Origin of the sequence: Nitrospirillum amazonense (assembly GCF_029594735.1) — a bacterium.
Classification (GTDB): Bacteria; Pseudomonadota; Alphaproteobacteria; order Azospirillales; family Azospirillaceae; genus Nitrospirillum; species Nitrospirillum amazonense.
In genome coordinates this window covers 1,736,819-1,792,690 of sequence record NZ_JARPAF010000004.1, presented here as the reverse complement: position 1 = coordinate 1,792,690, position 55,872 = coordinate 1,736,819, and the positions used below count along the sequence as shown (strand labels likewise).

The window sequence follows — 55,872 nt, the reverse complement described above, 5'->3', positions numbered from 1 at the left end:
CAAGTCCCTGGTGATGCCGTCCCACTGGGATGCCACCTCCACCCAGGGCGGTGCGAAGGACGGCACCACCCAGACGGTGGCCGTCACCACCGACGCCGCCGCTTGGCCGACGACCGATTGGTGGTCGGGTTTCAACTCGCCGGAACTGACCCAGCTGCTGGCACAGGCCCGCGCCGACAATCCCGACCTGGGCGCCGCCGCTGCCCGCATCGCCCAGGCCGAGGCCCAGGCGGAAATCTCCGGCGCCTCGCTGTGGCCCAGCGTGCAGCTGGGGCTGAGCAGCACCCGCTCCGGCAGCCGTAACATCAAGGGCTCGGCCGCCGCCGGCCTGAACGGCGCCGTGCCGCTGAGCGACTACGCCGGCAACGTGCACCAGGCCTCGCTGTCCGCCAGCTATGAGATCGACTTCTGGGGCAAGAACCGCGCCACCCGCGACAGCGCCCAGTTCAGCCTGGACGCCAGCCGCTTCGACAGCGAGACGGTGGCCCTGTCGCTCAGCAGCAACGTGGCCGCGACCTACTTCCAGATCCTGGCGATCCGCGACCGCCTGGCGGTCGCGCGCGGCAACCTGGAAAATGCCGAGCATGTGCTGTCCCTGATCGATGCCCGCGTGCAGGCCGGCGCCGACAGCCAGCTGGACCTGGTGCAGCAGCGCTCCATCGTCGCCACCCAGCGCGCCGCCGTCCCGGCCCTGGAGCAGCAGGAACGCACCCAGCTCAACGCCCTGGCCATCCTGCTGGGCCGTGCGCCCGAAGGCTTCACCGTGCAGGCCAAGGGCTTGGCCGACGTGCAGCCGCCGGCGCTGGGCACCGGCGTGCCGGCCGAACTGCTGACCCGCCGCCCCGACATCCGTTTTGCCGAGGCGCAGCTGGCCGCCGCCGGTGCCGACATCAAGGTGGCGCGCACCCAGATGCTGCCGTCCGTCACCCTGAACGCCAGCACGGGCGTCGAGGCGGCGACCCTGGCCCACCTGGTGAACGCCCCCACCCTGCTGTTCAGCCTGGGCGGCGAGATCGCGCAGAGCCTGTTCTCCGGCGGCCGTCTGGAGGGCCAGGTGCACCAGGCCGAGGGCCGGCACCGGGAGCTGGCGGAGGATTACCGCAAGGCCGCGCTGTCCGCGCTGTCCGACGTGGAAAGCGCCGTCTACTCCATCGACCGCTACCAGGACCAGTACGGCCTGCAGAAGGACGCCGTGGCCCAGAGCCAGCGGGCCTTCGAACTGGCCGAGGATCGCTACCGCGGCGGCCTGACCGACCTGCAGACCCTGCTGGACACCCAGCGCACCCTGCTGTCCACCCAGGACACCCTGGCCCAGGTGAAGCTGTCGCGGGTGCAGGCCAGCGTCAGCCTGTTCAAGGCGCTGGGCGGCGGCTGGCAGGACGACGGCAGCAGCTTCCTGTCGCAGGCCAAGGCCGCGCGCTGATCCCAGCCCGCTTGAGTCTCAAGGAAAGCCCGCCCCGGCGCCGGCCAGGGCGGGTTTTCTATTGCCTACGCCCGGCTTCCTTTCATGGCGGCACCGACATAGTCCCACAGGCCTTGGTCGAAGGGCAGGCCCTGGCCTTGCGGGTCGCGGTCCAGCGCCTTCTGCCACAGGCCGGCGGTGCGCTGCGCCACCGTCCCGTCGCCCTGGGTGAAGGCGGTGACCAGGCTTTGCCAGCGTCGGGCGGCCTCCTGCGCGCGGGCGTCGCTGGCCGGCACGCCGGCTTGGCGCAGGGCCTGGATGTCGGCAATCAATTGCGTCCAGGCGCGGGTACCCTCGGCTGCCGCCGCCTCACCGCCCCGGGGCGTCATCAGGGTGGCGCGTTCCTCGGCCGTATAGTCCTCGGCCAGGACGGTGCGCAGGGTTTCAGGCATCGTGTTCATGTCCAATCTCCGGATCAAGGTGCACAGGTCATCGACGGAGATCGGGGTGGTGCCGGGGCGGGACATGCCCGTACGGGCCAGGGCCTGTTCCACCAGGTCCAGGCCGGCCTGGGCCGCCGCCAGCCGCCCGCGCCAGAGGGTGGCCTGCACCTCCAGCACGCGCCGTAGCGATGGGGTGTCGCCGGCCAGAACCCGGGCGATCTCGGCCAGCGACAGGCCCAGGGACTTCAGCGCCTGGATGATGCCCAGGCGCTGGAACTCCCGCGGGCCGTACAGCCGCCAGCCCTTGTCGGTGCGCGGCGGGTCCAGCAGGCCGCGCGCCTCATAGACCCGCAGCGCCCGGATGGTCAGGCCGGTGCGCGCCGCGGCTTCCGCCGCCGTCAGCACCGGCTCCGCCATCCGCTTTCCGGCCATGCCGTTCACCCTCGTCCGCACCATCTTGTCCCCGATCATCGTCGATAAGGCACGGTGCGGGTATGACCCAGGGTCCGGCTCAAGAGGTTTTTTCATCCCACCTAAGGCGCGGATGCGCCTGCCGGAGTTTGAGGAAAAACTTAAAGATAATCCACCGTCAGCGGCGCATGGTCGCTGAAACGCTGGTCCTTGTAGATGGCGGCGCTTTTGGCGGTGGCGGCCACGCCCGGGGTGGCGATCTGGTAGTCGATGCGCCAGCCCACGTTCTTGGCCCAGGCCTGGCCCCGGTTGGACCACCACGTATAGCCTTCCTCGCCCGCCTCGGGGTACAGGCGGCGATAGACGTCGACCCAGCCCTGCTCATCGAACAGGCGGGACAGCCAGGCGCGCTCCTCCGGCAGGAAGCCGGAGTTCTTCAGATTGCCCTTCCAGTTCTTCAGGTCGATCTCCTTGTGGGCGATGTTCCAGTCGCCGCAGAGGATGACCTGGCGGCCGGCCTGGGCCAGGGCCGCCATATGGGGCAGGAAGCGGTCCATGAAGGCGAACTTGGCGGCTTGCCGATGCTCCCCGCTGGAACCTGAGGGCAGGTAGACCGAGACGACTGACAGGTCGCCGAACACCGCCTCGACATAGCGGCCCTCGGCGTCGATGTCGTCATGCCCCAGCCCCAGGATCACCTGATCGGGCGCCTTGCGGCTGTAGACGCCCACACCGCTGTAGCCCTTCTTCTCCGCATACTGGAAATAGCCGTGATAGGCGGCGCCGGCGGCGTCGCTGGGCGCCAGCATCAGGGGCGTCATGTCCTCGGCCTGGGCCTTCAGCTCCTGCACGCAGACGACGTCGGCGTCCTGGGCCGCCATCCAGTCGAAGAAGCCCTTGGTGGTGGCGGAGCGGATGCCATTCAGGTTGGCGGAGATGATGCGCATGCTGGGGCTTTCGTCAGGCAAAGAAAGAGGGGGCCGGTCAGGGCCCCCTCTCGGTAAACAAATCCGGCAGGTTCAGCAACAGCGGCCGACCTTGCCGCTGTAGCGCGCCTCCTGCCGTTCGCGGAAGAATTCCTCCCGCGACATGATCGGCTGGTCCGGATGGTTGAGGCGCCGGTGTTCTACATAGCTGTCATAGTCCGGCAGCCCCACCATCAGGTTGGCCATGCGGGCCACCAGCTTGGCGAAGGGAAGGGCTTGCGCTTGTGCCGACATCAGTCGTCCCCGGCGGCGACGGCGGCCCCACCGATCCCGACCTCGTGCGCCGTGGCGCGCGGGTTGGCCAGGGCCTTGCGGATGTTCAGGATGCCGAACACCAGCATGGACACGACCACGGCCATGAACAGGCCGCACAGGGTGGCGTCGACATAGTCGTTGGTGATGACCCGCGCCATGGCCTCCGTCGTCTTGGCCGGGGCCAGCACCTTGCCGTCGGCCAGCGCGGTGGAGAACTTCTTGGCGTGCGCCAGGAAGCCCACGGCCGGGTTGTCATCGAACAGCTTCTGCCAGCCGGCGGTCAGCGTGCAGATGGCCAGCCACACGGTGGGCAGGATGGTGACCCAGGCGAACTTCTCCCGCTTCATCTTGAACAGGATGACGGTGCCCAGCATCAGGGCGATGGCCGCCAGCATCTGGTTGGAGATGCCGAACAGGGGCCACAGCGTGTTGATGCCGCCCAGCGGATCGACCACGCCCTGGTACAGGAAATAGCCCCAGCCGGCGACGGCGATGGCCGTGGCCAGCAGGTTGGCGCCCCAGCTCTGGGTCACGCGCAGGGCCGGCACCGCCGTGCCCAGCAGGTCCTGGATCATGAAGCGGGCGACGCGGGTGCCGGCGTCGACCGTGGTCAGGATGAACAGGGCCTCGAACAGGATGGCGAAGTGGTACCAGAAGGCGGTCATGGACTGGCCACCCACCAGGCTGGACAGGATGGTCGACATGCCCACCGCCAGGGTGGGGGCGCCGCCCGCGCGGCTGAGGATGGTCGTCTCGCCCACGTTCTTGGCCACTTGGGCCAATTCGTCTGGGGTGATGGCGAAGCCCCAGTTGCCCACCACCTGGGCCGCCTGGTCCACTGTGGTGCCGATGACGCCGGCCGGCGTGTTCATGGCGAAATAGACGCCGGGGTGCAGCACGCAGGCCGAGATCAGCGCCATGATGGCGACGAAGCTTTCGGCCAGCATGGCGCCATAGCCGATCATGCGGGCCTGGGCCTCCGTCTCCAGCATCTTGGGCGTGGTGCCCGAGGAGATCAGGGCGTGGAAGCCCGAGACCGAGCCGCAGGCGATGGTGATGAACAGGAAGGGGAACAGCTGGCCGGAGAAGACCGGGCCGCTGCCGTCGACGAAGCGGCTGACCGCCGGCATGTGCAACTCGGGCATGACGATCAGGATGCCGACCGCCAGCGCGATGATGGTGCCGATCTTGAGGAAGGTCGACAGGTAGTCGCGCGGCGCCAGCAGCAGCCACACCGGCAGGACCGAGGCGATGAAGCCGTAGGCGATCAGCATAAGGGCCAGCGTCTCACCCTTGAAGGTGAAGGCGGCGGCCCAGGCGGGATCCTCCGCCACCCACTGGCCGCCCATGATGCCCAGCAGCAGCAGGACCAGGCCGATGGCCGACATCTCGCCCACGCGGCCGGGACGGATGAAGCGACCGTAGATGCCCATCAGCACGGCGATCGGCATGGTGGCGAAGACGGTGAAGGTGCCCCAAGGGCTGCCGGCCAGGGCCTTGACCACGATCAGCGCCAGCACGGCCAGCAGGATGATCATGATGAGCAGCACGCCGAACAGGGCGATGACGCCCGGCACCGTGCCCATCTCGGACTTGATCATGTCGCCCAGCGAGCGGCCGTCGCGGCGGGTGGAGGCGAACAGGATGATGAAGTCCTGCACGGCGCCGGCGAACACCACGCCGACCAGGATCCACAACGTGCCGGGCAGATAGCCCATCTGCGCTGCCAGCACGGGGCCCACCAGCGGGCCGGCGCCGGCGATGGCGGCGAAGTGGTGGCCGAACAGCACCCACTTGTCCGTGGGCACGTAATCCAGGCCGTCATTGTGGCGCATGGCCGGGGTCGGGCGCCCGCCGTCCAGCTTCAGGGCGGTGTTGGCGATGTACAGACTGTAGAAGCGATAGGCGATGGTGTAGGTGCACAAGGCCGCCACAACCACCCACAGCGCATTGACGGTTTCGCCGCGCGACAGCGCGACGACACCCAGCGATGCGGCGCCGACGAGCGCCACAATCAGCCAGACGAGCCGTCCGGCGGTTCCGTTCATTCCGTTTCCTCCCAAGAAATCCCGCACCCCAGCCCCGGCCGCAGGGGGTACCTCGAATTCTCTTCACCCTTGGGCCGTCCGCCGGGTCTACGGCGACGGTCCAGGGTTGGCCTTGTCATTGCCGCGCCAGGGCTGATCGCGTTGATATTACAGGATCGTTTGCCGCTTGGACAGAGGGGCGCCCGTTGCCGCGAGGGCCGCCGCCAAGGGTGCGGTGTGCGGTGCGGTAAAGGAATTATTCATAGTTCGGTGCGATAACAGGGGTGCAACTTGGTTGCGTTTTCCTCCCTTCTGAAAACTCAGCCCCGGCGCCTTCTGGCAGCCGGGGTTTTTTATTGCCCGCACCGCAGTATCTTTTTGCTGCGACCGCAAAAACGGCGACGGCCCCGCCCGGGAGATCCAGGCGGGGCCGTATGGTCAGCCGAACCGGTGTGGTTGTTGGGTGTGTGATCAGCGGCCCTGGATGGTGATGGTCAGGGTGTCGGTGTAGCTGCCGGCGATGGCCTGGGCGTTGGCGGGGACGGTGACGGCGACGGTTGCGGTCTTGTTGAACTGGGCGGAGGAGCGGACGACGTTGACGCTGCTGCCGCTGGACTGGCCGTCGTAGATGGGGGTGTAGCTGATGGGCTGGGCGCCGGTGGCGGAGGACTTCAGGGTGCCGCCGTTGGCGGAGGAGACGCTGATCTGGTAGCCGGCGCCATCGTTGCAGGTCTCGACGACGCTGCCGACGGTGACGGCGTTGGAGCCGGTGAGGATGTTCAGCTGGGTGCCGGCGTCGGTGACGGCGACGGAGCAGGTCTGGGCGACGGTGCTGTTCAGCTGGATGGTGCCGGAGGCGGCGGCCGTGGCGGCGAAGGCGGGGGCGGCGGCCAGGGAGACGGCGGCGACGGTGGTGGCGGCGATCAGGGCGGCGGCGAAGCGGATCATGACGACGGTTCCTATCGGTTCGGCTGGGCTTGTTGCCCGATTGCTTTGATGTGAGACGTAACAGCAATCACGGTGCCAGAACCGGGTCTGGGACGGCATTAATCCGTTAACCAATTGATGGTGTTGATTTATCTGACCTATCGCCACGAAGGCGTGCCAGGGCACGCCGGTAACACTGTTGCGTCACGCACCATGCGAAAGGTTAGGAACTCAGCTGAATCAATGCATTAGGATTTGCAGTCCGCCAGACGGCGGACACGCGAAAGGGCGCCCCGGCGTGGGGCGCCCTCTCCCGAACCTTGGTCTGAGGGTGACCGTCGCTGGCGGCTTACTTGCCGGCGATGGTGATGGTCAGGGTGTCGGCATAGCTGCCGGCGATGGCCTGGGCGTTGGCGGGCACGGTCACGGAGACGTTGGAGGTCTTGTTGAACTGGGCGCTGGAGCGGGTGACGGCGAAGCTGGCGCCAGAGCCGTTGGTGCCGTCGTAGCTGGTGGTGTAGCTGATGGCGCTGGCACCGGTGGCGGACGACTTCAGCGTGCCGTTGTTGGAAGAGGCAACCGTGATGGTGTAGCCGGCGCCGTCGTTGCAGTTCTCGACCACGCTGCCGACGGCGACGTTGCTGGAGCCGGACAGGATGTTCAGGGTGGCACCGGCATCGGTGACGGCCACGGTGCAGGTCTGGGCGACGGAGCTGTTCAGCTGGATGGTGCCCGAGGCGCCAGCGGCGGCGAAAGCGGGGGCGGCGGCGAACAGGGCGACAACAGCGGCGGCGGCGGCGATGCGGATCATGATGAGGTTCCTATCGGTTCGGTGGGCGGCTTCAGCGGCCCGGTTGGTTCATGCCTGGTTATAAGCACATGCCGTGCCGAGATTTGTCGCTCGCTGGAAATGTCGCATATGCATTTGATAAACAAAGATAAATTTCTTTGCTGCGATGAGAGGTCACACTAATCTCTTCCAGATTGTTGCGTTGCGCAATAACCCAAAGATTAGGACTGGCCGCCACGTCAATGCATTAGCACATGCATTTATCCACGATTAATCCCGACAGAAAATGCACAATGAAAAAGGGCGGCCCCTCGCGGGACCGCCCTTTTCGGTGTTGGGATATCGCCAGGCTTACTTGCCGGCGATGGTGATGGTCAGCGTGTCGCTGTAGCTGCCGGCGATGGCTTGGGCGTTGGCGGGCACGGTCACGGAAACGGCGGAGGTCTTGTTGAACTGGGCGCCGGAGCGGGTGACGGCGAAGCTGGCGCCGGAGCCGTTGGTGCCGTCGTAGCTGGTGGTGTAGCTGATGGCCTGGGCACCGGTGGCGGACGACTTCAGCGTGCCGTTGTTGGCGGAGGCAACCGTGATGGTGTAGCCGGCGCCGTCGTTGCAGTTCTCGACCACGCTGCCGACGGCGACGTTGCTGGAACCCGACAGGATGTTCAGGGTGGCGCCGGCATCGGTGACGGCCACGGTGCAGGTCTGGGCGACGGTGGCATTCAGCTTGATCGTGCCTGAGGTGGCGGCACTGGCGGGTAGGGCGGCCAGAAGGCTGGAAGCCAAGGCGGTGCTGGCGACGACAGCGGCGATGCGGCGGATCATGACAGGCCTCTAAACGGTTCGATGGGCTTTTGCCCATTTGGTTCATGATTGGTTAAAAGCAAAGACAGTGCCAGAGTGGTCTGGGCCGCAAGAGAATGAGTTAAATTATTGATTTATAATGATTAATTTTCCATCTTGGCCGTGAGTGCTGGCGGTACAGCTCTGGCTTCGTTGCGACATGCATTTATGGGCGCAAGTGCGTCTTAGCGTTGTGCAATTGCAAAATATAATAGCGATACGGCCGATGGGGTCGGCCGTATCGCATCCATCGTACCCCGTGTGCGGCTTACTTGCCGGCGATGGTGATGGTCAGGGTGTCGCTGTAGCTGCCGGCGATGGCCTGGGCGTTGGCGGGCACGGTCACGGAGACGGCCGCGGTCTTGTTGAACTGGGCGCCGGAACGGGTGACGGCGAAGCTGTTGCCCGAGCCGTTGGTGCCATCATAGCTGGTGGTGTAGGTCACCGGCTGGGCGCCCGTCGCGGAAGACTTCAGGCTGCCGCCGTTGGCGGAGGCGACGGTGATGGTGTAACCGGCGCCATCGTTGCAGTTCTCGACCACGCTGCCGACGGCGACGTTGCTGGAACCGGCCAGGATGTTCAGCTGCGCGCCGGCGTCGGTGACGGCCACGGTGCAGGTCAGCGACACGGTGCCGCTCAGCTTGATGCTGCCCGAGGTGTCGGCCAGGGCCGGGGCGGAAACCAGGGTGGCGACCAGGGCGGCGGCGGCGGTGCGGCGGATCATGGCGAAAGGTCCTATCGGTTCGAGTGGGCTTTTGCCCGTTTCGTTCATGTCCCGTTATAAGCAGACCGCGTGCCAAAGCTTGGCCCAGTGGGGTTGTCTAAATAAAATCAACGTATTGGTGGGAAATATCTTAACGAGACTTAACCTGTCCCTATGGACTAGGCCATTGCTCATAGGTTTTGCACTGCAACACGCATCGCGCCCTTGGGATAGGTGTATTGAAATGGGCAATGCATAATGCAGATACTCACGGAGTATCTTGACCGCCCGTGGCTTCCCGCCTGCAATGCGGCCCATCCAACGACCACCAATCAGGGGAAAGACCCATGGCGAGCGACAGTGCGGGCAAGGGCGGCTTCCAATGGGACGACGCCCTGCTGCTGGACGACCAGTTGGAGGCGGAGGAGCGGCAGGTGCGCGACAGCGCCCGCGCCTTCTGCCAGGACCGGTTGGCGCCCCGCGTGCGCGACGCCTTCCGGCATGAGGTGTTCGACCCCGCCATCATGGCCGAGATGGGAGATCTGGGCCTGCTGGGCATGACCATCGACGGCTATGGCTGCGCCGGGGTGAACCATGTCTGCTATGGCCTGGTGGCGCGTGAGGTGGAACGCGTGGACAGCGGCTACCGCTCCGCCATGAGCGTCCAGTCTTCCCTGGTCATGCATCCCATCCACGCCTATGGCAGCGAGGAACAGCGCCAGCGCTACCTGCCCGGCCTGTCGGCCGGCACGTTGATCGGTTGCTTCGGTCTGACGGAACCGGACGCCGGGTCCGATCCCGCCGCCATGAAGACGCGGGCCCGCCGCGTGGCCGATGGCTATGTCCTGACCGGATCCAAGATGTGGATTACCAACGCACCGGTGGCCGACGTTTTCGTCGTCTGGGCCAAGGACGACGAGGGGCAGATCCGGGGCTTCATCCTGGAAAAGGGGATGACCGGCCTGTCGGCGCCCAAGATCGAGGGCAAGTTCTCCTTGCGTGCCTCCATTACCGGCGAGATCGTGATGGACGGGGTGATGGTGCCGGAGACGGCCCTGCTGCCCGGCGTGGTGGGACTGAAAGGCCCCTTCGGCTGCCTGAACAAGGCGCGCTACGGCATCTCGTGGGGCGCCATGGGTGCTGCGGAGGCCTGCTGGTTCGCGGCGCGCGACTATACCCTGACTCGCACCGCCTTCGGCCGGCCGCTGGCCGCGACCCAGCTGATCCAGAAGAAGCTGGCCGACATGCAAACGGAAATCACCCTGGGCTTGCAGGGCGCCTTGCGCCTGGGCCGGCTGATGGACCAGGGCCGCGCGGCGCCGGAAATGATCAGCCTGATGAAGCGCAACAACTGCGGCAAGGCGCTGGACATCGCCCGCGCCGCCCGCGACATGCATGGCGGCAACGGGGTGTCCGATGAGTACCCCGTTATCCGCCATGTCTTGAACCTGGAGGCGGTGAATACCTACGAGGGGACCCACGACGTCCACGCCCTGGTTCTTGGCCGGGCTCAGACGGGGCTGCAGGCCTTCGGCTGAGCTGGATCAATCGGGGGCCAAACAAATTGCCCAGCGATTGATCCAGCTCAAGGACGGTGCGGCTGGCGAGGGATAGTCCTGGCCCTATCCGGAACGCATAGCCAGGGAAACACCGTCCCCATGAACCTTCTCCTGCCCCCTGCCACGGCCGTGGTGATGCCTTTCCCGGCCCCGGTTCTGGCCGGCGAACTGGCGGGCCTTTCCTTAATCGCCTATGCCATGGGGTGTGCCGCGCGGCGGGATGGACATGCCCTTTTGTCTAATCCCTTTGATGAGGCCGATCCCCTTGGCTCTTTGGGTCATATCGGGCCCGCAGGTGCCTGGCGCGATGGCTGGCTGAACGGCGGCTGAAAGCGGATAAAGCGCCCGTATCGTCGGGTTCATTACGTATTCGGAACGGTCGTGCGGACGACCGCTGCGCCACCTGGATTCCCGCGCCGACGTCTACGGCCAGAAAATCGGGGGAAGATCGCGGGTGACAAGGTGATGACGTACCCCTAAGCTATATCCCTTGGCATTTGAATTGGATTATGCTGATCGCAACAGCCCACGGGTTCCATTCCCCGGGGCGGACCGGTCCGGCGAACGGCCTGGGTTTCTAGAGCCGACCCCCAAAAGGCGCGCCGCGCAGGCAGGTGCCCCGGGGGCTGTTAAGGAGTAGGGAAGCTATGGCGTTGTCTAGGCGCGGGGTCGAACCGCCCAAACCGGGTGAATGGATGGAAGAGGTGAAGCTGCCCAAGCGTCGCCTGTTGGTCCATGCCATCCATCAGCGGGCGGGTCATCCGCCCCATGTCGAATTCCTGGTCGACGGCCGCTCCAGCGACCGCCTCAGCCTGGCGCTTGAGGTTGTGCTGGACAGTGACCGGTTCCGGCGCATGGGCGTATCGCAGAACGCCGCCTGACGCGCAGGGAAACAGATGGACCTGAAACAGCCGGGCCGGCAACGCCCGGCTGTTTCATTTTCCGGTCAGCGCTCCTGGAAGGAAACCCAGTCCCATGCCGCGCTGAGGGCGGCATCCACCCCATGATAAATGCCCAGGGGGCCAGGCTGGGCCGTCGGGAACGGCGCGGGGTGAACCAGCATCAGGTTGGCGCCGAGGCCGAAATCCTCCACCATACGTCCTTCCGGATCGCGCCAGTCGCCCTTGGTGTCCTGGGTCAGGGGGAAATGGGCACGGGTCCGATCCAGCAGACTGGCGGGTGTGGCCGTATAGGCGAAGACCGGCCGGCCCAGCGCCGCCGCAAAGCCCATCTCATAGGCCGTGCCGTCGTCGGCCGAGGGGCCGCGAAAGGGACTGACGTTGGCCAGCACCAGATCCGTGTTCCGGATCAGGTCCAGGTTGGTGGCACGGATGCGGCCGGCGTGATCCGCCGCCGTCTCGCCTGGGATCGAGACCACCGCACCATCCATGGGGAAGACGCCAACGATGCCGAAGCGAGCGCAGGCCGCGCGCAGGGCGTCAGCGGCCGCCCCGGGATCGGGCAGGAACACTTCCGGGCCCGCCAGATAGGCCCGCCAAACCTTCTTTTCCGCCGTCATTTTCCCAGCCCCTGGCCGGCCAGCGCGGTGGGCGACAAATCCACCCGGAACAGTTCCAGCCCGGGGTCGCCAGGCCCCACGTCGCTCAGGTTGGGGTATTGGGTCAACAGCGCCGCCGCCCTGGCGTTGGTATCGTACAGCACGGTCACCGGTGCGGTGACGGGCACGAAGCCCCAGCTGTGGTTGGTGGCGGGTACCAGGGTGCCGGCGGCGCGCAGATAGTCGGCGATGATCTCCTGGATCGTTTCCGTGCCTGAGTAGACGATGTTCTTACCGTCCAGGCCGGGGAAGTTGCCGCCGCCGTTGGCGCGGTAATTGTTGGTGACGACGATGAACTCATCGTCATCCTTCACCGGCTGACCGTTGTAGCGCAGGTCGATGATGCGGTGGTTGTCGCCCGGGGCCAGCTTGCCGTCGCCGCCGAAGCGCGGCGGCTGGGTCACATCGACCCGCCAGGTGACGCCGTCGATGACATCGAAGTTGAAGCTGGGAACGGCCCGATTCACCAGCATCTGCGGTTCCTTCTTGGCCGGGTCGACGCGGTTGAAGACGCGGGCAGCCATCTCCAGCCAGTCGCGCACCTGGGCGCCCGTCACCTTCACCGCCGCGACGATGTTGGGATAGAGGTAGAGGTCGGCGACGTTGCGCAGGCTGATCTGGCCGGCGGCTACGTCGGTGAAATAGTCGGGGCCCGGCTGGCCGCCCGCCTTGAAGGGGGCGGCCGCCGACAGGATGGGCAACTTGGCGTAGGGGCCGCCCGCCAGCGCCTTGGCCACGTATTGGCGCTGGGCGTCCGACACGATGTCCAAGGCCGGCTGGTCGGCGATGAAGCTGAAATAGGTCTCGATGCGGCCGGTGCTCTTGCCCACGGGCTGGCGCACATAATCCAGGGTCGCCTGGTGCGCGTCCTTGGCGATGGCGGCCACGGCCGCGTCCGGTTCCACCATCGGCGTGGCCTTGCCGTTCACGCGGGTCAGCACGGGCCGGGTCTCGGCATGGCCGCCGGCCACGGCCCAGCCGCCCTTGCCACCATGGGCCTTGGCGTCCGGCGACAGGATCAGGTCGATCACGCCCAGATGGTCGCCGAAGAAGCCGGCCATGACCACCGGCTTGCCATGGATCAGGCCGTGTGGGATGTCGGCGTCCGGCAGGTTGGCATAATCGGCGGCGGGGAAGACCCGGTGGGCATGGCCGGTGACGACGGCGTCCACCTCGGGAATGGCGGCCACGGCCACGCCGGCGTTCTCCGCCATCTTCTGGTGGGGGGCGGCCGACAAGCCGCTGTGGATGACCGCCACCACCACGTCCGCGCCCTGGGCCTTCAGGTCCCGGGCGGTCTTGGCCGCCACCTCCACGATGTCGGAGGTGGTGACCTTGCCCTCCAGCTTGTCCTTGTCCCACAGCACGATCTGGGGCGTCAGCACACCGACCACGCCCACCCGGATCGTATGCTTGGCGCCGGCGCCGTCGGTGAAGTCGCGGTCCAGGATGACGCCGGCGGGGAACAGGGGCTGGCCATCCTCCACCCGGTTCACGTTGCCGGCCAGCACCGGGTACTTGGCCTCCTTCTCCGCCGCCACGGCATAGTCTAGGCCGAAATTGAACTCATGGTTGCCCATGACGGCGGCGTCGTAGCCCAGCGCGTTCAGGGCGGCGATGATGGGCTGGAACTTGCCCGGCCCCAGGCCCTGCACCCGGGCGACATAGTCGCCCATGGGCGTGCCCTGGATCAGGTCACCGGCATCCACCAGCAGGGTGTTGGGCTTTTCGGCCCTGGCCTTGCGGATCAGGCTGGCCACCCGTACCAGGCCGACGCCGGGGTCCGGCTTGTCGGCATAGTAATCGTAGTCCATGACGTTCATGTGCAGGTCGGTGGTCGACAGGATCTGCACGTCAATCTGGTCGGACCTGGCCTCCTGCGCCCCCGCGTCCAGGCCCCCGAACACTATGGTACCGGTAAACAGCAGGGCGGCCAGGCGGCGGCAGGCGGGCATGGCGGGGGCATCCTTGATCTGTATCGGGGATCTGTATCGGGGATCTGCATTGGGAAAGGGGGCCGGATGCGTTCCGGCCCCCTGGCTCTACAGGCGTGGTGTTACACCCACGCCCTCGCCACAGGCTTTGATGTAGGTCGCTTACCGGTCTTTCACATAGGCCTGGCCCGCCGCCTTGGGCGGGATGGACTTGCCGACGAAGCCCGCCAGCAGCAGCACGGTCAGGATGTAGGGCAGCACCTCGATGATCTGCACCGGCACCGCGCCGACGACCGGCAGGGCCACGCCCTGCAGCCGCGCCTGCAGCGCGTCGGTGGCGGCGAACAGCAGGCAGCCGGCCAGGGTGGGGTAGGGCCGCCACTTGCCCAGGATCAGGGCGGCCAGGGCCAGATAGCCCTTGCCCGCAGTCATGTTCTCCTGGAACCCCGCGCCTTGCGCGATGGAGAGGTAGGCGCCGGCCACGCCGCACAGCAGGCCGGTGATCAGCACGGCGCGATAGCGCAGCCAGGGCACCGAAATTCCGGCGGTGTCCACGGCGGCCGGGTTTTCCCCCACCGCGCGCAGGCGCAGGCCGAAGCGGGTGCGATAGGCCACCCACGAGGTGGCGGGCACGGCCAGCACCGCCAGGTAGACCAGCAGGTTCTGCCCGCCGATGACCTCGCCATAGAAGCGGCCCAGCAGGGGCACGCCGCGCACGGCCTCCGCCAACGGGAAGTGCAGGCCCAGGAAGCGCTGCCCGCCATCCAGCGAGGGCGTGCGGCCGCCCAGGTCGAACCAGGCGTTGGCCAGCACGGCGGTCAGGCCGGCGGCGATGGTGTTGATGGCGACACCGGCCACCACCTGGTCACCCCGGTGGGTGATGCAGGCGAAGCCGTGCACCAGGGCCAGCAGCAGCGAGGCGGCGATGGCCGCCGCCAGGCCTGCCCAAGGCGACCCGGTGACGGCCGCCGTGGCGGCGGCAGCGAAGGCGCCGGTCAGCATCTTGCCTTCCAGGCCGATGTCGACCACACCGGCGCGTTCGGAATAAAAGCCGGCCAGCGAGGCCAGTACCAGCGGTGTCGCCAGGCGCACGGTGCTGGCCAGCAGCGACACGATCCACAGGGCGGTATCGTCCATGGTCTCTTTCCCCGGGATCTCAGGCGCGCTGGCCGGCGGCCGATGCCGCCGCCTTGGGCTTCAACAAACGCACCAGCGCCGGGCGGAACATATGCTCCAAGGCGCCGGAGAACAGGATGACCACGCCCTGGATGACCACCACCAGGCGGGGGCTGATCTCGTTGTACTCGAACGACAGCTCGGCCCCGCCCTGGTAGAGGGCGCCGAACAGCAGCGACGACAGGACGATGCCCACCGGATGGCCACGGCCCATCAGGGCGACCGCGATGCCGGTGAAGCCCATGCCGGCCTGAAAGTTCAGGGTGATGCGGTGCTGCACACCCTGCAGCTCGTTGATGCCCACCAGGCCGGCCAAGGCACCGGAAATGGCCATGGCGACCACGATGGTGGTGCGGGCGTTGATGCCGGCATAGCGCGCCGCGGCCTCATTGGCGCCCACCGTGCGCATCTGAAAGCCCCAGCGGGTGTGCCAGATCAGAAACCAGACACCGGCGGCGCACAAGAGCGCCAGGAGCAGCGACAGGTTCAGCGGCAGGGTGCTGGTGCGGTAACCCAGGCCGGCGGCGATCTCCTTCACCGCCGGCAGGAAGGTGCTTTCGGCGAATTCCCGGCTTTCCGGCGCCATCTGGCCATGTTCGATCAGCGGCCCGCCCAGCAGGTAGACCATCAGGGCGCTGGCCAGGAAGTTGAACATGATGGTGGTGATGACGATGTGGCTGCCGCGATAGGCCTGCAGATAGCCCGGGATCAGTCCCCAGACGGCGCCGAACAGCGCGCCCGCCAGCACGGCCACCGGCAGCACCGTGTACCAGGGCCAGCCGCTGAGCGCCAGGCACACCAGGCCGGTGCCCAGGCCGCCGACATAGGCCTGGCCTTCGCCGCCGATGTTGAACAGGCCGGCATGGTTGGCGATGGCCACGGCCAGGCCGGTGAAGATCAGGCTGGTGGCGTAATAGAGGGTGTAGCTGAGGCCCGTGCCGCTGCCCACCGCCCCCTTGACCATGAAGGCCAGGGCCGAGAGGGGGTCCTGACCGATGGCCAGGATGACCAGGGACGAGACCACCAGGGCGGCGCCCAGGTTGATGGCCGGCAGCAGGGCCAGCGTGGCCCAGCGCGGCAGGCCGTCGCTGTTGGTGGATGCGCTCATGCCGCCCCTCCGGCCGCGTCCGCACGCGACCCGTGTTCCATATCGTCGGTGATGCCGGCCATCAGGCGGCCGATCAGGCCCTCGGTCGCGTCCTCGGCCGCCAGCTCGCCGGTGATGGCCCCGTCGCACATCACCAGGATGCGGTCGGACAGGGCCATGATCTCCTCCAGCTCGGCGGAGACCAGCAGGATGGCCTTGCCGGCGTCACGCATGGCCAGCAGGCGGCGGTGGATGAACTCGATGGCGCCGATGTCCACGCCGCGGGTGGGCTGGCCCACCAGCAGCACGTTGGGGTCGCGCTCCATCTCCCGGCCCAGCACCAGCTTCTGCTGGTTGCCGCCGGAGAAGAGCGAGGTGCGCAGCGACGGCTGGCGGGGACGGACGTCCCAGTCCTCCATCAGCCGGGCGGTGGCGGCGGCCACGCGCTTCCAGTTCAGGCGCGGGCCGTCGGCCATGGCCGGGTCGTCCTGATAGCCCAGCAGCGCGTTCTGGAAGGCGGGAAAGGGCTTCACCACCGCGCGGCGCAGGCGGTCCTCCGGCACGTGGGCGATGCCCTGGCGCCGGGCCTGGGCCGGATCCATGGGCGACTCCGGCGTCACGTCGCGCCCGTTGACGTGGACGCGCCCGCGCTGGAAGGGCGTCATGCCCGACAGCGCCTCCAGCAGTTCCGACTGGCCGTTGCCGGCGACGCCGGCCACGCCGACGATCTCGCCCGCCCGCACGCGGAAGGTGGCGCGCTTCAACCGCTCCACCCCGCGCTCATCGAATATGCTGAGATCTTCCACCGTCAGCAGCGGCGCGCCCGCCGGCGCGCCCGGCCGCCGCACGGCGGGGTTGGCGCGCCGTCCGACCATGGCTTCGGCCAGGGCCGCTTCGTTGGTGTCCTGGGTGTGGAAGCTGGCGACCACCGCCCCCTGGCGCAGCACCGACACGGCGTCGGTGATGGCCATGATCTCCTTCAGCTTGTGGGTGATCATCAGGATGGTGCGGCCTTGGGCGCGCAGCGCATCCAGGATGCGGAACAGGTCCTGCACCTCCGGGGGCGACAGCACGGCGGTCGGCTCATCCAGGATCAGCACCTGGGCGCCCCGGTACAGCGCCTTCAGGATCTCCACCCGCTGCTGGATGCCCACGTTCAGGTCGGCGACCTTGGCGTCCAGCGGCACGTCCAGGCGGTAGGCCTTTTCCAGCCGCTCCACCTCCGCCCGCGCCTTCCTGATGCCGTCCTTCAGCAGGGCGCCGCCCTCGGCCCCCAGCATCAGGTTCTCCAGCACGGTGAATTCCTCAACCAGCATGAAGTGCTGGTGCACCATGCCGATGCCGAGGGCGATGGCGTCCTTGGGCTCGCGGATGCGCACCTCGGCCCCGTTCACCAGGATCTGCCCCTCATCGGCCTGGTAGAAGCCGTAGAGGATGCTCATCAGCGTGGATTTGCCGGCGCCGTTCTCCCCCACCAGGCCGTGGATGGACCCGGCGCGGATCCGCAGCGAAACCGCCTTGTTGGCGTGGACGGGGCCGAAGCGCTTGTCGATGCCCACCAGTTCCACGGCCCAGGGGCCCGGCTGTGGCGGCACGGAGAGGGGAACGGTTTGCGACACGGGGCGGCTGGTCTCTGGTTCTGGGGGGCCGGGAAAGGGACCCGATGCGTGGATGGGATGGCCTATCAGTACTTGCAGCCGTTGGTTTCGTCGTAATTGGCGACCTTGCGGGTACCGTTCTGGATCTCGGCGGACGCCGCGTCCAGCGCCGCCTTCATCTCCGGCGTCACCAGCTTGGCGTTGTTCTCGTCCAGCGCCCAGCCCACGCCTTCCTCTTTCAGGCCCAGGGTGCGTACGCCCGCCTGCCAGGTGCCGTCCTGTGCCGCCTTGATGGCGTTGTAGGCGGCCACGTCCACCCGCTTGACCATGGAGGTCAGGACCGAGCCGGGAAACAGGTGGTTCTGGTTGCTGTCGACGCCGATGGAATACTTGCCCGCGTCCTTGGCCGCCTGCAGCACGCCGATGCCGCTCTGCCCGGCGGCGGCGAACACCACGTCCACGCCCCGGTCGAACTGGCTCTTGGCCAGCTCGCCGCCGCGCGTGGGGTCGGACCAGGCGGCGGGTGTGGTGCCCACCATGTTGGCGATGATGTGGTCGTCCGGCGCCACGGCCTTCACGCCCTGCTCATAGCCGCACTCGAATCGGCGGATCAGGGGGATGTCCATGCCGCCGACGAATCCCACGGTGTGGGTCTTGCTGCTCAGCGCCGCCAGCATGCCCACCAGGTACGATCCCTCCTGCTCGGAAAACAGGATGGACTGCACGTTGGGCAGCTTCACCACGCCGTCGATCAGGGTGAACTTGATCTCGGGGAATTCCTTGGCGACCTTGGCCACCGCCGGCGCCTGGCTGAAGCCCACGGCCAGGATGATGTCGGCGCCATGCTCCGCCAGGCGGCGGAGGTACTGCTCGCGCTGGACGTCGTTGCTGATCTCCAGCGCCTTGTAATTGATGCCGGTTTCGCGGTGGAACCGCTCGATGCCCGTCAGGACGCCTTCGTTGAAGGACTTGTCGTACTTGCCGCCGTAATCGAAGACCACGCCGGGAAAGAAGGCGGCCTCCGCCCCGCGGGCGGGGGCGGACCCAGGGACGAAGAAGGCGCAGCTCAACAGGGCGGCCGCCGCCAACGCCGCACGGATCGCTCTACTCATGAAGGGTCCCTGCCTCCGTGGGCATACTTTTGGACGGTGGCGAACGGGATGCGCCGCACCGCCTGCTCTGCTGAAACCTAGTCCATTTCCCAAGGTCCCGGCAAGTCGGGGGCTTAGGGGGCACGGCACGGGAACCAACCCTGGCCGATCCTGACCAAATGGTCAAGATGGGGCGCAAGCCTGGCGGGTTCGCCATGTAGGGTTGCGGCCCACGATACGTGGAGGTTGCAAGGTCCTGGCGACACTTTCATGACAGGGCGTCCGCCAAGGTTTTTCATGGTTGAACGCGGTTCCACCGGCGGGCACTCTGCCGCGCACTCTCCTCCCTTAAGCCTATCTGCGTCCGAGATGCCGCCCATGACCCGGTTCAGCCCCGTTCCCGAGGCCACCCGCCGCGCCCTGCTGAAGACCTTCGGCGCCAGCGCCGCCACGGCCTTCCTGCTGCCGTCGTCCATGGGCTCGGCCCTGGCGCAGGCGGCGTTCAGCAACGACCCGTTCTCGCTGGGTGTCGCCTCGGGCGATCCGCTGCCGGACGGCTTCGTGCTGTGGACCCGGCTGGCGCCCGAACCGCTGGCCTTCGGCTATGGTATGCCCAAGCGCCCGGTGGAGGTGGACTGGGAAGTGGCGACGGACGAGCGCATGCGCAACATCGTCCAGAGCGGTACCGAGGTGGCGCGGCCGGAACTGGGCCACGCCATCCATGCCGAGGTGGGCGGCCTGGAACCGGGGCGCGACTATTACTACCGCTTCACCGTGGGGGCGGAGCGCAGCATGGTGGGCCGCGCCCGCACCGCCCCGGCCCTGGGCGCCAAGGTGGAGCGCGTGCGCCTGGGCATGGTCGGCTGCCAGAATTACGAGGACGGCTACTACACCGCCTTCCGCCACCTGGCGGAGGAACGGCCGGACTTCGTCTTCCACTACGGCGACTACATCTACGAGAATCGGGTGCGGACGCATGAGACCAGCCGCTATTACGGCGGCCTGGCCCAGCCCACCGCCCGCCGGCACTTAGGCGACGAGCCCTATTCCCTGGATGAGTACCGCCGCCGCTACGCCCAGTACACCCTGGACCTGGACCTGCAGCTGGCCCGCGCCGCCTGCCCATGGATGGTCACCTGGGACGACCATGAGGTCGACAACAACTGGACCGGCACCGTCGACGGCGCCGGCATCGCCCCGCCGGAATATTTCCTGCTGCGCCGGGCGGCGGCGGCCCAGGCCTATTTCGAGCACATGCCCCTGCGCCGCGCCTCCTGGCCCAAGGGACCGGACATGCAGATCTACCGCCGCCTAGCCTTCGGCAACCTGATCGACCTGCACCTGCTGGATACGCGGCAGTTTCGCACCGACCAGCCCTGCGGCGACGGCTTCAAGCCCGCCTGCGAGGGGCAGGACAGCGACGACGCCGAGATGATGGGCGAGGACCAGGAACGCTGGCTGTTCGAGGGGCTGGACCGCGGCCGCGCCCGCTGGAACATCATCGGCCAGCAGGTCATGATGATGACCATGAACCGCGAGCCCTGGCATGGCCCCATCTACAACATGGACAGCTGGGAAGGCTATCATCAGCCGCGCCAGCGCCTGATGCGGCACATCGCAGACCGCCGCCTGAACAATGTGGTGGTCCTGACGGGGGACGAGCACCAGAACTTCGTGGGCGACCTCAAGACCGACTACCACAGCGACAAGGCCGGCGTGGTCGCCACCGAATTCGTCGGCACCTCCATCAGTTCCGGCGGCGATGGCGCCGACAAGCGCCCGCGTTATGAGGAGATCATGCGCGGCAACCCGCACATCCGCTTCATGAACGACCAGCGCGGCTACCTGCTGTGCGACATCGGCCATGACAAGCTGACGGCCACTTTCCGCGTCATGGACCGCGTCACCACCCCCGGCGGCGCCATCAGCACCCGCGCCAGCTTCGTGGTGGAACCGGGAAAGCCGGGGGCGAAGCAGGCGTAAGCGCGCCTAAGCCGCCTCCACCCTCAGCGCCGTGCCGTCCACGCCGACCACACGCACGGTCGTCCCGGCGGCCAGGCCGTCGGGGCCGTAGACGATCCAGGCGCCGTCGTCCAGGCGGGCGCGGCCCTGGCCGTTGGTGATGGGCGTCTCCAGCGTCAGGACGCGGCCGACATACTGGCTGGCGCGGGCGTTCAGGGGCGGGCCGGGGGGCGCCGGCTCGGCCCGGTCGCCACCCAGCCAACGGCGGGTGGCCAGCAGCAGGCTGGCCGCCAGCACGGCGAACAGCACCGCCTGCCCGGCCAGGGCCAAGGCGGGGAAGAGGAACAGCGCCGTGCCCACCAGCACCGCCGCCACGCCCAGCCACAGCAGGCCGAAGCCGGGGGTGACCATTTCCACCAACGCCAGGGCGACGCCTGCTGCCCACCAGTGCCAGGCGTGGGGCGTCCATGCGGTGAAGTCGGGCATGACCTCCTCCCTCAGCTGCCGGGCGTGGTCCAGGGGCCGCCGGGGGGTGGGACCGGTGGCTGATCGTTTCGGCGGGGCGCGGCGGCGCGGGCCTGGTTGGCCGGTACGCCGGCGAAGCTGTCCTTGGCCAGTTCGGCGATGCCGCCCAGGGCGCCCAGGATGCCGGTCGACTCCATGGGCATGAACAGGATCTTCTGGTTGGGGCTGGCGGCGAAGCCCTTCAGCGCATCGACGTAGCGCTGAGCGATGAAGTAGTTCACCGCCTGCACGCTGCCGCCGGCGATGGCCTCGGACACCACGCGGGTGGCGGTGGCCTCCGCCTCCGCCAGGCGCACGCGGGCCTCGGCTTCGCGGAAGGCGGCCTCCTTCTTGCCCTCGGCCTGCAGGATGGCGGATTGCTTCTCGCCCTCCGCCCGCAGGATGGCGGATTGGCGCTGGCCTTCGGCCTCCAGGATCAGGGCGCGGCGTTCGCGTTCCGCCTTCATCTGGCGGGCCATGCTGTCCACCAGGTCGCGCGGCGGCTGGATGTCGCGGATTTCAACGCGGGTGATCTTCACGCCCCAGGGGTGGGTGGCGGCGTCCACCACGGTCAGCAGACGGGCGTTGATGGCGTCGCGCTGCGACAGCAGCTCATCCAAATCCATGGAGCCCATGACCGTGCGCAGATTGGTCATGGTCAGGTTCAGGACGGCGCGGTCCAGGTTGCGCACCTCGTAACTGGCCTTGGCGGCGTCCAGCACCTGAAAGAACAGCACGCCGTCCACCGTCACCATGGCGTTGTCCTTGGTGATGATCTCCTGCGACGGCACGTCCAGCACCACCTCCTGCATGGTCTGACGGGCGCCGATGCGGTCGACGAAGGGGACGATGATGGCCAGGCCCGGCTTTAGGGTGCGGGTATACCGCCCGAACCGTTCCACCGTATATTCCATGCCCTGGGGCACGGTCTTGATGCTGCTGTAGACCAGGACGATGGCGAAGGCCAGGACGGCCAGGATGAACACGCCGAAGGGCGACAAGGCGTCTCTCCCGCTTGTGGGCGCGGGTGCCGCCGCCGGAACGGCCGCCCCACACTGCCCCGCCATCATGCCACAGCGCGGGTGCCGTGGCCCGGTCTTTTATCTTTTTGGTTGTGGTGTTCACCTCTGGGTGAGGGCGAGCCACCGCGCCTTGGCCTCGGCATAGGTGCCGTCGCCCAGCACGCAGTCCAGCTGCGGCAGGCGGGTGATCAGGGGCTGGTTCGGGACGTCGCCCGCCATCCAGTCGCGTCCCAGCCGCTGGATCAGGGCGATCTGCGCCGGGTCGACCGCGTCGGCCGGCAGGGCCGCCACCTGGGCGAAGCGCCCGTCGGCCAGGCCCGGCGGCGCCGTCCACACCCCGCTTTCCAGCACCGGCTGGACGGAGACGTTCAGGCGCACCAGCCCGCCCAGGGCGGCGGGGGCCCGGCCCGCCAAGCGCTGGGCCAGGATGTGGGCCTCCAGGCTGGCGGTGTCGGGGGGATCGTCCAGAGTGGTTTGGGCCAGCAGCGACAGGTCGCCCAGGGTACCCCGCATTCCCACAGGTTCCGCCAGGTCGCCCGGCGGCTGGCTGGTGCTGGTCACCGGCGCGTGGCGGGTGGTGCCGCTGCCGAGACTCAGGATTTGAAGGTCGGTGTTGCCGCCGGGTTGCGCCAGCGCTTCCATCACCGCCAGCATCACCGGGTTGTTGCAGCCGGTCAGCCCGCCGTCCCAGTACAGGCGCCCATCGCACCGGGCGGGTTCGTCGAAGAAGGCCACGGGCGCGGTGCTGCTGGCGTTGATGACCTCCGCCAGGGGGGCGGTGGAGGCCTGCGGCTCCGTCACCGCCGTGGCCAGGCCGGCATAGCTGCGGAAGGTCATGGCCCGGCGCTGGGCGTAGTCGAAGGCGGGGATGAACACCTTCACCGGCACGGCGCCCCGCCGCGCCAGGGGCAGCGGCAGGCGGGCCATGGGACAGGCCGACAGGGCCAGGGGGCGCACCTGGCCATCGGCCGTGGCGGGGGTGGGCGGTGCCAGGCCGGGGTCGTCCAGCATGGCGGTCAGGCCGGCCAGCTTGCCCTGGGTGCTATATCGCGGGCCCAGGTCCAGGTCGGCCACCACCCTGTCCAGCCCATCGACCTTCACGAACAGGCTGCCCCGCCGCGCGTCATCCACGAACAGGTCCAGGATCTGGGCCGGTGTCAGGTTCTTGATCAGCCCGCCCAGCACGATGGCCCCGGCCGAGGTGCCGGCCGCCAGGTCGAATTCCGCCAGAATGTCGTGGCCCGGCATGTCGCTGCCGTACAGATCGGCCAGAACCATGGCCTCCAGCAGGGCCCAGGGACCGCCGCCGTCCAGCGTCAGGATGCGATAGGACATGGTTCCCTCCCTCAACCCCGCGCACCTCTACGCGGTTTTGAGGGGAATGGGCTAGTGCCACTTAGCCGCGCAGCGCCGCGATGTTGGCCTGATAGCGCCCGGCCCCGCCCTGGAATACGGCCGAACCCGCCACCAGCACCTCCGCCCCCGCCTGCACGCACAGGCGGGCCGTCTCCGGGTTCACGCCGCCGTCGACCTCGACCTGGATGGGCCGGCGGCCGATCATCGCGCGCAGGGCGTGGATCTTGGGGATCATGGCGGGGATGAAGGACTGGCCGCCGAAGCCGGGGTTCACGGTCATGACCAGCACCAGGTCCATCCGGTCCAGCACATAGGCCACGGCGCTTTCCGGCGTGGAGGGGTTCAGCGCCACGCCGGCCTTTTTGCCCAGGCCGCGGATGCGTTCCAGCGTGCGGTCCAGGTGGGTGGTGGCCTCCGCCTGCACGGTGATGATGTCGGCCCCGGCCTCGGCGAAGGCCTCCAGGTAGAGATCGACCGGGCTGATCATCAGATGCACGTCGAAGGGACGGTCGGTATGGGGGCGCAGGGCCTTCACCACGGCGGGGCCAATGGTCAGGTTGGGCACGAAATGGCCATCCATGACATCGACATGGATGTAGTCGGCCCCCGCCGCCGTGATGGCGCGCACCTCGGCGCCCAGGCTGGCGAAGTCGGCGGACAGGATGCTGGGGGCGATCAGGGGTTGGGTCATGACGGGGGCGCCTTATCCGCTACCTGGCTATCGGGCGTGCCGGCGAAGACCCGGCTGGCCAGGATGTCCTCCGCCTCGATCACCGTCAGGTCGTCCACCGACAGGGGGCCGTCGTCCCGCTGGAACAGGCGGCTGGCCTGGCGCAGGCGGGCGCGGTCCAGGGCGTTGCGGATGGACCGGCCGTTGGCGAAGTGCGGCTGGCCCCGGCGCAGGGCGATATACTGGGCGAACACCGCCTTGGCCTGCGGGCTGAGGCGGTAGTTCATGGCCTCCAGCTGCCGCTCCCCGATTTCCAGCAGCTCTTCCTCACCATAGTCGGGGAAGTCGATATGGTGGGCGACGCGGGAGCGGAAGCCGGGATTGGCCTGGAAGAACCGGTCCATGCGGTCGGCGTAGCCGGCCAGGATGACCACCAGGTCGTCACGCTGGTTCTCCATGACCTGCAGCAGGATCTCGATGGATTCCTGGCCATAGTCGCGCTCGTTCTCCGGCCGGTAGAGGTAATAGGCCTCATCGATGAACAACACGCCGCCGGCGGCGCGCTTCAGAACCTCCTTGGTCTTGGGCGCCGTGTGGCCGATGTATTGGCCCACCAGATCATCACGGGTGACGGTCACCAGGTGCCCGCGCCGGACATAGCCCAGCCGGTGCAGGATGGCCGCCATCTTCAGCGCCAGGGTGGTCTTGCCCGTGCCGGGGTTGCCGGTGAAGCTCATGTGCAGGGTGGGGGCGCCCACCGCCAGGCCGAAGCGCTGGCGTGCCCTGTCCACCAGCAGCAGGGCCGCGATCTCGCGCAGCCGCCGCTTGATGGGCGCCAGGCCCACCATCTCCTGGTCCAGCTGTGCGAAGATTTCCGGCAGGCCGGAGGCTTCGAAATCGGCGCGCAGATCCACCGCCCCCGGGGCCGCGTCGGCGGCGTCCGGCGGGATTGCCATGAGGGTCGCGGCCATCACGAATACCGCTCCCCTTCCGGCAGCTGGGCGGCATAGGCGCGGGTGCTGTACAGGATGCGCCGGCCGTCGCTTTCCTGGCGTTCCAGGGCGAAGCCGGGCTCGTTGGCGGGCCGGTTGACAATGAAGGACAGGCGCACGCTCTCCCACCCGTGGCTGGCGTCAAAGCCGGAGATGCGGATGTAACGGTCGCCGTAGATCTTGCGGCAGGACGCCAGTTCGCCCATGACGCCGGCGGCGTCGCGGATGTCGAACATGGGTAGGCCCCACATGTCCCAATAGGTGTTGCGGGGGTGCGGGTCGTCGGTGAACTCGATGTTCACCGCCCAGCCCTGGTCAATGCAGTACTGCACCTGGGCCGTGATCTGCTCGTCCGTCAGGTCGGGCAGGAAGGAGAAGGTTCCTTGGGTGAGGCGCATCTTCAGTCTCCTTATCCTTTAGCCAGCCACGCTGGCGGTCGGCACAAAGTCCGGCGCGTCGGTCGAGGTGTAGTTGAAGGTCACGTCCTTCCAGACGTCCAAGGCCTGGCGCAGGGGCGTGCAGTGGCGGCTGGCGGCGGCCAGGATGTCCGGGCCTTCGTTGACGATGTCGCGGCCCTCGTTGCGGGCCAGCACCATGGCCTCCAGCGCCACCCGGTTGGCGGTGGCGCCGGCCTGGATGCCCATGGGGTGGCCGATGGTGCCGCCGCCGAACTGCAGCACCACGTCATCGCCAAAGAGGTCCAGCAACTGGTGCATCTGCCCGGCATGGATGCCGCCCGAGGCCACCGGCATGGTTTTGCGCAGCGAGGCGAAGGACTGGTCGAAGAAGATGCCGTTTTCCAGCCGCTGGGGCAGGAAGTCCTCGCGGCAAATGTCGTAATAGCCCTTGGTGGTGGCGGGGTCGCCCTCCAGCTTGCCCACCACCGTGCCGGCGTGGATGTGGTCCACCCCCGCCAGCCGCATCCACTTGGCGATGACGCGGAAGGACACGCCATGGCTCTTCTGCCGGGTGTAGGTGGAATGCCCCGCGCGGTGCAGGTGCAGCACCATGTCGTTGCGCCGCGCCCATTTGGACATGGACTGGATGGCGGTATAGCCGATGACCAGGTCGATCATGACGATGCACGAGCCGATGGACTTGGCGAACTCCGCCCGCTCGTACATGTCCTCCATGGTGGCGGCGGTCACGTTCAGGTAGGTGCCCTTGACCTCGCCCGTCACCGCCTGGGCGCGGTTCACCGCCTCCATGCAATAGAGGAAGCGGTCGCGCCAGTGCATGAAGGGCTGGGAATTGATGTTCTCGTCGTCCTTGGTGAAGTCCAGGCCGCCTTTCAGCGCCTCATAGACCACGCGGCCATAGTTGCGCCCCGACAGGCCCAGCTTGGGTTTGACCGTGGCGCCCAACAGCGGGCGCCCGAACTTGTCCAGTCGTTCCCGCTCCACAACGATGCCGGTGGGCGGCCCGTCGAAGGTCTTCACATAGGCCACGGGCAGGCGCATGTCCTCCAGCCGCAGGGCCTTCAGCGGCTTGAAGCCGAAGACGTTGCCGATGATGGACGCCGTCAGGTTGGCGATCGACCCGGGTTCGAAAAGATCGATGTCATAGGCGATGTAGGCGAACCAGCTCTCGGGTGATCCCGGCACCGGTTCCACCCTGTGCGCCTTGGCGCGGTACTTGTCGCAGGCCGTCAGCCGGTCGGTCCACACCACCGTCCAGGTGGCGGTGGAGGACTCGCCGGCCACGGCCGCCGCCGCCTCGATGGGATCCACCCCGTCCTGCGGCGTGATGCGGAAGACGGCGATGACGTCCGTGTCCTTGGGCACGTAGTCCGGCTGCCAGTAGCCCATGTCCTGGTACTTCATGACCCCGGCGGCGTAACGGTCGCGGCGGTCCCGCTTGTCGATCGCGTTCATGTTCCTGTCCTCCTCAAGCGCCGGCGGGGCGTCCGCCCCTTGGCTTCCTCGATTTCCAGTCCGCTGACGCTCCCCGGAACTCTCCGGCGGCCCCGGTCGGGGCCTAGGGTTGAGGTGCGTGGCGGGGCGGGATGGTGGTTACTCAGCCGCTACCGGTGTGCTGCCCAGGTGCGGGTCCAGCGCGCCGGTGGCGTAGCGCTTGGCCATGGCGGCCATGGGCAGGGGCGTGATGCGGCTGGCGTTGCCGGCGGCGCCGAATTGTTCGAAACGGTCGCGGCACAGCGCCTTCATGGCGTCCATGGCCGGCTTCAGGAATTTGCGCGGGTCGAACTCCGCCGGGTTCTCGGTCGCCGTCTTGCGGAACTGCACCGCCATGGCCAGGCGGCAGTCGGTGTCAATGTTGATCTTGCGCACGCCGAAGCGGATGCCGCGCACGATCTCATCCACCGGCACGCCCCAGGTGCGGGGCATGCGGCCGCCATAGGCGTTGAACAGATCCTGCAGTTCCTGCGGCACGGAGGAGCTGCCGTGCATCACCAGATGGGTGTTGGGCAACCGCTCATGAATCGCCTCCACCACATCCATGGCCAGGATGTCGCCATCCGGCTGGCGCGAGAATTTATAGGCGCCGTGCGAGGTGCCCATGGCGATGGCCAGGGCGTCCACGCGGGTGGCGGCCACGAAGTCCATAGCCTGGTCGGGGTCGGTGCACAGCTGGTCCAGCGACAGCACGCCCTCGGCGCCGTGGCCGTCCTCCGCCTCGCCCTGGCCGGTCTCCAGGCTGCCCAGCACGCCCAGTTCACCCTCGACCGAGGCGCCCACCCAGTGCGCGGCCTCCGCCACGCGGCGGGTGATGTCGACGTTGTAGGCATAGGGCGCCGGCGTCTTGGCATCGGCCAGCAGCGACCCGTCCATCATGACGGAGGTGAAGCCGTGCTGCAGGGCCGTCAGGCAGGTGGCCTCGCTGTTGCCGTGGTCCTGGTGCAGGCACAGCGGGATGGTGGGGTACAGCGCCTCCAGTGCGTCGATCATATGGGCCAGCATCAGGTCGCCGGCATAGGACCGGGCACCCCGGCTGGCCTGCAGGATGACGGGGGCGTCCACCTGGGCGGCGGCCTCCATGACCGCCAGGCCCTGTTCCATGTTGTTGATGTTGAACGCCGGCACGCCGTAATCGCGTTCTGCCGCGTGGTCCAGTAGCTGACGAAGGGTTATACGAGCCATGGTGTAGCGCTCCTTAAGCGTGGGCGACGCGGGCGCGGACGGCGGCCATGATGGCGTCGACGGTGATGCCGAAGTGGCGGTAGAGGTCGGCCGCGGGGGCGGAGGCGCCGAAGCCCCCCATGCCGATGAAGGCGCCCTGGTCGCCCAGCCAGCGGTCCCAGCCGAAGCGCACCGCTGCCTCCACCCCGATGCGGGGCGCTGAGCCCAACACCAGGGCGCGGTTGGCGGGCGGCTGCCGCTCAAACAGTTCCCAGCAGGGCATGGACACCACGGCGGTGGCGATGCCCTCTCCGGCCAAGCGTTCCGCCGCTTCCACCGCCAGCGCCACCTCCGATCCCGTCGCCAGCAGGGTGGCGTCACGCGGGCCGGGGGTTTCCCGCAGGATGTAGGCGCCGGTGGCGCTGCGGTTCCAATGGGCGTCCCGGCGCAGGGTGGGCAGGTCCTGGCGCGACAGGCACAGGGCCGACGGCGTGTCGGGACTGGTCAGCGCCAGTTCCCAGCACTCCGCCGTCTCCACCGCGTCGGCGGGGCGGAAGACGTGCAGGTTGGGTGTCGCCCGCAGCATGGCCAGATGCTCCACCGGCTGGTGGGTGGGTCCGTCCTCCCCCAGGCCGATGCTGTCATGGGTCAGCACATGGATGACGCGCACGCCCATCAGGGCCGACAGGCGGATGGCGCCCCGGGCGTAGTCGGAAAACACCAGGAAGGTACCCCCGTAGGGGATGACGCCGCCATGCAGGGCCAGGCCGTTCATCACCGCGGCCATGGCATGCTCGCGGATGCCGTAATGGATGTAGCGCCCGGCATAGTGGCCGGCGTTCATCACATCCATTCCCTTTGTTTGAGTCAGGTTGGAATGGGTCAGGTCGGCGGATCCGCCCACGGTCAGGTCGGTGGCGGCGTTCACCACGCCCAGCACCACCTGCGAGGCCTTGCGCGTGGCCATCTTGGGCCGGGACTCCACCAGTTCCTGCCGGTAGGCCGCCAGGGCATCGATCACGTCAGCCCCCGGTTCTGCCGCCATGACGCGCCAGAAATTGGCGCGGGCGGGATGCGCGGCCAGACGCCGTTCCCAGGCCTCGCGGGCTTGCCGTCCCGCCCGGCCCACGGCACGCCAGGAGTCCCGGATGTCGTCCGGTACGGTGAAGGGCGGGCTGTCCCAGCCCAGGGCCTGTGCCGTGGCCTGCGCCTCCTCCACGCCCAGGGGGGTGCCGTGGACGCCGCAGGTGCCGGCCTTGGTGGGGGCGCCATAGCCGATGACGCTGCGGCAGGCGATCAGGGTGGGGCGGTCGCTGGCCTGGGCCCGGTTCAGGGCCGCCTCGATGGCCCCATGGTCGTAGGCGTCCACCCGCTCCACCGCCCAGCCGGAGGCTTTGAAGCGCGCCAGCTGGTCCGTGCCGGTGGACAGGGTGGTGGCCCCATCGATGGAAATGCCGTTGTCGTCCCACAGCACGACCAGGCGGGACAGCTTCAGGTGGCCGGCGAGGTCGATGGCCTCCTGGCTGATGCCCTCCATCAGGCAGCCGTCGCCGGCGATGACATAGGTGCGGTGATCGACCAGGGCGTCACCGAAGCGGGCGTTCAGGTGCCGCTCGGCCAAAGCCATGCCCACGGCGGTGGTGATGCCCTGGCCCAGGGGGCCGGTGGTGGTCTCGATGCCGGCCGCATGGCCGTGTTCCGGATGGCCCGCCGCCTTGGAGCCCAGCTGGCGGAAGCGTTTCAGCTCCTCGATGGGCATGTCCGGATAGCCCAGCAGATGGTGCAGGGCGTATTGCAGCATGCTGCCGTGGCCGGCCGACAGGACGAAGCGGTCGCGATCGGGCCAGTCGGGCCGGGCGGGATCGATGCGCATCACCCGGGTGAACAGCACGGTGGCGACGTCGGCCATACCCATGGGCATGCCCGGGTGGCCGGACTTCGCCGCCTCCACCCCCGCCACGGCCAGCATGCGCACGGCGTTGGCCATGTCGGCCAGATCAGGGGGGGTGTCGGGCTCCGCGCTTTCGATCTGACGCAGCGATAGGGTGGGGGTCATGGCGGTGTCCCTCCTTCAACCGGCGCGGCGCTTGCGTTCGACCAGCTGCAGGATCAGCGGCGTCAGGATCAGCTGCATGGCCAGGTCGAGCTTGCCGCCCGGGATGACGATGGAATTGGCGCGCGACATGAAGCTGCCGGCGATCATGGACAGCAGGTAGGGGAAGTCGATGCCGCGCGGGTTGCGGAAGCGGATGACGACGATGGATTCGTCCGGGGTCGGTATCCACCGCGCAATGAAGGGGTTGGAGGTGTCGACCGTGGGAACCCGCTGGAAATTGATGTCCGTCTGGGTGAACTGCGGGCAGATGTAGCGGACGTAGTCCGGCATGCGCCGCAGGATGGTGGTCATGACATCGTCGGTGCTGTAGCCCCGGCTGGTGCGGTCGCGGTGGATCTTCTGGATCCATTCCAGGTTGATCACCGGCACGACGCCGATCTTGAGGTCCGCATGGCCGGCGATGTCATAGCCGTCGGCTACCACCGCGCCATGCAGGCCCTCGTAGAACAGCAGGTCGCTGGGGCCCGGCAGATCCTCCCAGGGGGTGAAGGTGCCGGGGGGGCAGCCATAGTGTTCCGCTTCGCCTGAGTCGTGGACATAGTGGCGGGTGCGGCCCGTGCCGTCGTCGCCGTAGCGCCGGAACAGCTCCTGCAACTCGCCCAGCAGATTGGCCTGGGGGCCGAAATGGCTGAAATGGTGATCGCCATCCTTGTCGGCCTGCGCGATGGCCTGCTTCATCTGGGCGCGGTCATAGCGGTGATAGGCGTCGCCATCGATGCAGACGGCGTTCACCCCCTCGCGCCGGAAGACGTGCTCGAAAATCTGCCGGACCGAGGTGGTGCCGGCGCCGGACGAACCGGTGACGGAAATGATGGGATGGCGGATGGACATGGTCTGGGCCCCTTCCATCAGGCGCGCAGCAGGCCGCGCTGCCCGAACAAGGGGGCGCGATCGGCCAGGAGGGGCGGGGCGGCATGGTGGTCGGCCACCCGCTCCACCTCGACGCGTGAACCGAAGACCAGGGCCGTGCGCTCATGCAGGTGGCTGGGCGTCAGGTCCAGGATGCGGGTCTGCCCGTCCGTTGCGGCCCCGCCCGCTTGCTCGATGACCAGGGCGATGGGGTTGGCCTCATAGACCAGGCGCAGGCGGCCGGTGTGATATCCCGGACGCTCGTCGGTGGGGTAGAGATAGACCCCGCCCCGGCGCAGGATGCGGAAGGCATCGGCCACCAGGGACGCGATCCAGCGCATGTTGTAGTTCTTGGCCCGCGGCCCATCCGACCCTGCCAGGCAATCGTCGATGTAGCCCCGGATGCTGGGCGCCCAGTGACGCTGGTTCGACGCGTTGATGGCGAATTCCTTCGTTTCCGCCGCCACCGTGATGGGGCCGGCCATGCGGACGAACTCGGCCGTGGGCGTGGGCGGGGGCGGTGCGGCCCAGCCGTTGCCGGCCTGCACCGACACCACGGGCGCCACCGGCCGCTTATCCAGGAAGAAGATCTCGGTGCCCGTTCCCAGGGTCAGGACCAGGGCGGTCTGTGGCCCGTAGACCAGGAATCCGGCCGCCAGCTGGCGGTGGCCGGGTTGCAGCAGCGCCGCCGCCGGGTCGTCGGCATCCTCCACGCCCAAAATGGAGAAGATGGTGCCGACCGAAACGTTGGTTTCGATGTTGCTGGACCCATCCAGAGGATCGATGGCCACCGCCAGTGTGCCTGCGGGATCCAGCAGGACGGGGGCGTCCGCCTCCTCCGACCCCACCACTGCCACCGGGGCGCCGGCCAGGCGATCGATGACGATGTCATGGGCCCTGAGATCCAGTTCCTTCTGGGTGTCGCCATTGCTTTCGCCGCGCACCGCCGCCATCTCGCCCGCCAGGGGGCCCATGGCCACCAGGTCGGCGATGGCCAAGCCGGCGTCGGCCAGGGCCAGGATGGTGCGGACCACGTCCGCCCGCCGATGGGCCGCGCCGTTATGCGCCGCATTGCTCCAGGCTACCAGGTGCCGTGCCAAAGTCGTGGCGTCCGCCATGATGTCCTCCCGTTGTGAGCCGGGTTCCCAGTCCCCGTGTCGTTCTTGAAAGGAGTGTGCGGACGATTGCCTTGTTAGAAAATTCGAATAAACTTAGCTTCTCGTTCAGTTTTTCTGAAAACCTGCTGAGAGGGCCCATGCGCAACGTGACGCTGAAGCAGCTGCGCGCCCTGGCGGCGGTGGCGGAGACGGGTTCGGTGACGGCGGCGGCCAAGCGCCTGCACGTGACGCCGCCGGCCGTCACCATGCAGGTGCAGGCGCTGGAGGATCTGCTGGGCGTGCCGCTGCTGGACCGGCTGGGCGAGCGCTTCAAGCCCACCGATGCGGGGCGCGAGGTCATCGAGACGGTGTCCCGCATCGAGGCGGAGCTGCACAACTGTGCCGCCGCCATGGAGGCGCTGCGCAACCTGTCGGGCGGCCGGGTGGCGGTGGGGGTGGTCAGCACCGCCAAATACTTCGCGCCCTACGCTCTGGGCGCCTTCCGCGCCGAATACCCGCAGATCGAACTGTCGTTGATGGTGGGCAACCGCGAGGACATCATCGCGGCGCTGAAGGCCGACAGCATCGACATCGCCATCATGGGCCGCCCGCCCCGGGATCTGCAGGTGGACATGCATGCCATCGGCGACCACCCGCACATCATGATCGCCCCGCCGCACCACCCGCTGGTGGGGCGCCGCCACCTGAAGCTGGCGGAATTCGCGCATGAGACGTTCCTGGTGCGCGAGGTGGGGTCCGGCACCCGCATGCTGATGGAATGGTTCTTCGCCCAGGCCGATCTGCACCCCCCCATCAGCATGGAGGTGGGCAGCAATGAGACGGTGAAGCAGGCGGTGATGGCCGGCCTGGGCCTGTCCTTCATCTCCGCCCACACCATCGCCGCCGAACTGGAAAGCGGCCGCCTGGCGCCCCTGGATGTGGAGGGCCTGCCCATCGTGCGCCAATGGTTCTTGGCCAAGCGGTCGGACAAGCGCCTGGCCCCGGCGGCGGCGGCCGTTAAAGCTTTTCTGGTGGAACGGGGCCGGGAATTCCTGCCCAGCGTGAAGCCCATCGCGTGATGCATACTCTTTAGGGTTCCTTGCGCGCGGACGGGCAACGCGTTCAGATCTTTGATAGGCGGGCAGGAGCCGCCGAGCCATGCGGATCAGCCGTCTTCCCATCCTTGTCCTGTGCCTGTCGGTCCTGTGCCTTGCGACTGCCTGGCCAGCGGGCGCGCGCGCCCCGGCCGAGGGCGTGCCGGCCTGCAATTACCAGCCCTTCGAACCCGGCCCCAGCCGTATGCGCATGGGCTGGGTCACCCTGGATTTGGGACCGGGCGATAATCCCAAGACGCCGGAGACCTGGCGCGGCCCCATCATCATGACGCGGCCGGACCGCAGCTATTGCATCACCGACCTTCACACGGGTGCGCTGCAGCGGCCCTTCTTCACCGATGGCCAGAACTTCGTGATGACGACCTATGCGGACGAACAGCAGACGGTCTTCTTCATCGAAGCCGCCAGCTGCCGGGTGCTGTGGAAAAGCCCCGCCTTCTCCGGCGACGTGGCGTTGACGGCCACGGTCCTCCACACCGGCCGCAAGGCCTGGAAACTGGGGCCGCGCTGCCTGCCGGAGACTGATCTTCCCTAAATCATCGACACAATGGGCTGTGCCCCTTGGGTCCAATTGGGCAACGACAGCGAGAAGGCCGTTACCTATGCCGGCCAGAGCTATCTCGTGGTTGCGGGTCTGAAGGCTCCACACCACGGGCACGTGGTGGTGATCGTACCGGGCGCGGCTAAACCTTCCCTTGGGTTACTGGGGGCGCTTCGGTGGGACAGGACGCAAGAACACGTCTATCAGCTGGTACTGGAAACACTCCGAATTGCCGGAGGTCAGGTATTTCGCCATTCAGTTCAACTCGGCTCCCCAGTCATGAAAGCGATCCATATCCTAACCATTGCCTTCACGGTCTATACCTCCTCGGCGCTGGGCCAGGCATGCGCGTACAAGACGCTGGAGCCTGGCGTTGGCAAGGCTCAGGTGGGAGCCAGCGCCATTGATCTGGGCGCGGGGGATGACCCAGTCAAACCGCAGGCTTGGCAGGGGCCTGTGATGCTCACCCACGCCGACGGGACATCCTGCACGGTGGATCCGGATGTTAGTTTGGTCGAGCGGCCGTTATTCACCGACGGCCAGCGCGTCGTCATCTCCACCTATTCAGGCAGTGAGCGGGGGGTTTACTTTTTGGATATCAACAGTTGCCGGACATTATGGAAAAGCCCCCCGTTTTCCGGCGGTGTGAGCCTGACGGCGCAGACCCTACGCCTGGGCAAGAAAAGGCATAAGCTCGGGTCGCTTTGCGTGCCGTCGGGCGGCTCTCGCTAAAGGGTTACCGCAACAGAGGAGGTGTATTTCTCCAGCGCGGAAAAAGATTTGTATGAAGGACAGGCTCATCGAAGGACCGTCTTGCCCATGATGATCTTCTCCAAAGGTCTGGCTTTCGCTTGCGCTGTGGCGCTGCTTCTCCCCGCTGTGGCCCAGGCCGCCCCCCAGCGCCACCTGCCCGTGGTCTGCCCCTACCAGCCGGTGGAACCCGCCTCAGGCAAAGTCCGCGCCGATGTCCTGACCCTGGACCTCGGCCCCGCCACCGGTGGGGACGCCAAGTCGTGGAAGGGGCCGCTGACCATCACCGGCCAGGACGGCACCACCTGCACCGCCGACGCCGCCGTGGCCCCCATCGAGGGCACGCTGTACAGTGACGGCCAGCATCTGCTGGTGACCACCTCCGCCGGCGGCAGCCGCAAGGTGTTCGTGCTCAGCACCACCAGCTGCCAGCCCTTGTGGAAAAGCGGCAGCTTCACCGGTGCCGTCTACCTGAAGGACGGTCAGCTCTACACCGGCAAGACCGCCAACAAGCTGAACCCGGATTGCCTGCCGCTGCCGTAACGGACAAATGACGCTGGCGGCGCGCCTCCCCTTTCGGCGATGATCCCCTCAAATTCCATGAGGGAGCCCGAACCACCGATGATCGACCAGAACGGCCAGCCCGTCCGCAAGGCGGCGCTCAAGACCTATCTTGAGACCTACAACGCCGGCGCGCGCGGCTCCAAGGAGTTCGGCGGCCTGCCCCGGGCCCTGGTGATCATTTGCGACGGGCTGGTGCTCGGCAAGACCACCTATGTGAAGTGCGTGGATGGCCAGGTGCAGTTGTCCCGCCGCAAGGACGGCTCGGTGGTCGGCGGCGGTCTGTAGACGACGGCCCGCGCCGAGAAAGGAAAAGGGATCTGATCATACTGGGACGTCGTACCGTGCTCGCCGGCGGTGCCGCCGCCGCGACCGCGTTCGCTTTCGGGAGCGGGCGCCGGGCCCTGGCCGCAGAGGCGCCCGCCATCCCCACGGTGCCGCTGGGCGGCGGGGTGGCCATGCCGGCCCTGGGCTTCGGCACCTACGGCCTGCGCGGCGATGTCTGTCGCAGAAGCGTGGCGGACGCCATCGCCGCCGGCTACCGCCTGATCGACACCGCCAAGGTCTACGTCAACGAGGAAGAGGTGGGTGCCGGCATCCGGGACAGCGGCATCGACCGCAAGGCCCTGTTCGTCACCTCCAAGATCTGGGTGGACGACGCCGGCTATGAATCAGGCAAGCGCGCCTTCCAGACCACTCTGGACAAGCTGGGCCTGGACTATCTCGACCTCTATCTCATCCACCGGCCGCGCGGCGACCTGGCCGGTGCCTGGCGGGCCATGGAGGAACTGCACCATGCGGGCCGGATCAGGGCCGTCGGCGTCAGTAACTTCGACGACGCACAGTTGGCCGGCCTGATGGCCCACGCCACGGTCAAGCCTGCCGTCAACCAGATGGAAACCCACCCCTTCTTCCAGGAGACGGCGGCGCTCAGCTCCCTGGCCGCCGCCGGCATCGCCATGGAGGCCTGGGCCCCCTTCGCCGAGGGCCGCAACGGCCTGTTCACCAACCCCACCCTGCAGGCGATCGGCCGCGCGCACGGTAAGACCGCCGCTCAGGTGGTGCTTCGCTGGCATTACCAGCGCGGCATGATCGCCATCCCCCGGTCCTCCAACCCGGCCCACCGGCGCGAAAACCTGGCCATCTTCGACTTCCAGCTGGACGCCGAGGAGATGGGCCAGATCGCCAGGCTGGATTTGAACCGGTCACAGTTTCCGGAGTGGACGTGACAAGCCCGAAATTGCCGCCCGAATGGTTTAAGGCCCGCCCTGGATGTCGGGGCGGGCCTTAAGTTTTAAGCTTTATGCGAAGCGGGCGGGTGCTTCATGGCACTGCCCGCCCCGCCCTCAGCTGCACCCCGTGGTGCTGCCGCAGGTGTCGCACTTCAGGCACGTCCCGTTGCGCACCAGGGTCATGTTCTGGCACTCGGGGCAGGGGTCGCCCTCGTAGCCTTTGGCGCGGGCTTCCTTGACGCGTTCCCAGCGGGCGTCGCCGCCGCCGGAGACGGCGCCGCCGTAGCTGGTGCCGGTCACCACCTTTTCCGCACGGCTCAGGGCTGAGAAGGCCTGGGCGGCGCCGTGGGTGCCGGTGGCCACGTGGGTCTCGACGCTGGCGGTGGCGGTCGCGGTGGCCGTCTGGAAGGCGGCGACGGCGCGGCCGGCCTGGCCGCCGGGCAGGACCCGCAGGTTGGGCAGGTTGTTGCGGACATAGCCGGTGGAGGTGATGCGCGCCACCGCGTTCAGCGTCTCCTCCGCCACCTCGGCCGCGTGCGGGGGCAGATCGCTCTGCTTCACGCCGCCGCCCATGGTGTCGGGCAGGATGTCGTCCGGCGTGGCGTGGGCGAGATCCGTGCGCGACAGATAGCTGATGGCCAGCTCCCGGAACACATAGTCCAGGATGGACGTCGCCATCTTGATGGCGTCGTTACCCTGCACCATGCCGGCCGGTTCGAAGCGGGTGAAGGTGAAGGCCTCCACATACTCCTCCAGCGGCACGCCATATTGCAGGCCCAGGCTGATGGCGATGGCGAAATTGTTCATCAGCGAGCGGAAGGCGGCGCCCTCCTTGTGCATGTCGATGAAGATTTCGCCCAGCTTGCCGTCCTCGTACTCGCCGGTGCGCAGATAGACCTTGTGGCCACCCACCGTGGCCTTCTGGGTGTAGCCCTTGCGGCGGTGGGGCAGGCGCTCGCGCTGGGCGCGCACCACCTTCTCCACCACTTTTTCCACGATACGCTCGGTCACCACTTCCACGCGCATGGCGGCCGGAGCTTCCAGCACGCGCTCCAGCGTGGTCTCGGTGCCCTCGTCCTCGTCATCCTCCTCCAGCACCTGGGCGTTCAGCGGCTGGGACAGCTTGCTGCCGTCGCGGTAGAGCGCATTGGCCTTCAGGCCCAGGCTCCACGACAGCATATAGGCGTCCTTGCACTCCTCCACCGTGGCATGGTTGGGCATGTTGATGGTCTTGGAGATGGCGCCGGAGATGAAGGGCTGCGACGCCGCCATCATGCGGATGTGGCTTTCCGCCGAGAGATAGCGCGTGCCGATCTTGCCGCAGGGGGTGGCGCAGTCGAACACCGGCAGATGCTCGGCCTTCAGGCCCGGCGCGCCCTCCAGAGTCATGGCGCCGCAGCAGTAGACGTTGGCGGCCTCGATCTCCGCCTTGGTGAAGCCCAGGTGGGACAAGAGATCGAAGCCGAATTCCTCCAGCTTGTGCGCCGGCACGCCCAAGGCCCCGGTCAGGAAGTCGGCGCCCAGCGTCCACTTGTTGAAGGCGAACTTGATGTCGAAGGCGTTGGCCAGGCCCGATTCCAGCTTTTCCAGCTGTTCCGCGCCAAAGCCCTTGGCCGCCAGCGTCTCATGATTCACGCCCGGCGCGCCCTTCAGCGTGCCATGGCCCACGGCATAGCGCTCGATGCGGGCCACGTCCGTGGCGGAATAGCCCAGGCGAGCCAGCGCTTCCGGCACCACGCGGTTGATGATCTTGAAATAGCCGCCGCCGGCCAGCTTCTTGAACTTCACCAGCGCAAAGTCCGGCTCGATGCCGGTGGTGTCGCAGTCCATGACCAGGCCGATGGTGCCGGTGGGGGCGACCACGGTGGCCTGGGCGTTGCGGTAGCCGTGCTTCTCGCCCAGCTCCAGCGCCTCATCCCAGGCGCGGCGGGCGGCCACGATCAGCCGCTGGTCGGGGCAATCCTCCGCATCCAGCGGCACCGGGGTGACCGACAGGCCCTCATACCCCTCCCCGGCGCCATAGGCGGCGCGGCGGTGGTTGCGGATGACGCGCAGCATGGCCGTGGCGTTGGGGGCATAGCCGGGGAAGGTGCCCAGCTCACCCGCCATCTCGGCGGAGGTGGCGTAGGCGACACCGGTCATGATGGCGCTGATGGCGCCGCAGATGGCCCGGCCCTCGGCGCTGTCGTAGGGAATGCCCTCGGCCATCAGCAGGCCGCCGACGTTGGCGAAGCCCAGGCCCAGGGTGCGGTACTCATACGACAGGCGCGCGATCTCCTTGGAGGGGAACTGCGCCATGAGGACCGAGATTTCCAGCGCCACCGTCCACAGCCGGCAGGCATGGCGGAAGGCGTCGGTGTCGAACGAACCGTCGGCCCGGCGGAATTCCATCAGGTTCAGGGACGCCAGGTTGCAGGCCGTGTCGTCCAGGAACATGTATTCCGAGCAGGGGTTGGACGCGTTGATGCGGCCGGACTCGGGGCAGGTGTGCCAATCGTTGATGGTGGTGTCGTACTGCACGCCGGGGTCCGCCGACTGCCAGGCGGCGTGGCCGATCTTGTCCCACAGGTCGCGGGCCTTCAGCGTCTTGGCCACCTTGCCGTCGGTGCGGCGGATCAGGTTCCAGTCGGCATCCTCCTTCACCGCGCGGATGAAGGCGTCGGGCACGCGGACGGAGTTGTTGGAGTTCTGGCCGGAAACGGTCAGGTAGGCGCTGGAATCCCAGTCCGTGTCATAGGTCTGGAACTCCATCTCCGTATAGCCCTGGCCGGCGAACTGGATGACCCGCTGGATGTAGTTTTCCGGGATCATGACCTTGCGGGCCTCGATGATGGCCCGCTTCAGCGCCTTGTTCTTCGTCGGGTCCAGGCGGTCGGCGTCTGGGCCCATGCCTTCCGTCGCCGCCGCCATGATGGCGTTCAGATGCTTGTTGGCCAGCTTGGAGCCCGCCACCAAGGCGCAGACCTTTTGCTCCTCGACCACCTTCCAGTCGATGTAGGCCTCGATATCCGGGTGGTCCAGGTCCACCGTCACCATCTTGGCGGCGCGGCGGGTGGTGCCACCCGACTTGATGGCCCCGGCGGCGCGGTCGCCGATCTTCAGGAAGCTCATCAGGCCGGAGGACTTGCCGCCGCCGGCCAGCCGCTCGCCATCGCCGCGCAGGCGGGAGAAGTTGGAGCCGGTGCCGGAGCCGTACTTGAACAGGCGGGCCTCGCGCACCCACAGGTCCATGATGCCGCCCTCGTTCACCAGGTCGTCGGCGACGGACTGGATGAAGCAGGCGTGCGGCTGCGGGTGCTCATAGGCCGAGGTGCTGGCCACCAGCTCCCCGGTCTTGAAGTCGACATAGTGGTGGCCCTGGGCGGGGCCGTCGATGCCGTAGGCCCAGTGCAGGCCGGTGTTGAACCACTGCGGGCTGTTGGGGGCCGCCATCTGGCGGGCCAGCATGTGGCGCATCTCATCGAAATAGGCGCCGGCGTCGGCTTCGGAATCGAAATAGCCGCCCTTCCAGCCCCAATAGGCCCAGGTGCCGGCCAGGCGGTCGAAGACCTGGCGGGCGGAGGTCTCCCCACCCACCCGCTCCTTGGCGGGCAGATCGGCCAGCGCGTCCTCATCGGCGACCTGGCGCCACAGGAAGGACGGGACGTCGTTCTCCTCCACCTTCTTCAGGCGGGCGGGCACGCCGGCGCGGCGGAAATACTTCTGGGCCAGGATGTCACAGGCCACCTGGCTCCAGTCCGCCGGCACCTGGATGTCCTTGGCCTGGAAAACCACCGAGCCGTCGGGGTTGCGGATCTCGCTGGTCGCCGTGCGGAAGGCGATCCCCTCGTAAGCGTCCCGACCGTCGACCGTGAACCGTCTTTCGATGCGCATGGTGCCCCGACCCCCGAATGAAATGCCGCGATGGTGGGGTGGGTGTCGCGGGGGCGCCGATTCCGGAGATCGTTGTCCGGACCTGGGGTCCTGGAAACAGGCAAAACCACCCCAAAACCTGGGCTGGTCCCCGGTGCTCTACGCCGCGACAGCACCCCTAGATGCTGTATGTCGGGGAAGCGTATGCCACCATGTTTCGACCATCAACGACATTTTGTGGTCTCTAAAGGGGAGGTGCATACCGGTTGTGGTTGACTCTTCGTACAGGGGGCGATTCTTCAACGAAACCGAGCCTTTCATGGTTTTGGCTCACCCTGGTTCGCAAGCTGAAGAATGCGTCCGGCCGCCCACTTCCCGGGCGGTGCGCCCGGCGGACCGGGAACACCCGGGGCGCCCCCGCGCTTTTGGGTTTCCAACCCCCCTGGAAGATGGCAGGGTGCCCCTCCGGCACCGCAGACGGTGCGGCGTCTTGGCCCTTGTCTTTTGAGAATCCCTGTCCCGAATGCCCCCTGAGCGCAGCCCAGACCAGCGCCCCGACCGACCGACTTATCATCACCCGGTGGTCATCAATCCGGCGGCGCGCGCCCCGGCGGGGGGAAAACCGGAAGGAAGCGCGGTGGATGACAAGGCGGCGGGCGGTGGCCAGGTGACTGGCGATGGGGCCAAGCCCAACTGGATGAAGCGCCTGACCACCCTGGTCACGGCCCTGGTGCTTGTGGGCCTGGTGGTGCTGGCCATCCGCCATGTCGCGCGCGACTTCCGCCCGGCGGAGGTCTGGGCCTATGTCCGGCTGCTGCCCTGGGCCAGCGTGGCACAGGCGGCGGGCCTGGTGGCCGGCGCTTACCTGGTGATGACGCTCTACGACGTATCCGCCCTTAAATACTTGGGCATCAAGCTACCCTACCGCACGGTGGGCTTCGGCAGCTTCGCCGGCTACGCCATTTCCAACAACGTCGGCTTCGCCGTCATCAGCGGCGGGTCGGTGCGCTATCGCGTCTATTCGGTGGCCGGCCTGTCGGCGGCGGACATCGCCAAGATCGTCGTCTTCTCCACCACCACCTTCACCCTGGGCATCACCTTCACCGGGGCGCTGGGGGTGGCCATCGGGCCGGAGGTGGGGGCCGGCCTGCTGAACGTGCCGGCCTGGCTGCTGCAGGGTGTTGCCGGCCTGGTGCTGGTGGGCCTGGGCGCCATGACGGTGGCGGCGGCGGTGACGCACAAGCCCGTGCGCCTATGGCGCTGGTCCTTCGCCCTGCCGTCCTCGGGCGTGATGCTGTCGCAGATCGTCATCGCGTCCCTGGAGATCCTGCTGTCGGCGGCGGCCCTGTGGACCCTGCTGCCGCCGGAGACGGGCGTGGGCTTCATGGAGTTCACCGCCCTGTTCTGCGCCGGCCTGGCCATCGCCATCGTCAGCCACGTGCCGGGCGGCCTGGGCGTGTTCGAAACCATCCTCCTGCTGGGCCTGCGCGACCACGGCCCTGCCGGCGGCGCCATCGGCGCCCTGCTGGCCTATCGATTCCTGTATTATGTCCTGCCCCTGGTCCTGGCCGGCATCCTGCTGCTGACCTGGGAAATCCGCGCCGACCATGGCCCCGTCGCCGCCTGGCGCCGCTGGCGGGCGCGCAAGGCCGGCCGATCCCAATAGACGTCACGCGGGGGAGCTACCCGCTGGCTGCGGCCCCTCAGCGTATGGACGCGGGGGGCCGAAACTGCCATAGTCCGGCCGGTCCGTTTCGGGGGGCCCGCTGCCAGGCGCTTGGCCCTGTTCACACTTTTCTGGTTTTGGCCCATGACCCAACGCATCTCCATCCTGACCTGGCTGTCCCAACTGTCGATCCGCCTGCTGATTTCCCGGCGGGGTGAGCTGGTGGGCACCGACCGGTTCGGCAACCGTTACTTCCGGGAAAAGAAGGCGCGTCCGGGCATGAAGGTGCGCCGCTGGGTGCTGTTCGCGGGTGAGCCCGAGGCGTCGGCCGTCCCGGCCGAGTGGCACGGCTGGCTGCACTACTCCATGGAACAGCCCCTGCCGGAGAACAGCGCCTACCACAAGCCGTGGGTGAAGCCGCACGAGGCCAACCAGACCGGCACCGTGGACGCGTACCGTCCGCCCGGTCACACCTATGAAGGTGGCCACCGCGCCGCCGCCACCGGCGATTACGAGCCCTGGACCCCCGCGTAAGGGACGCCGGCCTGCAGGATGCGCGGCGTATCGCCGACGGTGACGCCGCCCCGACGTCGTGACAGGTTGGATGACAGGGCTGGGGACCGGGCAGTGGCACCGGTGTCCCCCCGACAGGCGTCGGCCAAGGCCCCTCCCGGGGCCTTGCGTCTTTCCGGACCTGTCCTATTTCTAGAGTTTTCCAGAGGAAGCGAATGCGCAGCAATGTGATCGAGACCGTGCTGGGGGCCGTCGTCCTGGTGGTGGCGGCGTTCTTCCTCTATTTCGCCTACACGACGGCCAATATCCGTGCCGTGTCGGGCTATGCCCTGCAGGCACGCTTCGCCAGCACCGGCGGCTTGACAGCCGGCAGCGACGTGCGCATCAGCGGCGTCAAGGTGGGCTCGGTCACCAAAGCTTATCTTGATCCCAAGACCTACCAGGCCGTGATCGAGATGCAGATCGACAACCAGGTGAAGCTGCCCGAGGACACCAGCGCCGGCATCGCGTCCGAAAGCCTGCTGGGCGGCAAGTTCCTGAACCTGCAGCCCGGTGGCGAGGAAGAGATGCTGAAGCCTGGCGGGCGCATCCAGTACACCCAGTCGGCGGTGAACCTGGAAGATCTGCTGGGCCGCTTCATCTTCAGCGCTGGCGGCAACAACGCCAACAAGGGCGGCGACGGCCAAGGTCAGCAGAATCAGGGCCAGCCCGCACAGCCGGCCCCGCAGGGGCAGCAGCCCGCCCAGACCCAGCAACCCAAGGCCGACCCGTCCAAGGGGCTGCTGAACGGCGGCGGCAAATGAGCCAGCGCCGCCTGCTGATGGCGGCGGCCTCGTGCCTGGTGCTGGCCGCCGCGGCCGGCGCCTGGGCCCAGAACGCGTCCCAGAACCCGCCTGCGGGTAACGCCCCCACCATTCCAGGCACGCCGCCGGCCCCACCGGCGGTGATTCCGGATCAGAAAAAGTCCGGCGACCAGGCTCCGGAGGAGCAGCCGCCCACCAGCCAGCCGGTGACCGGCCCCGGCGCCGCCGGCCAGCCGCCGCAGCAGGCGCCGGCGGAGGGGGCCGCCGCAGTCCCGGCCGAGGGCGCTGCCTCGCCGGTGACACCGCTGCCGCCCCTGCCGCCGCAGCCGGCCGTGGCGCGCACCTTCGAGGACATGAAGATCGCCGTGCTGGGTGGCCTGGACAAGGTGACGGGCCGCGTCTCCACCGTGGAGATCGCGGTGGGCCAGAGCGGCCGCTTCGGGCAGCTGACGGTGGCCGCCCGCGCCTGTCGCAAGACCACGCCCATCGAGGAACCGGAATCGGCCGCCTTCCTGGACATCGTGGAGGCCAAGCCGGACGATCCGGCGGCCAAGGTCTTCACCGGCTGGATGTTTGCCTCCAGCCCGGCCCTGTCGGCAATGGAAGACCCCGTCTATGACGTCTGGGTGGTGGACTGCAAAAACCCGGCGACCAAGGCGCCCTCGTCTAAGCCGCAGTGAAACCGGGCTGGCCGGGGCAGCGCCCGGGCCAGCCGCGCCTGATACTCTGCGCGGGGAATTTCCACCGCGCCGAACTGCGACAGGTGGGTGGTGACGAACTGCGTGTCCAGCAGGCTGTAGCCGCCGGCGCGCAGGCGGGCCACCAGGTGGACCAGGGCCACCTTGCTGGCGTCCGTCTCGCGCGAGAACATGCTCTCCCCGAAGAATGCCCCGCCAATGGACACGCCGTAGAGGCCGCCCACCAGCCGGCCTTCGCGCCGGCATTCCACGGAATGGGCATGGCCCTGGCGATGCAGGGCGACGTAGGCCTCCAGGATCTGGGCGTTGATCCAGGTGTCCGGCCGATCGGTGGTGGATTCGCCGCAGGCCCGCATCACCCCTTCGAAGTCGGTGTCGACGCTGACCTGGAAGCGCCCCTGGCGCACGGTGCGCAGCAGGCGGCGCGGTGCGTGGAAGCCGTCCAAGGGCAGGATCCCCCGCTCCGGCGGGTCGAACCAGAAGATTTCGTCGTCATCGGCGGATTCCGCCATGGGAAAGACGCCCATGGCGTAGGCGCGCAGCAGCAGTTCCGGTGTCAGGCGCATCACGGTGTCTCACCTGGCGTTGGATTGGCCGGCGCCCGTGCCGGTGCGAACACCACCCGCTGGTAGACGTAGCCGATGCCCATGAGGCACAGGCCCAGGCCAAGGAAGGACAGGATGCGCAAGAGGCCGGTCAGGTCGGCCATATCGGACAGGAAGACCTTCAGCACCGTCACCAGCAGCACGGCCAGCGAGGCATAGCGCAGGTCCGCCCGGCGTGTGCGCACCCCCAGCGCCAGCAGGACCAGGGCGAAGGCCAGCCAGGCGGCGGAATAGCTGTACCACTCCGCGTCCGTGCGCTCGCCGCCATGGGCCCACAGGGTCAGGGTGCTGCCGTGGAAGGCCTGGCGCACCTCCAGCGACACCCAGGTGAACGCCAGGACCAGCACCAGGATGACCAGGGCGCGGCGGGCCAGTCCGGCTTCCCGCCGCCAAGCCGCCAGGCCAAACAGCAGGGCGGGCAGGGCGTAGACCAGCAGCAGCAGGTTGAACACCGGCCAGGGCCCCACCGGCTCCACCGCCCACAGGGGGTTCAGCACGCCCAGCTGCACCAGCACCACCTGGGCCGCCGCCACCCGTACCAGGATGCGGGCACCCCAATGGGCGACGGGGTGTGCCACGGGCCCTGCGGCGCTGCCGGCCCGCCCGGTCAGCACCAGCGCCACCGCCAGGAACAGCACGCTGCGGAGGCTGGTGGGCAACAGGGCGAAGGGATCGCTGGCCAGGCTACCGGTCTGCATGACCTGGATTTCCAGGCAGGCGAACAGCAGGCCCAGCACCAGGGCCGCCGCCGCCAGCCCCTGCGCCGGCCGGTCGTCCCGCCGCTGCCGCAACAGCCAGGCGCCGGCAGCGCAGGCCAGCGCCGGCACGCCATAGCCCCACAGCAGCCAGTTGAGGGGCGAGGTGCCGTTCAGCGGATAGTCCAGCAGCCAGGGGTTCAGGGTGAGGCGTGCCACCACCACGACAGCCACGGCCACCGCCCCGCGCCGCAAGGCATTGGCCAGCGGGGCGGCCAGGGGGGCGGCCGTCGTGCGGCTTTCGATCAGCGCCGCTGCCGGCACCAGCAGCGACACCGCCGCCGTCAGCCACGAGGTACGCAGCAGGGCGGCCAGCGCCAACCCAGCCAGGGCCAAGGCCGCCAGCACGAAGGCGCCGGGCACGGGCTGCGGCCGGTCCGCCTGCCCCGCCCAGGCGGCGGCCCAGGCCATGCTGGCGCTCAGCGCCATGGCCACCCCCGCCCAGGCGAGGTCGGGCAGGACGCCAGTATGATCGAAGGTCCAGCCGGCCCAGGCCAGCCCCACCAGGGGCAGGGCGGCACCCCAAGCCCAGGCCCGGGGCAGGCGGTGCGTGCCGGTCAGGGCCCGCAGCCCTGCCGCCGCGAAGCCCAGGCCGAAGGCGGCGGCCACGCCCAGCTGGACGGGGTAGGACAGGCCGGCGGTGCGCACGGTATAGCCCTGGGCCAATGCCAGCGTGGCCAGCAGGGCGGCGATGGGCGCCAGCGCCTCCGTCACCTCCGGCCTGTGGGACGGCGCGCGCGCGGCGGCGACGGCCAGCAGGGCCAGGGCCGCCAGCCCGGCCACGCCAGCGGCGTCATAGTCCGTGGCCACCAGCAACAACCAATCCAGCACCATGGGCAGGCCGCCTAGGGCGGCGACAACCCAGGCATCGGTGACAACCGGCCGCTCCCGCCGCAGGTCCAGCAGGCCGAAGCCCAGCCCGGCGGCGGACAAGGCCACCAGGAACAGGACGATGGGCGTGGCTTCCACGGTATGCGCGGCGGCGGTGACCACCCATAACGCCGCCCCGGCCAGCACGGGCAGGCCCAGCCAGGCGGCCGGCAGGCGCCAGCTTACGGCCAGGGTGGCGGTATTCAGCAGGGCCAGATAGCCGAACAGGGCCCAGGCGGAGGGGTGGTCGCTGGGCACCAGGGCGGGCACGGCCAGGCCGCCGCCCAGGCCCAGCAGGGCGATGAAGGCGCCGGGGGACAGCCCGTCGCCCCCGCCATGGCGCAGGGCCAGCAGGAAAGCCACGGCCGACAGGGCGCCCAGGCCGGCGAAGGCGGCGCCGGGGCCGATCAGCCCGTGCAGGGCGTGCGCGGCGTAGACGCAGGCGAAGGCGATGGCAAGGCCCGCCGCCGTCAGGGCCGCGGGGATGGAGGCGGCGGACAGGGGCGCCTCGGTCGTGGTCGTGTCCCCGGCGCGGCCGCGCATCACGTCACCGGCGATAACGAGGGCCGCGCCGAACAGGCCGCCCAGGGTCAGGCGCACGGCGGGGCCCAGCAGGCCCTGGTCCACGGCATATTTGGCCAGGAACACGCCGGCCAGCGCCACGGCCAGCGCACCCAGCCACACCAGCCAGCGCGTGCCCAGCGCCTGTTCCAGCGACGGGGCGGCGGGCCGGGAAGCGGGCTGGAGAACGGCTTTGGGAATGGGCGTCGGCGGCGGTGGGGCGACTGGGCTGGGCGGCGGGACGGAGGCCGGGAGGGTGGGGGCGGGCGGCGGCGCCACCGCAGGCTGGACGGATGGGTCACCCCCCTCCAGGTGGCTCAACCGGCGGGTCAGCGACTCCAGCCGGGCGTTCACCTCCGCCAGACGGCGCTCCGACTTTTCACTACGGATCAGGGCCCACAGGGCTACCATCAGGGCGATGAAGACAAGAAAGGCCATGCCGGTCCCAGGGTCGCGCTCAGTGACAGGAAGGGTAGTGCATTTCCCCGGTCCGTGCAGGCCCGGAAACGCGACGGGCCCGGGACCGACCGTCACGGTCGCTCCCGGGCCCGCGCTGAAGCGATGCCGAAGGATGAAAATCAGCCGGCGGGCTGGTTCTTCATCCATTCCTCCAGCCAGCGGATGTCATAGTCGCCGTTGATGAAGTCCGGCTGGGCGATGATGCGCTGGTGCAGGGGCAGGGTGGTGTCGATGCCGCCGATGACGAATTCCTCGATGGCGCGGCGCAGGCGCATTAGACACTCGTTACGGCTGTTCCCGTGGACGATCAGCTTGGCGATCATGCTGTCATAGTGCGGCGGCACGCGATAGCCATCGTAGAGGGCGCTGTCAACGCGCACGCCCAGGCCGCCCGGGGCGTGGTAGCCGTCGATCTTGCCCGGGCTGGGGGCGAAGGTCACCGGGTTCTCAGCGTTCACGCGGCATTCGATGGAATGGCCGTTGAACTTGATGTCGTCCTGGCCGTAGCCCAACGGTGCGCCGGTGGCCACACGGATCTGCTCACGCACCAGGTCGACGCCGGTGACCATCTCGCTGATGGTGTGCTCAATCTGCAGGCGGGTGTTCATCTCGATGAAGTAGAACTGCCCGTTCTCGTACAGGAACTCCATCGTGCCGACGCCGCGATAGCCGAAGGCCGCCGCCGTCTTGGCTGCCAGGTTGCCGATGAAGGCGCGCTCTTCCGCGTTCAGCGCCGGCGACGGCGCCTCTTCCACCACCTTCTGGTGGCGGCGCTGGATGGAGCAATCACGCTCGCCGAAATGCACCACGGTACCGTGGTGGTCGCCCAGCAGCTGGATTTCGATGTGGCGCGGCTTAGCCAGGTACTTTTCCATGTAGACTTGGTCGTTGCCGAAGGCGGCGCGCGCCTCGCCCCGGGCCAGCTGATAGGCCTCCCGCAGCTCGGACTCGCTCCAGGCCACCTTCATGCCCTTGCCGCCACCGCCGGCCGCCGCCTTGATCAGGACGGGGTACCCGATGCGGCTGGCGTTCACTAGGGCCGCTTCCACCGTCTCCACCGGGCCGTCGGAACCGGGGACGACCGGCAGGCCCAGGTCCAGCACCGTGCGCTTGGCCGTGACCTTGTCGCCCATGATGCGGATGTGTTCCGGGGACGGGCCGATCCAGGCGAAGCCGTGCTCCTCCACCATCTGCGCGAACTGCGCGTTCTCGGACATGAAGCCGATGCCGGGGTGGATGGCGTCCGCCCCGGTGATGGCCGCCGCCGACAGGATGGCCGGAATGTTCAGGTAGCTTTCCTTGGCCGAGGGCGGGCCGATGCACACGCTCTCGTCCGCCAGGCGGACGTGCATGGCGTCGGCGTCGGCGGTGGAATGCACCGCCACGGTTTTAATGCCCATCTCGCGGCAGGCGCGGTGGATGCGAAGCGCGATCTCGCCGCGATTGGCGATCAGGACCTTTTCGAACAGGCCGCCCATGGTCAAACCCTCACTCGATGATCAGCAGGACTTCGCCGTATTCGACCGGCTGGGCGTCGCCAACCTGGATCTGGGTCACGGTGCCGGCCTTGGTCGCCTTGATCGGGTTCATGACCTTCATGGCCTCGATGATCAGCAGGGTCTGGCCCACCTTCACCGCGTCACCGACCTTCACGAAGGTGCCGGCGCCCGGCTCCGGTGCCAGGTAGGCGGTGCCGACCATGGGGGACTTCACCGCACCCGGGTGCTGGGCCGGGGGCACGGCGGCCACCGGGGCCGCGGCGGGGGCGGCAGCCGCCACCGGGGCGGCGGCCACGGCGACCGGGGCCACGGCGGCGGCTGGTGCCGCGCGGGACAGGCGGATGCGCTTTTCGCCTTCCGCGTATTCGATTTCGGTGAGACCGGTCTCGCCGAGAAGCTCGGCCAACTTGCGGACGAATTCGCTGTCGAGTTCGAAGGTCGCCATTGTCATGATCCTGGGTACTGGGCTGCGGTTAAGCCGCCGATGGGTCGATCGATTTGTTGGGTTAGGCCGGTTGCCCGTAGGTGCTGCGCCGGTGCCGGCGTTACGGTTGCCCTGTCACGGGTCACGCGGGTGGTGGGCTGTCGATCAGGCGGGCCGCCGCCTGCAGCGCCAGCAGGTAACCCTGCGAGCCGAAGCCGCAGATGACGCCCTTCGCGACCGGCGACACATAGGAATGATGCCGGAACGGCTCGCGCCGGAAGATATTGCTCAAATGCACCTCGACCACCGGCAGGCCCACGGCGCTCAGCGCGTCGTGGATGGCGATGGATGTATGTGTGTACGCGCCGGCGTTCAGGATGATGGCGTCGTGTTCGCCACGGGACTCCTGAATCCAGGTGACCAGTTCGCCCTCATGGTTGGACTGGCGGAAATCGACCTCCAGGCCCAGGCGCGCGGCCGTCTCCTGGCAGGCGTTCTCGATATCCTCCAGCGTCTCCGCGCCATAGATGTGCGGCTCGCGAATCCCCAGCATGTTGAGGTTCGGACCGTTCAGGATCAGGACGGAGGGCGCGATGGCCAAGGATGTATCGCCTTTGCGTACGTACGTCTCAAAAACCGAACGTGGGGGGGTATGCGTCCCCCGCGCGCCGTTCGTCGAAGGGCGCTTTATAACACGGGCAGCAGCGGGGGCAAGAATCCACGCACACATGCGGCGGGGACCGCCCATGCGCCCCGCTGTCCGCCTATCGCCCAGAAAACCGGCCTGACGCCTGCTGGCGTGACCGATCGGGGATCAGCTCTTGGCGCTGCGGGCCTTGGCGAACAGATCCTTGAAGGCGTCGGCGCCGATGGCGCCCGGCACCAGGGTGTTGCCGATGACGAAGCCCGGCGTGCCGTGGATGTTCAGCGCGTCGGCCAGCGCCAGGTTGGCGTCGATCTCCTTCTGCACCGCTGGGGACTCCATGTCCTTGGCCAGGCGGTCGGTGTCGGCGCCGGCGTCCTTGGCGATGGACAGGATGCGGTCCTTGTCCAGCTTGCCGGTGGCGGCCATCAGCGCCGCGTGCACGGTGTCGTACTTGCCCTGCATGTTGGCGGCCAGGGCGGCCTTGGCGGCGATGACCGACGCCGGGCCCAGGATGGGGAATTCCTTGTAGACGATGCGGACCTTGCCGTCCTTCTTGATGGCGGCGTCCATCTCCGGCTGGGTGTGCTTGCAGTAGCCGCACTGGTAGTCGAAGAACTCCACCATCGTCACGTCGCCCTTCAAGTTGCCGCCCGCGGGAGAGGTCTTGGAGGCGAACAGCTCATCCTTGTGCTTCACCAGCGCGTCGGCGGCGGCCTTGGCCTCTTCCGCCTCGCTCTTGTCCTGCAGGGCCTGCACCGCCTCGGCGATCACCTCGGGATGGGCCAGAAGGTAGTCGTGGACGATCTGTTCCACCTGCGCCTTGTCGTAGGGGCCCTTGTCGGCCACCGGCCTGTCACTCATCGGTTTGTCGCCCATCGGTTTGTCAGCGGCGAAGACGGGGCTGACGACCGCCAGGCCGGCGAGCGCCACGGTGGCGTAGAGGGTGGCGGCGATGGTACGCGACATCGAGACGAACTCCGGTTTGCGGCCCGAACCTTCGGGGAACGGTGAAGGCCGGCAGCATGGACCAGCCGGCGGCGGGGCGCAATGCCGCAAGCCTTGGCGGGACCCGGGTGCGGCGTCGTGCGCGAACCGGCCGCCGCCTACGTTTGTAGGCTACCTATCGTCGCGCTTGCCAGGGCCGCGGCGCTGTGCGGTCATGGACAGGCCCGGGTCACGAGGGACCGCGCCGGCGGGGATGCGCTTCCGCGCCCGGGCACGACGGTGGGGTTGGCCATGACCATGGCGGATGATGACGACGATTTCCTGTTCCAGGACGAGGAAGAGGACGAGGCCGACGAGGTCTCGGAACTGGTTCCGGGCATGCCGCCCTGGCAGGTGCTGATCGTCGACGATGATCCCGAGGTCCATGCCATGACCCGACTGGTCATGCGCAAGTTCGCGTTCCAGGGCCGCGGCCTGGCCTTCATCTCCGCCTATTCCGCCGCCGAGGCGCTGGAGGTCATGAAGGGGGAACACGACATCGCCATGATCCTGCTGGACGTGGTGATGGAAAGCGACGACGCGGGCCTGAAGCTGGTGCCCCGCATCCGTGACGAGCTGGGCAACCGGGCGGTGCGCATCATCCTGCGCACGGGCCAGCCGGGCCAGGCGCCGGAAGATGCGGTGATCGCCGGCTATGACGTGAACGACTACAAGGCCAAGACGGAACTGACCGCGCGCAAGCTGGTCACCGCCACCATCACGGCGCTGCGGGCCTACCACCATATCCGCACGCTGGAACGCTCCTGCCTGGGCATGGAACGGGTGGCGGGCCTGGGGCTGTGCCAGATGGCCCTGTCCGGCCCGTCCTCGGCGGCGGCCGCCGCGCTGGACCAGATGGCCGAGGTGCTGGAGCAGCCGGCGGATGGCCTGTTCTGCGTCATCTATGGCGCCGACCGGCTGTCGGCGCGCATCCTGGCGGGGCGCGGGCGCTATCAGGACGCGGCCGGCCATCCCCTGGCCACCGTGGCCGATACCGGCGCCCTGGCCACGGCCTTGCGCAGCCCCGGCGACCTGCGGCACGAGTTCACCGACGACGCCATGACGCTGGCCTGGCCGCTGACTCCCCAGGCCTCCAGCGGCGGTGGCGCCCATGCCGGGGCGGTCGCCATGCTGCATCTGCATCTGGCGCGCCCCCTGGATGAGATCGCGCGCCGGCTGGCCCTGCTGATGATGATGCGCATCGCCGATGCGCTGGTCACCGCCTGGGCCCTGGAACAGGCGCGCGACCCCGCCTGACAGGCCCCAGTGAACTGGGCAGTTGGGCTTTGGCGGCGCGGCAAGCCCGCTGCGGTGACTGAAAAAGAAAGCGGCGGATAAGGATCAGCGCCCGCCGGGTTGTGGACCGCCACGGCCCGCGCCGCCCAAGGGCGGTCCCACCATCGGGCCCCCCAGCGGGGTTCCCGTCCCCAACGTGCCCAGGCCCGTGGGGCCGCTGCCGATGGTGGTGGCGTTGGGCAGGTCGGCGACACTGGGAAAGCCCGCCCCGATGGCGGAGATTCCGCCGGTGGACAGCGCGTCTTCCGGCATGCGCCCGGTGGAGATGATGGGCGTGTCGGGCGAGGCCAGGCCGCTGCTGGGCGCTAGTTGCGGACGCATGTTGTGCGGCAGGCGACTTTCCACCAGCACGCGGATGTCCTGGGCCCGCACCCAGTCGGGCGACCCGGCCGGCAGCATCTGCTCAGCCCGGTCGGCGTGATAGCGGGCGGCGCGGATATCGCCCCGGGCCAAAGCCTCTTCCGCGCGGGCATAGGCCAGCTGCGGCGCCATGTCGGCGCGGGCGTAGGCGCTGGCCAGCAACAGCCATGTCAGCTCCACCAACGGCTCATCCCGGGCGGAGGAGCGCAGGACATCGATGGCCTCGCGCACCAGCTTATCATCGCCGGCCTCCAGCAGGGCGTGGCCCAGGGCCATGCGCAGCTGGGCGCTGTCGGGGGCATACTTGACGGCGTTGCGGTAGGGGTCGACCGCTTCCTTGGCGCGGCCGTTCTCGAACAGGATCTGGCCCTTCAGCTCATAGAAGTAAGGATTCTTCGGTTCCTGCTCGATCAGGCCGTCGACGATCTTCAGGCCCTTGTTGATGTCGCCCACCTGGTAATAGGCGATGGACCGGGCGTAGCGCGCCGGGACGCTGGTATCACTCTCAGGATACTTGCGCAGGGCCAGGTCGGGATGGATGAAGCCGTACAGCTTGGCCCGCATGCGCTGGTGCATGTCGTAATAGGCCGAGGGCATCTTGGCGTTGGTGAATTTCGAGATGTGGTCGACGAAGTTCTCGATGTATTCGACGCGGTTCTTGGTCAGCGGGTGGGTCATCAGGAACTCCACCTGCTTGGTCTGCGGCAGGCCGGCGTCCTGGCGGCGCAGCTTCTCCATGAACTCCAGCATGCCCTTGGACGAATAGCCGTTGGCCTCCATGTAGGACAGGCCGGCCTCGTCCGCCGACGCCTCCTGCGCGCGGCTGAAGGCGAAGAAGGACCGGGCGCCCAGTTCCTGCGCGCCGGCGATGCCGCCCATGGCGGCACCACCACCATCGCCCCGACGCGTGCCGCCGATGGCCGCCGCCACGCTCAGCAGCGTGGCCAGGGTGGACAGGATGACGGCGTTCTCGATGGCGTCGCGTGAGCGCACCTGGTGGCCGCCGGCCATGTGGCCGGTTTCGTGGGCCATGACGCCAATCAGCTGTTCCGGCGTGTCGGCCGCCATGATCAGGCCGGTGTTGACGAACATGTTCTGGCCGCCCGCTACGAAGGCGTTCAGCTCGTCATCATTGACCAGGACCAGGGTGACCGCGTCGGGAACGATACCGGCCGCGCGGAAGATGGGGGTGGCGAAGACGCGCAGCGTGTGCTCGATTTCCGCGTCACGCACCAGGTTGATGCCGCGGTCCTGGGCCAGCACCGGCTCCACGGCCAGGGCCGAGGACAGCAGGCTGACCAGGATCAGGCGGGCAAGGCGGCGCGGTCGCAAGAACATTGTCAATTCCATCGGCGGTGCCGTCGATACCCGAACAGGCGAGCGGTAAGGTATGATCCCTACATACTCCAAGGATGAATTTCCACGCGCGGCGAGGCGCCCGGCTGTCGCTATACGCGCCAGCACCATCTCTCCCTTCATGGTGATGGAGGTGCTGCGCGCCGCCAACGCACGGCAGGCCGCCGGCGGCGACGTCCTGCATCTGGAAATAGGCCAGCCGTCCACCCCGGCACCGAAGGGGGTGATCGCCGCGGCCGCCCACGCCCTGGCCGCCGATCGCCTAGCCTACACCGATGCCCTGGGCCTGCCAGCCTTGAGAGAGGGCATAGCACGTTGGTACCAAGATCGCCATGGGATGGTGATTTCCCCAGACCGGGTGGTGGTGACCACGGGGTCGTCCGGCGCCTTCCTCCTGGCCTTCCTGGCGGCCTTCGACCCGGGCGACCGCGTGGCCCTGGCGGCCCCGGGATATCCCGCCTACCGCAACATCCTGAAGACGGCCGGCCTGGTGCCGGTGGAGCTGCCCACCGGGCCCGAGACGCGCTTCCAGCCCACGCCCGCCTTGCTGGACGGCCTGCTGGCGCAGGGCGGGGGACCCATCCGGGGGCTGATCGTGGCCAGCCCCTCCAACCCCACCGGCACCATGCTGGCCCCCGCCGCCATGGCCGCCCTGGGCGACTGGTGCCGCCGCCATGGCGTCTGGCTCATTTCCGATGAAATCTATCACGGCATCGAGTACGGCACGGTGCCGGCGGCCACGGCGCTGGCGGTGGACGGGGGGGAAGGCGCCATCACCATCAACAGCTTCTCCAAATACTTTTCCATGACCGGCTGGCGCCTGGGCTGGGCGGTGGTGCCGGAGCGGCTGGTGCGGTCGGTGGAATGCCTGGCGCAGAACCTCTACATCTCCCCGCCCACCTTGTCGCAGCACGCGGCGGCGGCGGCCTTCGACTGCGTGGAAGAGCTGGAGGGCCATGTCGCGCGCTACCGCCGCAACCGCGACATCCTGCTGGACCTGCTGCCCGCCGCCGGATTCGGCAAGCTGGCACCGGCCGACGGCGCCTTTTTCATCTATGCCGACATTTCCGACCGCACGGATGATTCCCAGGCCTTCTGCACCCGTCTGCTGAATGAGACGGGGGTCGCCCTGACCCCGGGGGTGGATTTCGACCCCCTGCGCGGCCATCACACCGTACGCATCAGCTTCGCCGGCGCCGAGTCCGAGATGGTGGAGGCCGCGCGCCTCCTCAAGGCCTGGCGGGCATAACACAAAAGGCCGGTCAGCAGCGGTGCTGACCGGCCCTTCGGCACTTCAACCTTCATGAGGAATGCTCGGGTGGGCGGGCCGGTCGTTGGGGTGCCGGCACCTATCCCAATAGGCGCTGATCAGTTCAAGGCGATCAGCTGATGCGGGACGCTACGTCCGGCATGGGCCTTGATGATGGTGGTGGTCGTGGCCTTGCAGGGCACGGCGAGCCCGCCCGCCTTGCCGCCGCCGTCCATGTGGGTGGGCAGGTGGGCAGGGATGACCGTCAGCTTGCCGGAGGGTGTGGCCGCCAGCGTCGCGGCCGGCGCGGGCGTCCCCTGTGCCACGGCGGCGACGTCGGGGCGCGGTGCAGCGACCAGGATGGCGGGGGCGACCAGGAAGGGCAGGCCCAGGAACAGGCCGGTGAGCAGGCTGCGAACGGTCGTCATAATACCACCTCCATAAAACGATCGGCCCTGAGCGGCGTCTGTTGCTAGGCCGAACGACTGATGGGCGTGGAATTGAAATTCACGGCCAACCGTGGCGGAACCATGGCGAGAACCGGAACTTCGCGGGGCAGGCGCAGACTCTTGGTGCCCTGTGGCCGATGGGCAACAGGTCGCCCCCGTACCCCCTGCGGGACACCCATGCGGCGGCGATGTGCGA

Annotated in this window: 51 protein-coding genes (1 of these 51 running past the window's edge); 17 read left to right on the top strand and 34 right to left on the bottom strand. The window is 68.1% G+C overall.

The annotated features are described in order from the left end of the window. Positions 1–1,423: the 3' portion of an efflux transporter outer membrane subunit gene (locus tag P5F91_RS28580; protein ID WP_186454546.1), read on the top strand. Its footprint begins 131 nt before the window's first position; 1,423 of the gene's 1,554 nt are visible here — the last part of the coding sequence; the start codon falls outside the window, past its left edge; the stop codon is at positions 1,421–1,423. 65 nt (positions 1,424–1,488) lie between these two features. Here P5F91_RS28580 and P5F91_RS28575 read toward each other — a convergent pair whose 3' ends face one another. From P5F91_RS28575 to P5F91_RS28540, 8 genes are all read right to left on the bottom strand, one after another. After that, entirely contained in the window at positions 1,489–2,277 is a 789-nt protein-coding gene (locus P5F91_RS28575) for a MerR family transcriptional regulator (protein ID WP_277908919.1), read from the bottom strand. Between the two features lie 140 nt (positions 2,278–2,417). Continuing rightward, positions 2,418–3,203 carry an exodeoxyribonuclease III gene (locus tag P5F91_RS28570; RefSeq protein ID WP_145608905.1) on the bottom strand — a complete coding sequence of 262 codons (786 nt, stop codon included), beginning with the start codon at positions 3,201–3,203 and terminating at the stop codon, positions 2,418–2,420. Positions 3,204–3,275: 72 nt separating this feature from the next. Next, positions 3,276–3,476 carry a YbdD/YjiX family protein gene (locus P5F91_RS28565; protein WP_040845606.1) on the bottom strand — a complete coding sequence of 67 codons (201 nt, stop codon included), beginning with the start codon at positions 3,474–3,476 and terminating at the stop codon, positions 3,276–3,278. Next, positions 3,476–5,545, bottom strand: coding sequence for a carbon starvation CstA family protein (locus P5F91_RS28560; protein ID WP_145608906.1), 2,070 nt, complete (start codon positions 5,543–5,545; stop codon positions 3,476–3,478). The genes P5F91_RS28565 and P5F91_RS28560 overlap by 1 nt, the downstream gene beginning before the upstream one ends. 450 nt (positions 5,546–5,995) lie before the next feature. Continuing rightward, positions 5,996–6,472, bottom strand: a complete 477-nt coding sequence (locus P5F91_RS28555) for a spore coat protein U domain-containing protein (protein ID WP_186454566.1) — start codon at positions 6,470–6,472, stop codon at positions 5,996–5,998. Between the two features lie 328 nt (positions 6,473–6,800). Then, positions 6,801–7,262 (bottom strand): Csu type fimbrial protein, encoded by a 462-nt coding sequence (locus P5F91_RS28550; protein WP_145608907.1) that lies wholly within the window; start codon positions 7,260–7,262, stop codon positions 6,801–6,803. Between the two features lie 330 nt (positions 7,263–7,592). Continuing rightward, positions 7,593–8,063, bottom strand: coding sequence for a spore coat protein U domain-containing protein (locus P5F91_RS28545; protein ID WP_145608908.1), 471 nt, complete (start codon positions 8,061–8,063; stop codon positions 7,593–7,595). A 286-nt stretch (positions 8,064–8,349) separates the two neighbouring features. Continuing rightward, positions 8,350–8,805, bottom strand: coding sequence for a Csu type fimbrial protein (locus tag P5F91_RS28540; protein ID WP_277908918.1), 456 nt, complete (start codon positions 8,803–8,805; stop codon positions 8,350–8,352). Between the two features lie 326 nt (positions 8,806–9,131). Between P5F91_RS28540 and P5F91_RS28535 the strand changes: the two genes are divergently transcribed. From P5F91_RS28535 to P5F91_RS28525, 3 genes are all read left to right on the top strand, one after another. Beyond that, positions 9,132–10,322, top strand: a complete 1,191-nt coding sequence (locus P5F91_RS28535) for an acyl-CoA dehydrogenase (protein WP_277908917.1) — start codon at positions 9,132–9,134, stop codon at positions 10,320–10,322. A 120-nt stretch (positions 10,323–10,442) separates the two neighbouring features. Next, positions 10,443–10,673, top strand: a complete 231-nt coding sequence (locus P5F91_RS28530) for a hypothetical protein (protein ID WP_145608911.1) — start codon at positions 10,443–10,445, stop codon at positions 10,671–10,673. Positions 10,674–11,038: 365 nt separating this feature from the next. Further along, the gene (locus P5F91_RS28525; protein ID WP_040849248.1) at positions 11,039–11,224 is read left to right on the top strand and encodes a hypothetical protein; all 186 of its coding nucleotides are present in this window, start codon (positions 11,039–11,041) and stop codon (positions 11,222–11,224) included. A 65-nt stretch (positions 11,225–11,289) separates the two neighbouring features. On the opposite strand, the gene P5F91_RS28520 is transcribed toward P5F91_RS28525, so the two are convergent. The 6 genes from P5F91_RS28520 to P5F91_RS28495 all read right to left on the bottom strand — a co-directional run bounded on the left by P5F91_RS28520 (position 11,290) and on the right by P5F91_RS28495 (position 18,808). Further along, positions 11,290–11,862, bottom strand: a complete 573-nt coding sequence (locus P5F91_RS28520; RefSeq protein ID WP_277908916.1) for a nucleoside 2-deoxyribosyltransferase — start codon at positions 11,860–11,862, stop codon at positions 11,290–11,292. After that, on the bottom strand, positions 11,859–13,856 hold the full coding sequence (locus P5F91_RS28515) for a bifunctional 2',3'-cyclic-nucleotide 2'-phosphodiesterase/3'-nucleotidase (protein WP_277908915.1): 1,998 nt from the start codon (positions 13,854–13,856) through the stop codon (positions 11,859–11,861). The genes P5F91_RS28520 and P5F91_RS28515 overlap by 4 nt, the downstream gene beginning before the upstream one ends. A 141-nt stretch (positions 13,857–13,997) precedes the next feature. Beyond that, complete coding sequence (locus P5F91_RS28510; RefSeq protein WP_145608914.1) at positions 13,998–14,972, bottom strand: ABC transporter permease; 975 nt, start codon at positions 14,970–14,972, stop codon at positions 13,998–14,000. A 19-nt stretch (positions 14,973–14,991) separates the two neighbouring features. Next, positions 14,992–16,119, bottom strand: coding sequence for an ABC transporter permease (locus P5F91_RS28505; protein ID WP_145608915.1), 1,128 nt, complete (start codon positions 16,117–16,119; stop codon positions 14,992–14,994). Continuing rightward, on the bottom strand, positions 16,116–17,717 hold the full coding sequence (locus P5F91_RS28500; RefSeq protein ID WP_246134209.1) for an ABC transporter ATP-binding protein: 1,602 nt from the start codon (positions 17,715–17,717) through the stop codon (positions 16,116–16,118). Before P5F91_RS28500 ends, P5F91_RS28505 begins: the two co-directional genes overlap by 4 nt. A 65-nt stretch (positions 17,718–17,782) precedes the next feature. Next, complete coding sequence (locus P5F91_RS28495; protein ID WP_186454547.1) at positions 17,783–18,808, bottom strand: BMP family lipoprotein; 1,026 nt, start codon at positions 18,806–18,808, stop codon at positions 17,783–17,785. A gap of 357 nt (positions 18,809–19,165) precedes the next feature. Between P5F91_RS28495 and P5F91_RS28490 the strand changes: the two genes are divergently transcribed. Continuing rightward, the gene (locus tag P5F91_RS28490; RefSeq protein WP_277908914.1) at positions 19,166–20,770 is read left to right on the top strand and encodes an alkaline phosphatase D family protein; all 1,605 of its coding nucleotides are present in this window, start codon (positions 19,166–19,168) and stop codon (positions 20,768–20,770) included. A 6-nt stretch (positions 20,771–20,776) separates the two neighbouring features. Here P5F91_RS28490 and P5F91_RS28485 read toward each other — a convergent pair whose 3' ends face one another. The 11 genes from P5F91_RS28485 to P5F91_RS28435 form a co-directional block, all read right to left on the bottom strand. Next, a complete protein-coding gene (locus P5F91_RS28485) occupies positions 20,777–21,235 on the bottom strand; it encodes an NfeD family protein (RefSeq protein ID WP_145608917.1) in 459 nt (152 codons plus the stop codon). A gap of 11 nt (positions 21,236–21,246) precedes the next feature. After that, on the bottom strand, positions 21,247–22,254 hold the full coding sequence (locus tag P5F91_RS28480) for an SPFH domain-containing protein (protein WP_246134210.1): 1,008 nt from the start codon (positions 22,252–22,254) through the stop codon (positions 21,247–21,249). Positions 22,255–22,374: 120 nt separating this feature from the next. Further along, positions 22,375–23,610, bottom strand: a complete 1,236-nt coding sequence (locus P5F91_RS28475) for a patatin-like phospholipase family protein (protein WP_277908913.1) — start codon at positions 23,608–23,610, stop codon at positions 22,375–22,377. 61 nt (positions 23,611–23,671) lie between these two features. After that, a complete protein-coding gene (rpe, locus tag P5F91_RS28470) occupies positions 23,672–24,322 on the bottom strand; it encodes a ribulose-phosphate 3-epimerase (RefSeq protein WP_145608919.1) in 651 nt (216 codons plus the stop codon). Continuing rightward, positions 24,319–25,272: a CbbX protein gene (gene cbbX, locus P5F91_RS28465; protein WP_277908912.1), complete on the bottom strand. Its 954-nt coding sequence runs from the start codon at positions 25,270–25,272 to the stop codon at positions 24,319–24,321. The genes rpe and cbbX overlap by 4 nt, the downstream gene beginning before the upstream one ends. Continuing rightward, on the bottom strand, positions 25,272–25,691 hold the full coding sequence (locus P5F91_RS28460) for a ribulose bisphosphate carboxylase small subunit (RefSeq protein WP_145608921.1): 420 nt from the start codon (positions 25,689–25,691) through the stop codon (positions 25,272–25,274). Before P5F91_RS28460 ends, cbbX begins: the two co-directional genes overlap by 1 nt. A gap of 18 nt (positions 25,692–25,709) precedes the next feature. Continuing rightward, a complete protein-coding gene (locus P5F91_RS28455) occupies positions 25,710–27,167 on the bottom strand; it encodes a form I ribulose bisphosphate carboxylase large subunit (protein ID WP_145608922.1) in 1,458 nt (485 codons plus the stop codon). Positions 27,168–27,305: 138 nt separating this feature from the next. Continuing rightward, positions 27,306–28,391, bottom strand: a complete 1,086-nt coding sequence (gene fba / locus P5F91_RS28450; protein ID WP_145608923.1) for a class II fructose-bisphosphate aldolase — start codon at positions 28,389–28,391, stop codon at positions 27,306–27,308. A gap of 13 nt (positions 28,392–28,404) precedes the next feature. Beyond that, positions 28,405–30,426, bottom strand: a complete 2,022-nt coding sequence (gene tkt, locus P5F91_RS28445) for a transketolase (protein ID WP_246134211.1) — start codon at positions 30,424–30,426, stop codon at positions 28,405–28,407. A 15-nt stretch (positions 30,427–30,441) separates the two neighbouring features. Next, a complete protein-coding gene (locus tag P5F91_RS28440; protein WP_145608924.1) occupies positions 30,442–31,317 on the bottom strand; it encodes a phosphoribulokinase in 876 nt (291 codons plus the stop codon). Between the two features lie 17 nt (positions 31,318–31,334). Continuing rightward, the gene (locus tag P5F91_RS28435; protein WP_145608925.1) at positions 31,335–32,453 is read right to left on the bottom strand and encodes a class 1 fructose-bisphosphatase; all 1,119 of its coding nucleotides are present in this window, start codon (positions 32,451–32,453) and stop codon (positions 31,335–31,337) included. A 137-nt stretch (positions 32,454–32,590) separates the two neighbouring features. Between P5F91_RS28435 and P5F91_RS28430 the strand changes: the two genes are divergently transcribed. The 6 genes from P5F91_RS28430 to P5F91_RS28405 all read left to right on the top strand — a co-directional run bounded on the left by P5F91_RS28430 (position 32,591) and on the right by P5F91_RS28405 (position 36,628). Next, positions 32,591–33,511, top strand: coding sequence for a LysR family transcriptional regulator (locus P5F91_RS28430; protein ID WP_145608926.1), 921 nt, complete (start codon positions 32,591–32,593; stop codon positions 33,509–33,511). Positions 33,512–33,590: 79 nt separating this feature from the next. Then, positions 33,591–34,082, top strand: a complete 492-nt coding sequence (locus P5F91_RS28425) for a hypothetical protein (protein ID WP_277908911.1) — start codon at positions 33,591–33,593, stop codon at positions 34,080–34,082. A 36-nt stretch (positions 34,083–34,118) separates the two neighbouring features. After that, a complete protein-coding gene (locus tag P5F91_RS28420) occupies positions 34,119–34,820 on the top strand; it encodes a hypothetical protein (protein ID WP_277908910.1) in 702 nt (233 codons plus the stop codon). A gap of 87 nt (positions 34,821–34,907) precedes the next feature. Continuing rightward, positions 34,908–35,381 carry a hypothetical protein gene (locus tag P5F91_RS28415; protein WP_277908909.1) on the top strand — a complete coding sequence of 158 codons (474 nt, stop codon included), beginning with the start codon at positions 34,908–34,910 and terminating at the stop codon, positions 35,379–35,381. 78 nt (positions 35,382–35,459) lie between these two features. Then, positions 35,460–35,687 carry a hypothetical protein gene (locus tag P5F91_RS28410; protein ID WP_040847748.1) on the top strand — a complete coding sequence of 76 codons (228 nt, stop codon included), beginning with the start codon at positions 35,460–35,462 and terminating at the stop codon, positions 35,685–35,687. A gap of 56 nt (positions 35,688–35,743) precedes the next feature. Continuing rightward, positions 35,744–36,628 (top strand): aldo/keto reductase, encoded by an 885-nt coding sequence (locus P5F91_RS28405; RefSeq protein WP_277908908.1) that lies wholly within the window; start codon positions 35,744–35,746, stop codon positions 36,626–36,628. 117 nt (positions 36,629–36,745) lie between these two features. Here the strand turns inward: P5F91_RS28405 and P5F91_RS28400 are convergent, their stop codons facing one another. After that, positions 36,746–40,504, bottom strand: coding sequence for a vitamin B12-dependent ribonucleotide reductase (locus P5F91_RS28400; RefSeq protein ID WP_277908907.1), 3,759 nt, complete (start codon positions 40,502–40,504; stop codon positions 36,746–36,748). A 616-nt stretch (positions 40,505–41,120) separates the two neighbouring features. On the opposite strand from P5F91_RS28400, the gene P5F91_RS28395 reads away from it, so the two are divergent. From P5F91_RS28395 to P5F91_RS28380, 4 genes are all read left to right on the top strand, one after another. After that, positions 41,121–42,149, top strand: a complete 1,029-nt coding sequence (locus P5F91_RS28395) for a putative bifunctional lysylphosphatidylglycerol flippase/synthetase (protein WP_277908906.1) — start codon at positions 41,121–41,123, stop codon at positions 42,147–42,149. Positions 42,150–42,293: 144 nt separating this feature from the next. Continuing rightward, the gene (locus tag P5F91_RS28390; RefSeq protein WP_004272057.1) at positions 42,294–42,683 is read left to right on the top strand and encodes an NADH:ubiquinone oxidoreductase subunit NDUFA12; all 390 of its coding nucleotides are present in this window, start codon (positions 42,294–42,296) and stop codon (positions 42,681–42,683) included. 194 nt (positions 42,684–42,877) lie between these two features. Next, complete coding sequence (gene mlaD, locus P5F91_RS28385; RefSeq protein WP_145608932.1) at positions 42,878–43,465, top strand: outer membrane lipid asymmetry maintenance protein MlaD; 588 nt, start codon at positions 42,878–42,880, stop codon at positions 43,463–43,465. Beyond that, positions 43,462–44,145: a DUF2155 domain-containing protein gene (locus tag P5F91_RS28380; RefSeq protein WP_277908905.1), complete on the top strand. Its 684-nt coding sequence runs from the start codon at positions 43,462–43,464 to the stop codon at positions 44,143–44,145. The genes mlaD and P5F91_RS28380 overlap by 4 nt, the downstream gene beginning before the upstream one ends. Here P5F91_RS28380 and aat read toward each other — a convergent pair. The 6 genes from aat to P5F91_RS28350 form a co-directional block, all read right to left on the bottom strand. Further along, on the bottom strand, positions 44,079–44,729 hold the full coding sequence (gene aat / locus P5F91_RS28375) for a leucyl/phenylalanyl-tRNA--protein transferase (RefSeq protein WP_145609092.1): 651 nt from the start codon (positions 44,727–44,729) through the stop codon (positions 44,079–44,081). The two genes, P5F91_RS28380 and aat, sit on opposite strands and share 67 nt — an antisense overlap. Beyond that, positions 44,729–47,392 carry a DUF2339 domain-containing protein gene (locus P5F91_RS28370; protein WP_277908904.1) on the bottom strand — a complete coding sequence of 888 codons (2,664 nt, stop codon included), beginning with the start codon at positions 47,390–47,392 and terminating at the stop codon, positions 44,729–44,731. The genes aat and P5F91_RS28370 overlap by 1 nt, the downstream gene beginning before the upstream one ends. 140 nt (positions 47,393–47,532) lie before the next feature. After that, positions 47,533–48,882: an acetyl-CoA carboxylase biotin carboxylase subunit gene (accC, locus tag P5F91_RS28365; RefSeq protein WP_145609094.1), complete on the bottom strand. Its 1,350-nt coding sequence runs from the start codon at positions 48,880–48,882 to the stop codon at positions 47,533–47,535. A gap of 19 nt (positions 48,883–48,901) precedes the next feature. Further along, positions 48,902–49,357, bottom strand: coding sequence for an acetyl-CoA carboxylase biotin carboxyl carrier protein (accB, locus tag P5F91_RS28360; RefSeq protein WP_145608934.1), 456 nt, complete (start codon positions 49,355–49,357; stop codon positions 48,902–48,904). A 121-nt stretch (positions 49,358–49,478) separates the two neighbouring features. After that, the gene (gene aroQ, locus P5F91_RS28355) at positions 49,479–49,937 is read right to left on the bottom strand and encodes a type II 3-dehydroquinate dehydratase (RefSeq protein WP_145608935.1); all 459 of its coding nucleotides are present in this window, start codon (positions 49,935–49,937) and stop codon (positions 49,479–49,481) included. A gap of 213 nt (positions 49,938–50,150) precedes the next feature. Beyond that, positions 50,151–50,948, bottom strand: coding sequence for a DsbA family protein (locus P5F91_RS28350; RefSeq protein ID WP_145608936.1), 798 nt, complete (start codon positions 50,946–50,948; stop codon positions 50,151–50,153). Positions 50,949–51,218: 270 nt separating this feature from the next. On the opposite strand from P5F91_RS28350, the gene P5F91_RS28345 reads away from it, so the two are divergent. Continuing rightward, the gene (locus P5F91_RS28345; RefSeq protein WP_211106829.1) at positions 51,219–52,223 is read left to right on the top strand and encodes a DUF3369 domain-containing protein; all 1,005 of its coding nucleotides are present in this window, start codon (positions 51,219–51,221) and stop codon (positions 52,221–52,223) included. Positions 52,224–52,307: 84 nt separating this feature from the next. On the opposite strand, the gene P5F91_RS28340 is transcribed toward P5F91_RS28345, so the two are convergent. Then, the gene (locus tag P5F91_RS28340) at positions 52,308–53,960 is read right to left on the bottom strand and encodes a M48 family metalloprotease (RefSeq protein WP_246134213.1); all 1,653 of its coding nucleotides are present in this window, start codon (positions 53,958–53,960) and stop codon (positions 52,308–52,310) included. A gap of 52 nt (positions 53,961–54,012) precedes the next feature. On the opposite strand from P5F91_RS28340, the gene P5F91_RS28335 reads away from it, so the two are divergent. Continuing rightward, on the top strand, positions 54,013–55,227 hold the full coding sequence (locus tag P5F91_RS28335; RefSeq protein WP_277908903.1) for a pyridoxal phosphate-dependent aminotransferase: 1,215 nt from the start codon (positions 54,013–54,015) through the stop codon (positions 55,225–55,227). A gap of 119 nt (positions 55,228–55,346) precedes the next feature. Here the strand turns inward: P5F91_RS28335 and P5F91_RS28330 are convergent, their stop codons facing one another. Beyond that, positions 55,347–55,655 (bottom strand): hypothetical protein, encoded by a 309-nt coding sequence (locus P5F91_RS28330; protein WP_145608939.1) that lies wholly within the window; start codon positions 55,653–55,655, stop codon positions 55,347–55,349. Between the last annotated feature and the right edge of the window lie 217 nt (positions 55,656–55,872).

What these genes read in the sequence shown, in the direction of transcription:
- P5F91_RS28575 (WP_277908919.1), bottom strand. Translation starts at nt 2,277, where the DNA reads ATGGCCGGAAAGCGGATGGCGGAGCCGGTGCTGACGGCGGCGGAAGCC.
- P5F91_RS28570 (WP_145608905.1), bottom strand. Translation starts at nt 3,203, where the DNA reads ATGCGCATCATCTCCGCCAACCTGAATGGCATCCGCTCCGCCACCACC.
- P5F91_RS28565 (WP_040845606.1), bottom strand. Translation starts at nt 3,476, where the DNA reads ATGTCGGCACAAGCGCAAGCCCTTCCCTTCGCCAAGCTGGTGGCCCGC.
- P5F91_RS28560 (WP_145608906.1), bottom strand. Translation starts at nt 5,545, where the DNA reads ATGAACGGAACCGCCGGACGGCTCGTCTGGCTGATTGTGGCGCTCGTC.
- P5F91_RS28555 (WP_186454566.1), bottom strand. Translation starts at nt 6,472, where the DNA reads ATGATCCGCTTCGCCGCCGCCCTGATCGCCGCCACCACCGTCGCCGCC.
- P5F91_RS28550 (WP_145608907.1), bottom strand. Translation starts at nt 7,262, where the DNA reads ATGATCCGCATCGCCGCCGCCGCCGCTGTTGTCGCCCTGTTCGCCGCC.
- P5F91_RS28545 (WP_145608908.1), bottom strand. Translation starts at nt 8,063, where the DNA reads ATGATCCGCCGCATCGCCGCTGTCGTCGCCAGCACCGCCTTGGCTTCC.
- P5F91_RS28540 (WP_277908918.1), bottom strand. Translation starts at nt 8,805, where the DNA reads ATGATCCGCCGCACCGCCGCCGCCGCCCTGGTCGCCACCCTGGTTTCC.
- P5F91_RS28535 (WP_277908917.1), top strand. Translation starts at nt 9,132, where the DNA reads ATGGCGAGCGACAGTGCGGGCAAGGGCGGCTTCCAATGGGACGACGCC.
- P5F91_RS28530 (WP_145608911.1), top strand. Translation starts at nt 10,443, where the DNA reads ATGAACCTTCTCCTGCCCCCTGCCACGGCCGTGGTGATGCCTTTCCCG.
- P5F91_RS28525 (WP_040849248.1), top strand. Translation starts at nt 11,039, where the DNA reads ATGGAAGAGGTGAAGCTGCCCAAGCGTCGCCTGTTGGTCCATGCCATC.
- P5F91_RS28520 (WP_277908916.1), bottom strand. Translation starts at nt 11,862, where the DNA reads ATGACGGCGGAAAAGAAGGTTTGGCGGGCCTATCTGGCGGGCCCGGAA.
- P5F91_RS28515 (WP_277908915.1), bottom strand. Translation starts at nt 13,856, where the DNA reads ATGCCCGCCTGCCGCCGCCTGGCCGCCCTGCTGTTTACCGGTACCATA.
- P5F91_RS28510 (WP_145608914.1), bottom strand. Translation starts at nt 14,972, where the DNA reads ATGGACGATACCGCCCTGTGGATCGTGTCGCTGCTGGCCAGCACCGTG.
- P5F91_RS28505 (WP_145608915.1), bottom strand. Translation starts at nt 16,119, where the DNA reads ATGAGCGCATCCACCAACAGCGACGGCCTGCCGCGCTGGGCCACGCTG.
- P5F91_RS28495 (WP_186454547.1), bottom strand. Translation starts at nt 18,808, where the DNA reads ATGAGTAGAGCGATCCGTGCGGCGTTGGCGGCGGCCGCCCTGTTGAGC.
- P5F91_RS28490 (WP_277908914.1), top strand. Translation starts at nt 19,166, where the DNA reads ATGACCCGGTTCAGCCCCGTTCCCGAGGCCACCCGCCGCGCCCTGCTG.
- P5F91_RS28485 (WP_145608917.1), bottom strand. Translation starts at nt 21,235, where the DNA reads ATGCCCGACTTCACCGCATGGACGCCCCACGCCTGGCACTGGTGGGCA.
- P5F91_RS28475 (WP_277908913.1), bottom strand. Translation starts at nt 23,610, where the DNA reads ATGTCCTATCGCATCCTGACGCTGGACGGCGGCGGTCCCTGGGCCCTG.
- rpe (WP_145608919.1), bottom strand. Translation starts at nt 24,322, where the DNA reads ATGACCCAACCCCTGATCGCCCCCAGCATCCTGTCCGCCGACTTCGCC.
- cbbX (WP_277908912.1), bottom strand. Translation starts at nt 25,272, where the DNA reads ATGGCCGCGACCCTCATGGCAATCCCGCCGGACGCCGCCGACGCGGCC.
- P5F91_RS28460 (WP_145608921.1), bottom strand. Translation starts at nt 25,691, where the DNA reads ATGCGCCTCACCCAAGGAACCTTCTCCTTCCTGCCCGACCTGACGGAC.
- P5F91_RS28455 (WP_145608922.1), bottom strand. Translation starts at nt 27,167, where the DNA reads ATGAACGCGATCGACAAGCGGGACCGCCGCGACCGTTACGCCGCCGGG.
- fba (WP_145608923.1), bottom strand. Translation starts at nt 28,391, where the DNA reads ATGGCTCGTATAACCCTTCGTCAGCTACTGGACCACGCGGCAGAACGC.
- tkt (WP_246134211.1), bottom strand. Translation starts at nt 30,426, where the DNA reads ATGACCCCCACCCTATCGCTGCGTCAGATCGAAAGCGCGGAGCCCGAC.
- P5F91_RS28440 (WP_145608924.1), bottom strand. Translation starts at nt 31,317, where the DNA reads ATGTCCATCCGCCATCCCATCATTTCCGTCACCGGTTCGTCCGGCGCC.
- P5F91_RS28435 (WP_145608925.1), bottom strand. Translation starts at nt 32,453, where the DNA reads ATGGCGGACGCCACGACTTTGGCACGGCACCTGGTAGCCTGGAGCAAT.
- P5F91_RS28430 (WP_145608926.1), top strand. Translation starts at nt 32,591, where the DNA reads ATGCGCAACGTGACGCTGAAGCAGCTGCGCGCCCTGGCGGCGGTGGCG.
- P5F91_RS28425 (WP_277908911.1), top strand. Translation starts at nt 33,591, where the DNA reads ATGCGGATCAGCCGTCTTCCCATCCTTGTCCTGTGCCTGTCGGTCCTG.
- P5F91_RS28415 (WP_277908909.1), top strand. Translation starts at nt 34,908, where the DNA reads ATGATGATCTTCTCCAAAGGTCTGGCTTTCGCTTGCGCTGTGGCGCTG.
- P5F91_RS28410 (WP_040847748.1), top strand. Translation starts at nt 35,460, where the DNA reads ATGATCGACCAGAACGGCCAGCCCGTCCGCAAGGCGGCGCTCAAGACC.
- P5F91_RS28400 (WP_277908907.1), bottom strand. Translation starts at nt 40,504, where the DNA reads ATGCGCATCGAAAGACGGTTCACGGTCGACGGTCGGGACGCTTACGAG.
- P5F91_RS28390 (WP_004272057.1), top strand. Translation starts at nt 42,294, where the DNA reads ATGACCCAACGCATCTCCATCCTGACCTGGCTGTCCCAACTGTCGATC.
- mlaD (WP_145608932.1), top strand. Translation starts at nt 42,878, where the DNA reads ATGCGCAGCAATGTGATCGAGACCGTGCTGGGGGCCGTCGTCCTGGTG.
- P5F91_RS28380 (WP_277908905.1), top strand. Translation starts at nt 43,462, where the DNA reads ATGAGCCAGCGCCGCCTGCTGATGGCGGCGGCCTCGTGCCTGGTGCTG.
- aat (WP_145609092.1), bottom strand. Translation starts at nt 44,729, where the DNA reads ATGCGCCTGACACCGGAACTGCTGCTGCGCGCCTACGCCATGGGCGTC.
- P5F91_RS28370 (WP_277908904.1), bottom strand. Translation starts at nt 47,392, where the DNA reads ATGGCCTTTCTTGTCTTCATCGCCCTGATGGTAGCCCTGTGGGCCCTG.
- accB (WP_145608934.1), bottom strand. Translation starts at nt 49,357, where the DNA reads ATGGCGACCTTCGAACTCGACAGCGAATTCGTCCGCAAGTTGGCCGAG.
- P5F91_RS28350 (WP_145608936.1), bottom strand. Translation starts at nt 50,948, where the DNA reads ATGTCGCGTACCATCGCCGCCACCCTCTACGCCACCGTGGCGCTCGCC.
- P5F91_RS28345 (WP_211106829.1), top strand. Translation starts at nt 51,219, where the DNA reads ATGACCATGGCGGATGATGACGACGATTTCCTGTTCCAGGACGAGGAA.
- P5F91_RS28340 (WP_246134213.1), bottom strand. Translation starts at nt 53,960, where the DNA reads ATGTTCTTGCGACCGCGCCGCCTTGCCCGCCTGATCCTGGTCAGCCTG.
- P5F91_RS28335 (WP_277908903.1), top strand. Translation starts at nt 54,013, where the DNA reads ATGATCCCTACATACTCCAAGGATGAATTTCCACGCGCGGCGAGGCGC.
- P5F91_RS28330 (WP_145608939.1), bottom strand. Translation starts at nt 55,655, where the DNA reads ATGACGACCGTTCGCAGCCTGCTCACCGGCCTGTTCCTGGGCCTGCCC.